The 57,671-nt window shown below is 41.3% G+C and carries 53 protein-coding genes (1 of these 53 running past the window's edge); 29 read left to right on the forward strand and 24 right to left on the reverse strand.

Going from position 1 to position 57,671, the window contains the following annotated elements; all coding sequences use genetic code 11:
* Positions 1 to 289: 289 nt before the first annotated feature.
* On the reverse strand, positions 290 to 991 hold the full coding sequence (deoD, locus tag AN391_RS00005; RefSeq protein WP_055013475.1) for a purine-nucleoside phosphorylase: 702 nt from the start codon (positions 989 to 991) through the stop codon (positions 290 to 292).
* Between the two features lie 16 nt (positions 992 to 1,007).
* The gene (locus tag AN391_RS00010; protein ID WP_055013476.1) at positions 1,008 to 2,225 is read right to left on the reverse strand and encodes a phosphopentomutase; all 1,218 of its coding nucleotides are present in this window, start codon (positions 2,223 to 2,225) and stop codon (positions 1,008 to 1,010) included.
* Between the two features lie 195 nt (positions 2,226 to 2,420).
* On the opposite strand from AN391_RS00010, the gene udk reads away from it, so the two are divergent.
* From udk to AN391_RS00025, 3 genes are all read left to right on the forward strand, one after another.
* Positions 2,421 to 3,050 (forward strand): uridine kinase, encoded by a 630-nt coding sequence (gene udk / locus AN391_RS00015; RefSeq protein WP_004587190.1) that lies wholly within the window; start codon positions 2,421 to 2,423, stop codon positions 3,048 to 3,050.
* Positions 3,051 to 3,067: 17 nt separating this feature from the next.
* On the forward strand, positions 3,068 to 4,291 hold the full coding sequence (locus AN391_RS00020) for a NupC/NupG family nucleoside CNT transporter (RefSeq protein ID WP_055013477.1): 1,224 nt from the start codon (positions 3,068 to 3,070) through the stop codon (positions 4,289 to 4,291).
* Between the two features lie 445 nt (positions 4,292 to 4,736).
* Positions 4,737 to 5,450: an ABC transporter substrate-binding protein gene (locus AN391_RS00025; protein WP_055013478.1), complete on the forward strand. Its 714-nt coding sequence runs from the start codon at positions 4,737 to 4,739 to the stop codon at positions 5,448 to 5,450.
* A 15-nt stretch (positions 5,451 to 5,465) separates the two neighbouring features.
* Here the strand turns inward: AN391_RS00025 and AN391_RS00030 are convergent, their stop codons facing one another.
* Together AN391_RS00030 and AN391_RS00035 are read right to left on the reverse strand one after the other, a co-directional pair.
* Positions 5,466 to 6,167, reverse strand: coding sequence for an ABC transporter substrate-binding protein (locus tag AN391_RS00030; RefSeq protein WP_055013479.1), 702 nt, complete (start codon positions 6,165 to 6,167; stop codon positions 5,466 to 5,468).
* A gap of 177 nt (positions 6,168 to 6,344) precedes the next feature.
* A complete protein-coding gene (locus AN391_RS00035) occupies positions 6,345 to 6,554 on the reverse strand; it encodes a cold-shock protein (protein ID WP_004587186.1) in 210 nt (69 codons plus the stop codon).
* A 745-nt stretch (positions 6,555 to 7,299) separates the two neighbouring features.
* On the opposite strand from AN391_RS00035, the gene AN391_RS00040 reads away from it, so the two are divergent.
* The 3 genes from AN391_RS00040 (at position 7,300) to AN391_RS00050 (ending at position 12,023) form a co-directional block, all read left to right on the forward strand.
* Positions 7,300 to 9,096, forward strand: coding sequence for a glycoside hydrolase family 3 protein (locus tag AN391_RS00040; RefSeq protein ID WP_055013845.1), 1,797 nt, complete (start codon positions 7,300 to 7,302; stop codon positions 9,094 to 9,096).
* A gap of 19 nt (positions 9,097 to 9,115) precedes the next feature.
* Positions 9,116 to 9,847, forward strand: coding sequence for a 5-oxoprolinase subunit PxpA (locus AN391_RS00045; RefSeq protein ID WP_055013480.1), 732 nt, complete (start codon positions 9,116 to 9,118; stop codon positions 9,845 to 9,847).
* 139 nt (positions 9,848 to 9,986) lie between these two features.
* Positions 9,987 to 12,023 (forward strand): S9 family peptidase, encoded by a 2,037-nt coding sequence (locus tag AN391_RS00050; RefSeq protein WP_055013481.1) that lies wholly within the window; start codon positions 9,987 to 9,989, stop codon positions 12,021 to 12,023.
* Between the two features lie 682 nt (positions 12,024 to 12,705).
* Here the strand turns inward: AN391_RS00050 and AN391_RS00055 are convergent.
* Positions 12,706 to 14,307: an isocitrate lyase gene (locus AN391_RS00055; protein WP_055013482.1), complete on the reverse strand. Its 1,602-nt coding sequence runs from the start codon at positions 14,305 to 14,307 to the stop codon at positions 12,706 to 12,708.
* Between the two features lie 236 nt (positions 14,308 to 14,543).
* Between AN391_RS00055 and AN391_RS00060 the strand changes: the two genes are divergently transcribed.
* Entirely contained in the window at positions 14,544 to 16,736 is a 2,193-nt protein-coding gene (locus AN391_RS00060) for a malate synthase G (RefSeq protein ID WP_055013483.1), read from the forward strand.
* A gap of 90 nt (positions 16,737 to 16,826) precedes the next feature.
* On the opposite strand, the gene AN391_RS00065 is transcribed toward AN391_RS00060, so the two are convergent.
* The 4 genes from AN391_RS00065 to AN391_RS00080 form a co-directional block, all read right to left on the reverse strand.
* On the reverse strand, positions 16,827 to 17,552 hold the full coding sequence (locus AN391_RS00065) for a YebC/PmpR family DNA-binding transcriptional regulator (protein ID WP_055013484.1): 726 nt from the start codon (positions 17,550 to 17,552) through the stop codon (positions 16,827 to 16,829).
* Between the two features lie 121 nt (positions 17,553 to 17,673).
* Entirely contained in the window at positions 17,674 to 18,291 is a 618-nt protein-coding gene (locus AN391_RS00070; RefSeq protein ID WP_055013485.1) for an HAD family hydrolase, read from the reverse strand.
* A 257-nt stretch (positions 18,292 to 18,548) separates the two neighbouring features.
* On the reverse strand, positions 18,549 to 19,040 hold the full coding sequence (locus AN391_RS00075) for a DUF6702 family protein (protein ID WP_055013486.1): 492 nt from the start codon (positions 19,038 to 19,040) through the stop codon (positions 18,549 to 18,551).
* Entirely contained in the window at positions 19,040 to 21,472 is a 2,433-nt protein-coding gene (locus tag AN391_RS00080) for a M1 family metallopeptidase (protein WP_055013487.1), read from the reverse strand. The genes AN391_RS00075 and AN391_RS00080 overlap by 1 nt, the downstream gene beginning before the upstream one ends.
* Before the next feature lie 381 nt (positions 21,473 to 21,853).
* Here AN391_RS00080 and AN391_RS00085 point away from each other — a divergent pair, with 381 nt between their 5' ends.
* From AN391_RS00085 to AN391_RS00110, 6 genes are all read left to right on the forward strand, one after another.
* Positions 21,854 to 22,090: a hypothetical protein gene (locus tag AN391_RS00085; RefSeq protein ID WP_055013488.1), complete on the forward strand. Its 237-nt coding sequence runs from the start codon at positions 21,854 to 21,856 to the stop codon at positions 22,088 to 22,090.
* A gap of 135 nt (positions 22,091 to 22,225) precedes the next feature.
* Positions 22,226 to 22,462 carry a hypothetical protein gene (locus AN391_RS00090; RefSeq protein ID WP_004588266.1) on the forward strand — a complete coding sequence of 79 codons (237 nt, stop codon included), beginning with the start codon at positions 22,226 to 22,228 and terminating at the stop codon, positions 22,460 to 22,462.
* Between the two features lie 77 nt (positions 22,463 to 22,539).
* Positions 22,540 to 23,787, forward strand: coding sequence for an exonuclease SbcCD subunit D C-terminal domain-containing protein (locus tag AN391_RS00095; RefSeq protein ID WP_055013489.1), 1,248 nt, complete (start codon positions 22,540 to 22,542; stop codon positions 23,785 to 23,787).
* Complete coding sequence (locus AN391_RS00100; protein ID WP_055013490.1) at positions 23,784 to 27,434, forward strand: SbcC/MukB-like Walker B domain-containing protein; 3,651 nt, start codon at positions 23,784 to 23,786, stop codon at positions 27,432 to 27,434. Before AN391_RS00095 ends, AN391_RS00100 begins: the two co-directional genes overlap by 4 nt.
* A 20-nt stretch (positions 27,435 to 27,454) precedes the next feature.
* The gene (locus tag AN391_RS00105; protein WP_055013491.1) at positions 27,455 to 28,111 is read left to right on the forward strand and encodes a class I SAM-dependent methyltransferase; all 657 of its coding nucleotides are present in this window, start codon (positions 27,455 to 27,457) and stop codon (positions 28,109 to 28,111) included.
* A 165-nt stretch (positions 28,112 to 28,276) separates the two neighbouring features.
* A complete protein-coding gene (locus AN391_RS00110) occupies positions 28,277 to 28,708 on the forward strand; it encodes a hypothetical protein (protein WP_055013492.1) in 432 nt (143 codons plus the stop codon).
* 70 nt (positions 28,709 to 28,778) lie between these two features.
* On the opposite strand, the gene AN391_RS00115 is transcribed toward AN391_RS00110, so the two are convergent.
* Genes AN391_RS00115 through AN391_RS00125 form a run of 3 tightly spaced genes read right to left on the reverse strand, consistent with a single transcriptional unit; the run spans position 28,779 to position 30,195 of the window.
* On the reverse strand, positions 28,779 to 29,177 hold the full coding sequence (locus AN391_RS00115; protein WP_055013493.1) for an ACT domain-containing protein: 399 nt from the start codon (positions 29,175 to 29,177) through the stop codon (positions 28,779 to 28,781).
* Between the two features lie 18 nt (positions 29,178 to 29,195).
* Complete coding sequence (locus tag AN391_RS00120; protein WP_055013494.1) at positions 29,196 to 29,738, reverse strand: DUF6942 family protein; 543 nt, start codon at positions 29,736 to 29,738, stop codon at positions 29,196 to 29,198.
* A gap of 1 nt (position 29,739) precedes the next feature.
* Positions 29,740 to 30,195, reverse strand: a complete 456-nt coding sequence (locus AN391_RS00125; RefSeq protein WP_055013495.1) for a YaiI/YqxD family protein — start codon at positions 30,193 to 30,195, stop codon at positions 29,740 to 29,742.
* Positions 30,196 to 30,315: 120 nt separating this feature from the next.
* Between AN391_RS00125 and AN391_RS00130 the strand changes: the two genes are divergently transcribed.
* Positions 30,316 to 30,837: a lipocalin family protein gene (locus AN391_RS00130; RefSeq protein ID WP_055013496.1), complete on the forward strand. Its 522-nt coding sequence runs from the start codon at positions 30,316 to 30,318 to the stop codon at positions 30,835 to 30,837.
* 237 nt (positions 30,838 to 31,074) lie between these two features.
* Here AN391_RS00130 and AN391_RS00135 read toward each other — a convergent pair whose 3' ends face one another.
* Genes AN391_RS00135 through AN391_RS00145 form a run of 3 tightly spaced genes read right to left on the reverse strand, consistent with a single transcriptional unit; the run spans position 31,075 to position 33,342 of the window.
* Positions 31,075 to 31,416, reverse strand: a complete 342-nt coding sequence (locus tag AN391_RS00135; protein ID WP_055013497.1) for a DUF3325 domain-containing protein — start codon at positions 31,414 to 31,416, stop codon at positions 31,075 to 31,077.
* A complete protein-coding gene (locus AN391_RS00140; protein ID WP_146258054.1) occupies positions 31,409 to 33,007 on the reverse strand; it encodes a PepSY domain-containing protein in 1,599 nt (532 codons plus the stop codon). Before AN391_RS00140 ends, AN391_RS00135 begins: the two co-directional genes overlap by 8 nt.
* Complete coding sequence (locus AN391_RS00145; protein WP_055013498.1) at positions 33,004 to 33,342, reverse strand: hypothetical protein; 339 nt, start codon at positions 33,340 to 33,342, stop codon at positions 33,004 to 33,006. Before AN391_RS00145 ends, AN391_RS00140 begins: the two co-directional genes overlap by 4 nt.
* A 223-nt stretch (positions 33,343 to 33,565) precedes the next feature.
* Here AN391_RS00145 and AN391_RS00150 point away from each other — a divergent pair, with 223 nt between their 5' ends.
* The 4 genes from AN391_RS00150 to AN391_RS00165 all read left to right on the forward strand — a co-directional run bounded on the left by AN391_RS00150 (position 33,566) and on the right by AN391_RS00165 (position 37,955).
* A complete protein-coding gene (locus AN391_RS00150) occupies positions 33,566 to 33,922 on the forward strand; it encodes a VOC family protein (RefSeq protein WP_055013846.1) in 357 nt (118 codons plus the stop codon).
* A gap of 150 nt (positions 33,923 to 34,072) precedes the next feature.
* Positions 34,073 to 34,663, forward strand: coding sequence for a uracil-DNA glycosylase family protein (locus AN391_RS00155; RefSeq protein ID WP_055013499.1), 591 nt, complete (start codon positions 34,073 to 34,075; stop codon positions 34,661 to 34,663).
* Positions 34,660 to 35,397 (forward strand): phytanoyl-CoA dioxygenase family protein, encoded by a 738-nt coding sequence (locus AN391_RS00160; protein WP_055013500.1) that lies wholly within the window; start codon positions 34,660 to 34,662, stop codon positions 35,395 to 35,397. The genes AN391_RS00155 and AN391_RS00160 overlap by 4 nt, the downstream gene beginning before the upstream one ends.
* Before the next feature lie 173 nt (positions 35,398 to 35,570).
* Positions 35,571 to 37,955, forward strand: a complete 2,385-nt coding sequence (locus AN391_RS00165) for a TonB-dependent receptor (RefSeq protein ID WP_055013501.1) — start codon at positions 35,571 to 35,573, stop codon at positions 37,953 to 37,955.
* Here AN391_RS00165 and AN391_RS00170 read toward each other — a convergent pair.
* Complete coding sequence (locus AN391_RS00170) at positions 37,939 to 38,868, reverse strand: LysR family transcriptional regulator (RefSeq protein WP_055013502.1); 930 nt, start codon at positions 38,866 to 38,868, stop codon at positions 37,939 to 37,941. The genes AN391_RS00165 and AN391_RS00170 overlap by 17 nt on opposite strands.
* A 90-nt stretch (positions 38,869 to 38,958) precedes the next feature.
* Here AN391_RS00170 and AN391_RS00175 point away from each other — a divergent pair, with 90 nt between their 5' ends.
* The 3 genes from AN391_RS00175 (at position 38,959) to AN391_RS00185 (ending at position 42,751) form a co-directional block, all read left to right on the forward strand.
* Positions 38,959 to 39,765, forward strand: coding sequence for a class II aldolase/adducin family protein (locus AN391_RS00175; RefSeq protein ID WP_055013503.1), 807 nt, complete (start codon positions 38,959 to 38,961; stop codon positions 39,763 to 39,765).
* Positions 39,766 to 39,888: 123 nt separating this feature from the next.
* Positions 39,889 to 41,874: an AMP-binding protein gene (locus AN391_RS00180; protein WP_055013504.1), complete on the forward strand. Its 1,986-nt coding sequence runs from the start codon at positions 39,889 to 39,891 to the stop codon at positions 41,872 to 41,874.
* 1 nt (position 41,875) lies between these two features.
* A complete protein-coding gene (locus tag AN391_RS00185; RefSeq protein WP_055013505.1) occupies positions 41,876 to 42,751 on the forward strand; it encodes a bile acid:sodium symporter family protein in 876 nt (291 codons plus the stop codon).
* Positions 42,752 to 42,814: 63 nt separating this feature from the next.
* Here AN391_RS00185 and AN391_RS00190 read toward each other — a convergent pair whose 3' ends face one another.
* A complete protein-coding gene (locus AN391_RS00190; protein ID WP_055013506.1) occupies positions 42,815 to 43,723 on the reverse strand; it encodes a LysR family transcriptional regulator in 909 nt (302 codons plus the stop codon).
* A gap of 117 nt (positions 43,724 to 43,840) precedes the next feature.
* Here AN391_RS00190 and AN391_RS00195 point away from each other — a divergent pair, with 117 nt between their 5' ends.
* The 5 genes from AN391_RS00195 to AN391_RS00215 are packed head-to-tail and all read left to right on the forward strand — an operon-like array spanning position 43,841 to position 48,439.
* Positions 43,841 to 45,061: an acyl-CoA dehydrogenase family protein gene (locus tag AN391_RS00195; RefSeq protein ID WP_055013507.1), complete on the forward strand. Its 1,221-nt coding sequence runs from the start codon at positions 43,841 to 43,843 to the stop codon at positions 45,059 to 45,061.
* Between the two features lie 9 nt (positions 45,062 to 45,070).
* Complete coding sequence (locus AN391_RS00200; RefSeq protein ID WP_055013508.1) at positions 45,071 to 45,892, forward strand: SDR family oxidoreductase; 822 nt, start codon at positions 45,071 to 45,073, stop codon at positions 45,890 to 45,892.
* A gap of 12 nt (positions 45,893 to 45,904) precedes the next feature.
* Positions 45,905 to 46,978, forward strand: coding sequence for a phosphotransferase family protein (locus tag AN391_RS00205; RefSeq protein WP_055013509.1), 1,074 nt, complete (start codon positions 45,905 to 45,907; stop codon positions 46,976 to 46,978).
* Entirely contained in the window at positions 46,978 to 47,682 is a 705-nt protein-coding gene (locus AN391_RS00210; protein ID WP_055013510.1) for a histidine phosphatase family protein, read from the forward strand. The genes AN391_RS00205 and AN391_RS00210 overlap by 1 nt, the downstream gene beginning before the upstream one ends.
* A 10-nt stretch (positions 47,683 to 47,692) precedes the next feature.
* On the forward strand, positions 47,693 to 48,439 hold the full coding sequence (locus AN391_RS00215) for an SDR family oxidoreductase (RefSeq protein ID WP_200910084.1): 747 nt from the start codon (positions 47,693 to 47,695) through the stop codon (positions 48,437 to 48,439).
* Positions 48,440 to 48,527: 88 nt separating this feature from the next.
* On the opposite strand, the gene AN391_RS00220 is transcribed toward AN391_RS00215, so the two are convergent.
* Positions 48,528 to 49,100, reverse strand: coding sequence for a hypothetical protein (locus tag AN391_RS00220; protein WP_055013512.1), 573 nt, complete (start codon positions 49,098 to 49,100; stop codon positions 48,528 to 48,530).
* A 193-nt stretch (positions 49,101 to 49,293) separates the two neighbouring features.
* On the opposite strand from AN391_RS00220, the gene arfB reads away from it, so the two are divergent.
* Positions 49,294 to 49,707 (forward strand): alternative ribosome rescue aminoacyl-tRNA hydrolase ArfB, encoded by a 414-nt coding sequence (gene arfB / locus AN391_RS00230; RefSeq protein WP_055013514.1) that lies wholly within the window; start codon positions 49,294 to 49,296, stop codon positions 49,705 to 49,707.
* Positions 49,708 to 49,785: 78 nt separating this feature from the next.
* On the opposite strand, the gene AN391_RS00235 is transcribed toward arfB, so the two are convergent.
* From AN391_RS00235 to AN391_RS00255, 5 genes are all read right to left on the reverse strand, one after another.
* Positions 49,786 to 50,835, reverse strand: coding sequence for a DUF2955 domain-containing protein (locus AN391_RS00235; RefSeq protein WP_055013515.1), 1,050 nt, complete (start codon positions 50,833 to 50,835; stop codon positions 49,786 to 49,788).
* A gap of 10 nt (positions 50,836 to 50,845) precedes the next feature.
* Complete coding sequence (locus tag AN391_RS00240) at positions 50,846 to 51,910, reverse strand: HlyD family secretion protein (protein ID WP_055013516.1); 1,065 nt, start codon at positions 51,908 to 51,910, stop codon at positions 50,846 to 50,848.
* 8 nt (positions 51,911 to 51,918) lie between these two features.
* Positions 51,919 to 52,392 (reverse strand): MarR family transcriptional regulator, encoded by a 474-nt coding sequence (locus AN391_RS00245; RefSeq protein ID WP_055013517.1) that lies wholly within the window; start codon positions 52,390 to 52,392, stop codon positions 51,919 to 51,921.
* Between the two features lie 120 nt (positions 52,393 to 52,512).
* A complete protein-coding gene (locus AN391_RS00250) occupies positions 52,513 to 53,397 on the reverse strand; it encodes a spermidine synthase (protein ID WP_055013518.1) in 885 nt (294 codons plus the stop codon).
* Positions 53,390 to 54,013 (reverse strand): fused MFS/spermidine synthase, encoded by a 624-nt coding sequence (locus tag AN391_RS00255; RefSeq protein ID WP_055013519.1) that lies wholly within the window; start codon positions 54,011 to 54,013, stop codon positions 53,390 to 53,392. The genes AN391_RS00250 and AN391_RS00255 overlap by 8 nt, the downstream gene beginning before the upstream one ends.
* Positions 54,014 to 54,172: 159 nt before the next feature.
* Here AN391_RS00255 and AN391_RS00260 point away from each other — a divergent pair, with 159 nt between their 5' ends.
* Positions 54,173 to 56,254, forward strand: a complete 2,082-nt coding sequence (locus tag AN391_RS00260; protein WP_055013520.1) for a TonB-dependent siderophore receptor — start codon at positions 54,173 to 54,175, stop codon at positions 56,252 to 56,254.
* A gap of 77 nt (positions 56,255 to 56,331) precedes the next feature.
* Here AN391_RS00260 and AN391_RS00265 read toward each other — a convergent pair whose 3' ends face one another.
* Positions 56,332 to 57,207 (reverse strand): LysR family transcriptional regulator, encoded by an 876-nt coding sequence (locus AN391_RS00265; protein ID WP_055013521.1) that lies wholly within the window; start codon positions 57,205 to 57,207, stop codon positions 56,332 to 56,334.
* Positions 57,208 to 57,314: 107 nt separating this feature from the next.
* Between AN391_RS00265 and AN391_RS00270 the strand changes: the two genes are divergently transcribed.
* Positions 57,315 to 57,671, forward strand: partial view of a hypothetical protein gene (locus AN391_RS00270; RefSeq protein WP_055013522.1) — the 5' portion only. The gene runs 324 nt beyond the window's last position; only the first 357 of its 681 coding nucleotides appear in the window; it begins with the start codon at positions 57,315 to 57,317; its stop codon lies off the right edge, out of view.

Below are 57,671 nucleotides of genomic sequence, written 5' to 3' on the forward strand. Positions count from 1 at the left end.
TAAAAACAACGTTTTACGTTGTGTAAACCCCTTTGCCAAAGTCATGAGAAGCTGCGCTTCTAACGTGAGCAAGCTCAACGTCTACAAGTCAAACTAACGCCGGAGCAAAACCCAGCCCTGTAGACGCGCAGCTTGCTGGCGTTTTAAGAGCAACGCTTTTATGGGCATAAAAAAAGCCGCATAAAATGCGGCTTTGGGGGTTTAGTCTCACTTCACTTTGGGCGTGTCTCCAAAACTTAGTGAATACGTTACCAAGGAACTGTTTGCTAATTTAATAAAATTACGTTTATTAAATAGACTCTAATGCAATTTTAACCATTTCGTTAAACGTGCTTTGGCGCTCATCGGCTGGTGTTGCTTCACCAGTGATCACGTGGTCACTTACCGTGAATAATGCCATTGCATTTGCACCGTACTCTGCTGCTACACCGTATAAACCGGCTGTTTCCATATCAACAGCAAGTACTCCTAGTTTATCTAGGTCTTTGTAAAATGTGTCGTCAGCTTGGTAGAAAGTATCGGTAGTAAATACGTTACCTACCTTTGCTTTTATACCTAGCTCTCTAGCGGCGTTAACACCGTTTAAAAGTAGGTCAAAGTTAGCAATTGCTGAAAAATCGTAACCACGAACGCGTGCACGGTTTACATTTGAATCGGTGCTTGCACCTTGTGCAAAAATTACGTCGCGAATTTTAATATCTGTACCAATACCACCACAGGTACCAATACGGATAATATTTTTAACGCCAAAGCTTACAATTAACTCACGCGCATAAATAGACATAGATGGTATGCCCATGCCCGAACCCATTATACTTACCGGTTTACCTTTGTATGTGCCTGTAAAGCCGTACATGTTACGTACACCAGTTACTTGTACTGCATCATCTAAAAAGTTTTCAGCAATGTACTGTGCACGAAGCGGATCGCCCGGCATTAATACTGTTTCAGCAAAGTCACCAACGTTTGCACTAATATGCGGAGTACTCATTAATTGTTTTTCCTTTTTATTTAGGCGCGTTAAGCTTATTTAAAAAGCCGTCGCCGTATTCAAGTGCAGGTAAGTTAAACCACTGTGCAAGGGTTTGACCTATATCTGCAAAGCTATTGCGCTCGCCAAGCGGGGTATTTTGCATGCCCGGTTGATAAGCTATAACTGGTACATATTCGCGGGTGTGCTCAGAACCTGGAAAGGTTGGGTCACAGCCGTGATCTGCAGTGATCATTAATACATCATCTGCATTTAATTGGTTTAGTATAGTTGGTAAGTAATCGTCAAATTCTTTTAATGCTTTTGCATAACCAACTGGGTTACGACGGTGGCCAAACTTTTCGTCAAAATCAACTAAATTGGTAAAAATTAAGCTGTTGTCTGGCGCGTTTGCTAATACTTCGCTGCTTTTTTCAAGCAAATTCATTAGCCCTGGGGCTTTATGTTTTTGCGTAATACCTTGGTGTGCATATATATCAGCAATTTTACCAATGCTTATTACTTCACCACCGTGTTTAGATAACACATCTAACAATGTTGGCGACGGCGGCAATACAGAATAATCACGACGATTACCTGTGCGAGCAAAGTCTGCATTGCTTGTGCCTAAAAATGGCCTAGCTATAACACGACCTATATTTAGCTTGTCGAGTAATTCGCGAGCAATTTCACAAATTTCGTAAAGTCGCTCTAGACCAAATGACTCTTCGTGAGCAGCTATTTGAAATACGCTATCTGCAGAGGTATAACAAATTGGCTTACCTGATTTTACGTGCTCTTCACCAAGTTGCTCTAAAATGGTGGTGCCTGATGCATGGCAGTTGCCTAAAATACCAGGAATACCCGTGCGGGCTATAAACTCATCTACAAATTCTTGTGGGAAACTCGGCTGTGTTTTAGGGAAGTAACCCCAATCAAATAACACGGGTACGCCGGCCATTTCCCAATGCCCTGAAGGCGTATCTTTACCGCTTGAAAGCTCTTTTGCATAACCCCATGCACCTTGTGATGCTTGACGGTCAGAAACTAAACACGTTTCGCCACCTGCTGCCTCACAGGCATCAATTAAACCTAATTTAGATAAATTAGGTAACGATAACGCTTTTCCTGTTTCGTCGTGGTATGCTTTTAACAAGTGGGCAAGTGTATTTGCTCCAACATCACCAAATTTGTCTGCATCGGGTGCTGCGCCTATACCTAGGCTGTCTGCCATTAAGATGATTGCTCTTGCCATGTTGACCTCACTTTGCTTCTAGGTGGTTACTTTATCCGCTGAACGAATTTTCCGTACAGGACATAAGTCCTGTTTCATAAAAGCTAAACATTATAAATTTGCGTTCTTAAGCAAAGCAAAAGAGATTATTCGTGTCTTTTTTGCTATTGTGATCAACCAAACAACTTTTCCTTTTCTGTGTGGGTGAGAACTTTAGTGACACGAACTATTATAGCTATTGCTGGCGCATCGGCGTCGGGCAAATCTCTTTTTAGCCAAACTATTTACAATGAGTTGGTTAATGAGCTTGAACCAGGCGCTATCGCCATTATTGAAGAAGATGCTTATTACAAGGATCAGTCGCATTTGCCTATGGAACACCGTACGCAAACTAACTACGACCATCCTGATGCATTTGAACATGAGTTAATGCTAGAACATTTAACTCAACTTCGTAGTGGTAACTCTGTCGAAGTACCTACTTATGATTATGCACAACACACACGAAGCGATGAAACTCGCCGCGTTGCTGCAGCTAAAATTTTAATAGTAGAAGGTATTTTATTATTAAGTGATAAAGCACTTAATAAAGAATTTGATATTAAGGTGTTTATAGATACCCCCCTTGATATTTGCTTAATGCGTCGTATGCAACGAGACATGGAAAAAAGAGGTAGAACATTACAATCTGTTGTTGAGCAATATCAAGCAACTGTTAGACCGATGTTTTATCAATTTATTGAGCCTTCAAAGCATAACGCTGATTTGGTTGTGACTCGAGGCGGTATGAACCGCGTTGCGATTGATATTATTAAAAGTAAAATTAAGTATTTACTACAAGAATAATAACGGGAAACATCTGTATGACAACATTTATGAGCTTAGTAGGCATGTTTGTACTACTAAGTATTGCTTTTGCGGCGTCGACTAATCGCAAAGCAATAAACTTACGCACCGTAGCGATAGCCTTTGCTATGCAAGTAGTTATTGGTGGGTTTGTACTGTTTTTTGAAGCAGGCAAAAATGTGTTAGCAAGTATGTCTAGTGCCGTTTCTTCGGTTATTAGTTTTGCAAACGATGGGATTGGATTTTTATTTGGCCCACTTGCTTCGCAAGACACGCTAGGTTTTATTTTTGCTATTCAAGTTTTACCGGTCATTGTGTTTTTCTCAGCACTTGTTGCTGTGCTTTATCACATTGGCATAATGGATTGGATAATTAAAATTTTGGGCGGCGGTTTACAAAAATTATTGAAAACCTCGCGCACAGAATCGCTCTCAGCAACGGCTAATATATTTGTAGGCCAAACTGAAGCACCTTTAATCGTTAAGCCGTTTATAGCAACCATGACTAAGTCTGAGTTGTTTGCAGTAATGGTAGGTGGCTTAGCCACGGTAGCAGGCTCTGTAATGGCAGGTTACGTAATAATTGGTGTAGAGCTTAAGTATTTAATTGCCGCTAGCTTTATGGCTGCACCAGGTGGGTTTTTAATGGCTAAAATGATTGTGCCAGAAACCGAAACACCTAAAGATACGCTCGCAGAGTTAGATAGCGATGAAGACAAGCCTGTTAATGTTATTGATGCAGCAGCATCAGGCGCAGCTAACGGCATGCATTTAGCGCTAAATGTGGGCGCAATGCTATTAGCTTTCGTAGCATTAATAGCGTTATTAAACGGCTTATTAGGCGGAATTGGAGGGTGGTTTGACTATCCTACTTTAACGCTACAAGAGATTTTAGGTTATGTATTTGCCCCTGTTGCATGGTTACTTGGCGTACCATGGGATGAGGCAATCATAGCAGGTAGTTTTATTGGTCAAAAGTTAGTAGTAAATGAGTTTGTTGCTTACTTAGACTTTATAAATTATCGCGATACGTTAAGTGCGCACACTCAAGCAATTGTAACTTTTGCCTTGTGTGGGTTTGCTAATCTATCGTCGATAGCTATTTTACTAGGTGGATTAGGCGGTATGGCGCCTAGTCGGCGAAAGGATATCGCACGCTTAGGGCTCAGAGCAGTGTTAGCAGGATCTATGGCTAACCTTATGAGCGCAGCAATTGCTGGGTTTTTCCTCTCGCTAGCTTAGAAACTTAATGAGATGAACACCGGTGTTGCAAAACAAGAAGATAGTACTTTAAGGGGTTAAAGCACTATCTGACTTGAACGATACTTCACCAAGGGCCGCAAGGCCCTTTTATCGTTTTAGGGCTATTAAAAACTTACTCCTTTTAGTTAAATAAGCACTAGCCTTTGTCCCTCCCTCAACGAGCTGTTTACTCAAACACCCGTAATAAATAAGCTTTTTTTCATAAATCCTTTTAATTATTGGTAAATTTGCAATCTTAGACCACACTTAGTAGTAATTTTTTGCTGTAACGTTGCCGCATCTTTTGCACATAAGTGGCGTGTGTTTTTGCTTATGAGCTATTAGTCACAAAACTATCAAAAAATAAAACCTATTTACTTTTTGCTATGTGATGGCCAGCTAAGCGTTGTATTCGTTATTGAACACTATGAGATGAACTTAATTAATGCGTGTAATTGTATCTTTATTGCTGTTTTTTTCTTTTTTTAGCTTTGCTTCATCTAAGCAAATTTTAGTCGTTACGGAGCTTTCACCACCGCATCAAACCCTCGTTAATGGAGAGGTGTCAGGCTCTGGCACTGCGTTCATACGCGACATTTTTAAAGCTGCTGGCTTATCTCCCGACATTCATATGTACCCTTGGGCGCGTGCTTATAAATTAGCAACAACAGTCGATAATACATTTATATATAGCCTCGCCAGAACCCCAGAACGAGAGGCTAAGTTTCACTGGATAGGCGGCCCAGTAGGTCATTTTGAACTAGGATTTATTAGCTTAAGTAGTCGCTCAGACATAAGTATTTCAACAACTGAGGATGCTAAAAAATATAAAATTGCGATGCAGCGCAACGATTTTGCAACAGATACGTTATCGAAAATAGGCTTTGAAGTGGTACTAACCTCTGACATAAAAAAATCATATGCGCTGTTGTTAGCAAACAAAGTCGACTTAATTGTAGATGATAAAAACTTTATGGTTAAAATGGTAGAGTACTTAGGCTATGAAAAAAACCATTTAAGCTTTCTTTATAAAGTGGATGAATTAACCATTAATGCATACTTAGCCGCCAACATAAATACTGATCTAAAATATATAAAGGCCCTTAATGAAGCCTATTTTGAGGTAGTAAAAACAACGCCCCTACCCTATGATATTTAGCCTTAACTAGCTTAATTATTTTTCATAGGGGGCCATAAAATATGCCAGCCCTCGCTGTTGCACAAGCTTGTTATACGCAATTTCAAAGCGCTTAGTAACCTCTAAAGGCACTTGTTTATTAAACGCCAAATAGTTATCTTTTAGAGAAGGCGGAACAGGCAGCTCATACAGTTGTTCAACATTACTTAGCGATAAACCATATGCCTTAAGTTGGTTATTAACGACTTGCTCCGATCCTATAATTAAATCTAACCTCTTTTTTATAAATAGCTCAATGTACTCTTGCTCTTGTGCCACCACCAAGAGGTTTTTGCCGCGTTCAAAACCCGCCTTTTCTACTAGGGTGCTATATATATCTCCTCTAACAATACCTAAAGTATAACTTTTAAGCTCGCTCAAACTAGCGCTCTGTACTTGATTGTTACCAGCCAATTTATAAAAGTAGGTTTTACCTGAAACTAATGGCCCTAACCAATTGAATACACTTACCCGGTTTTCATGTTTAGCTACAGAAAATATTGCTGAGTGGGGGTCTAACGATACAGACTTCATAGCACGCGCAAAGGGCTGCACTCTAAATGTGCATTCTATGTTTGCGTCAATGCATAATGTATTTACGATATCAAAATTTACACCAGTCAAAACACCTTCATCGTTTAAAAAGTTATAGGGTGCAAAATGATCAGTATATATAGTTAGCTTAAAGCTATTTGCCAAAACAGGTTGTATGCAAAATATAAAAAGAAGTGAAAGTAAGGCTTTTAAAATAACAACACCACAATAAATATAATAAATTTTTATAAAAGAATAGGTGTTTAGGTAGGACAGTCAAATTTTAGGCACAAAAAAAGCGCCTTACGCGCTTTTTTTTTATTTTTACTTTAACAGTAAAAATTATAACGGAGTGATGTTATCCGCTTGAGGACCTTTTTGACCTTGTGAAAGAGTGAACTCTACACGTTGGCCTTCAGCTAAAGTTTTGAAACCTTCGCTTTTGATTGCTGAGAAGTGTGCAAAAACGTCTGGGCCGTTTTCTTGCTCGATGAAACCAAAACCTTTAGACTCGTTAAACCACTTAACTGTACCTGATACGATGTTAGACATTGTAATATCCTGATATAAAAATAAAAAATATGCTCGTAAGAGCGGGTGTAGCAAAAAATGAGATGGTACTTAAAAACTTCAGGACGGTACTACAAGTATTACTTATACAACAACGAAATAAAGATTTATAAACTATCATGCTTTCTTTCTAGCTGCGGCCCACTATATAGAGTTAACTATTTATGTCAAGCCTTTATGGTAATACAATTAATAAATAGTGCTTGGGCTTTGCTATAAATAGCCTCGCAACTAACCTGAAACCTAACCACAGCAAGGCTTTTGTAGTTAACGTGCTTATTTAAACTGCACACTATTAAATTCTCAGCTTTTTATCATCCCCTTTGCAGAGCCCCTATTTATAAGCATACCCACCATTGGAAATAACATCACCCTCACCTGCCACGTTTAATTGCGCCAAAACCTATGTACGTTAGCGCCTTTGTAACATCCACTGCATACGTTAAAAGTGTATTGTTACCAAACGGTGTAAATATATACTGCGGCCTACGCAAAGTGCATTACTACTTACTCCAAAAGCACTTTAGCTGTACATGTTGGTACAAACTAAAAATCTGTATTCAGCAATGATACACGCCTAATAAATTACCCTGCTCATACAAGCAGCTGCACTTTGCAGTTGTATAAAAAAGTAGATAAGCTACTGGTACTTATCTATTTAGCGCTGGAGTGTGTTTTGCTAAATAAATGCTTTATTTCGTCTGTTGTTTTTTTATCTGGGTGTTTAATGCCATTACAATCTTCTTTTGCTAAGCCTACTCTGTCTCTTGAGCAACAACTGGGGCAAAAACTAATACTCGATTTACGCTATTTTTGCCAACAAGGGTCAAGCAAACAATGTAGAACACCGGTTACGTCTCTCCCTGATGAACTAGCAGCGGCCATTACAAAGCATAATATTGGTGGGGTAATTTTATTTTCTGAAAACACCCAATCTATTGAGCAAACCATTAACCTTAATAGCCAATTACAAAATGCTGCTAGCAAGTCGAGCTCTAAACTGCCGTTATTTATTTCAATAGATCAAGAAGGCGGGCGCGTTGCTAGACTGCCTCGCGACGTGGCCACCTCATTTACTGGTAACATGTCTATTGGGGCTACATATGAAAAGCACGGTACAAAATACGCGACGCAAATAGCGACCGTTATAGCAAAAGAACTTAATTCTTTAGGTATTAATGTTAACTATGCTCCCACCGTAGATGTAAACATGAACCCAGATAACCCTGTAATTAATGTACGCTCATTTGGTGAAAACCCAGCTTTAGTCAGTAAGCTTGGCGCAGCCCAAGTTGCAGGGTACGAAAACAATGGGGTAATAACGTCGTTAAAACACTTCCCAGGGCACGGCGATACCAACGTAGATAGCCATACAGGCTTGCCACAAGTTAACCATTCTAAAGAAGAAATTTACCAGCAAGATCTCGCTCCATTTAAGCATATTATTGCTACGCAAAACCCGGGGATGATTATGACGGCGCATATTCAATACCCACAGCTCGATAGCAGTACATTTGTTAGTACTAAAGGCAAAAGTATGATTAAGCCTGCCACTATGTCGCGTACTATCATTACTGATATTTTACGAGGCGAGTTAAATTATCAAGGCGTAGTTGTTACCGACGCACTCGATATGGCTGGCATTAGCGATTTTTTCACTCCTACCCAAGCGGTAATTAATACTTTTGCAGCAGGCGTAGATTTAGCCCTCATGCCCATAGAAATAAGAACACCGGATGATTTAAACGCACTAGACGAACTCATGGATGAACTAATCGCAGCGGTTAACAGCAACCAGCTAAATAAAAACGAAGTGGCTCAATCGGCTGCGCGTATAACAACGTTAAAAAATAAGTTTAAATTAACGACCAAGTTAGACCCATTAAGCTCGTTAGCTAAAGCAAAAAATATTATTGGCTCTAAAGCTCATCGAAAAATAGAAGCTGAGCTTGCCGTAAACGCCATTACCGAGGTTAAAAATAACAATAACGCATTACCCCTTAATTTAACTAAAGGGCAGCATGTACATATTATTATGCCCGACACACGAAAATGCATGGCTATGCAGCAAGCACTTAGCGCCACAAGTTCAATTACGCTTAAATATAGTTGCAGCAGTTTGCAAGGCTTTGACCCAGTAAAAGCACATAACTTAATTAAAAACGCAGATATTGTTATCGCGGGCAACGCCACACCAAACCAAAGTGCAGTAGAGATTGGCGGAATGGATGATTTAAAAGACAATCCTCGCTTTGCGCTCAATACGGCAGAGCAACCTAAAGCGCTGGCATCTTTACTGGATATTGCAGCATCTGTGAATAAAAAAACAATTTTTATAAGCTTACGTGCCCCCTACGACATAGCGCAGTTTGGCAGCAAAGCTGATGCAGTGCTTGCTTCTTATGCGTACAATATAGATACAGATAAAAACAATGCGGTTGCAGGGCCTGCATTTACAGCGCTAGCAAAGGTATTGTTGGGTAATGTACCGGCTCACGGCGTGCTGCCTGTTACCATAAAATAATAAAAACAAGGGATATAAAATGAAACTTAATTGCGATTTAGGCGAGAGCTTTGGCGCATGGAAAATGGGGTTAGATGATGAGGTAATGCCTCATATTGATATGGCGAATATTGCTTGTGGGTTTCATGCTGGTGACTCAGATGTCATCGCTGATACATTATATTTAGCAAAGCAGCATAACGTTCAAATAGGTGCGCATCCAAGTTATCCCGACCAACAAGGTTTTGGTAGGCGCTCTATGGCGCTGAGTGCGCAAGAACTGACTAATTGCTTACATTACCAAATTGCTGCCCTTGATGGCATGGCCAAAGTGCAAGGCTTAACACTTAGCTATGTTAAGCCACATGGTGCTTTGTATAACGATATGATGAAAAACGATCATATTTTACAAACGGTTATTACAGCCGTTGCGCACTACCCGTCGCCATTAAAGCTCATGCTATTAGCCACTAAAGACTCTGCTAAACACTCTTTAGCCGCAAACAGCTTAGGCGTTGAGCTAATTTTAGAAGCCTTTGCCGACAGGCAATACACAGACGAAGGACACTTAGTATCTCGCCACCTTGAGGGCAGTGTTCACGATAAACCAGCGCTTTTAGCGCAAGTAAAACAGCTTTTAAACGACGGCACAGTCACTACCCGCTCAGGTAGTACACTTAATTTAAACGCTAACAGCTTATGTGTACATGGCGACAACGCAGCCGGTATTGCACTTATTAAAGAAATTAAATCCCTGTGTGAATTAACTTAATAACTCATACTTTTGAGCTGTAAAGCCCCTTTACAGCTTCAACTCGTAGTTACAAATTATTGTTTCACCGCATTGCGCTTTTCATCCTTTCCCTGCTGACATATAACTATGTATACAAAAAACACAACAGGGAATACAAATGAAGACGCTTATAGCACTTAGTTTAAGTAGCAGTTTATTACTAGCTAGTAGTCAGTTAGCTTTTGCAAAGGACAACACATTACAGCTACAAGATGTGTTTAATCTTGAATATGCCAATCAAATTGATATAACCGACGATGGTAAAACGGTGTACTTTGTACGTAATCGGATGGATATAAAAACCGACCGTAAAGTCAGTAATATTTGGTCAGTTGATTATAAAACCAAACAACTACAGCCGCTTACCTCTGGCGTTCATATGGATCACTCCCCTGTTCTTTCACCTGATGGCCAGCGCCTTGCATTTATATCTAACCGCGATGGTAGCAGCCAAATTTATATAAAGTGGCTTAAAACAGGTGCTTTAGCAAAAATAAGTAACCTAACCAGCAACCCACGTGCAATTACTTGGAGCCCTAATTCTAATCAACTTATTTTTAGTATGTTTGTGCCAAGTAGCAGTGCCGCCCCTGTAAGCTTGCCTGGTAAGCCTAAAGGCGCGATGTGGGCCGAACCAGCAAAATTTATAGACGATGTTTACTACCGAGCCGACGGTGGAGGCTACACACAAAAAGGCTATAATCAATTATTTGCTATAGATGCCAACGGCGGTAATGCAAAGCAGCTTACACACGATAAGTTTGATAATGCGGGTGAAGTAAGTTTCAGTAAAAACGGTAAAGCCCTTTATTTTTCTGCCAATCGCCATGAACAAAATCAATTAAAACCAATCAACAGTGAAATATACCAACTTAATTTAACCACCCTAGACATCAAGGCCATTACCAACCGCAATGGGCCAGATCAACAACCTAAAGTATCTCCCGATGGGCGTTACTTAGCGTATACAGGGTATGACGATAAACGTACTAATTACGAAAACACGCAACTTTATATTCGCGATTTAAAGTCTGGTAAAACAACAAGCCTAACCCCTAACTTTGATAGAAGCGTGGGACAAATTAAATGGAGTGCTAATACTAAAGGGGTTTACTTTAGCTACGCAGATGAAGGTCAAACCACCCTTGCTTATCAGCCTCGCAGTGGCAACCGTAAAGTGATCACTGAGCAAATTGGTAGTGTTGCTTTTGGCCGCCCCTACTCAGGTGGTGACTTTGATATAAGCGAAGATGGCGACATTGCTTTTACACTTGCCGATACTCAGCGCCCTGCAGATATAGCCACTATAAAACGCGGTAAAGTTCAGCGCCTCACCACACTCAATGCCGATGCACTAGGCGATAAACAACTGGCAAAAGTAGAAGAAATTTGGCTTAAATCAAGCCACGACCAATTACCGATTCAAGGCTGGGTAGCTTACCCACCAGGCTTTGATAAATCAAAAAAATACCCACTGGTACTAGAAATTCACGGCGGCCCTGTGGCTAACTACGGCCCTCATTTTAGTACCGAGGTGCAATTATTTGCAGCCAAAGGTAACGTGGTTTTATACATGAATCCTCGTGGCAGCGATTCATACGGTAAAGCCTTTGCGCAGACAATTCATCATAATTATCCAAGTAACGATTTTGACGATTTAATGACCGGTGTTGATGCGCTAATAGCAAAAGGCTTTATTGACGAGTCTAAACTATTTGTTACCGGTGGCTCGGGCGGTGGTGTATTAACCGCATGGATTGTAGGTCACACTGATAGGTTTGCCGCTGCCGTAGTTGCAAAACCTGTTATTAATTGGATCAGTTTTGTACTAACTGCCGATTTCTATCCATTCTTCGCTGATTACTGGTTTCCGGGTAAGCCTTGGGATCATATGGAGCATTACATGAAACGCTCTCCTATTAGTTATGTAGGGAACGTAACAACTCCCACTATGCTTTTAACAGGTGAGTCTGATTACCGTACTCCAATTTCAGAAACCGAGCAATTTTACCAAGCTCTTAAGCTCCAAGGTGTTGATACTGCGATGGTACGTATACCTAATGCCTCGCATGGAATTACAGCTCGCCCTTCTAATTTAATGACCAAAGTCGCTTATATCCAATGGTGGTTTGATAAACATACAAACAAAAAGTAAGTACTGTGACTAAATTTAATATTAGCCACCTCTGCGTGGCTAATATTTTGCTAAAACTGTAAACCCCCTTTACAGTTTTAATCTTTAACCATATCGGACTTAGCTGGTTTTCAGTTAGTAAAATTTCGGTTTATTGTGTTTTTAATGGTTTGAGTTAGTAAAAAATCGGTTTGAGTCACTGTTTATAAGCGCTCAGTTAGTAAAAAAATGTTTTATAACAGAGCTTAGTTAGTAAAAATTCGGTTTATTATTTTACTTGTTACCTGTTATAAACTTAAAAACGGCTGTTTTCTTTTGTTTTTTCCTCTATTTCATCGTATTTAAAGTAAAAATAAGCTATTAAATCAGGCCAACTTAAAAGCTAGTTAAATTCTGATCTCAAAATAACTGAGCTAGTTAAAAGCTGATCTAAATCTCAAACAGTGATACCAATCCGCCTATTTAAGTGAACAATTTTGAAGATGGAAAACGTGTTAATAGCTAAGCAAAAATGAGCTATTTAGTTGCTCTTGGAGATTGCCCCTGCCTTGCTTTGCCTCCATGAAGTCGTAAATGAGAGTTTTTTAACACCAATAACGACACGTTTAACTCTCGAAGTGATTAAGCTTTATTACTGAATAGTATTAATAATCAGCCACAAAAAAAGGGCCGTAAGGCCCTTGAGTAACACTATCTAGAAACGTTAAAACTGATTCATGGTGTTATCTTCACCACCGGCTTTAAGTGCGTTCTCACCAGAGAAGTACTCTTTGTGTGTATCGCCAATATTTGAGCCAGCTAAATCTTGGTGCTTAACTGAAGCTTGCTCACGGCGTATTTCTTGACGTTGTACATCGCGTACATAGGCAAGCATCCCCATGTCACCAAAGTAGCCTTCTGATAAAATATCGGTGCTTAGTGCAGCCGTATGATAAGTAGGTAGCGTGATTAAGTGATGGAAAATACCTGCTTCACGTGCGCCATCACGCTGGAAGTTTTGTACTAGTACATCCGCTTCGGCTGCAAGCTCTGTAGCGTCCATTTCTGGTGCCATAAATCCTTTGTTATCGCCAAGAGTTGGGTACGCGCTTACATCTTTACCTTCTTCTACCCACTGTTGATACACTTGCTCACGGAATTTAAGTGTCCAGTTGAATGATGGTGAATTGTTATAAACAAGTTTAGCGTCCGGTACTTGTTCTTTAACGCGGTTTACTAGCTCTGCAATTTGCTTAACATGTGGTTTTTCGGTTTCTATCCACAATAAATCAGCGCCTGATTGTAAGCTTGTAACACAATCGAGTACTACGCGGTCTTTTTCAGTGCCTTCGCGGAACTGGTACAAGCCGTTTTCTAAACGCGTTGGCTTACATAATTGGCCATTAATTTTCATTGCCGTATCACCTTCGTTTAAATCATCTACACCGTTAATAGGCGTGGTTTCTAAAAACGCATTGTATTGGCTAGCTAAGTCGCCTGGTGTTTGCGACACAGGCACTTTTTGCGTAAGGCTTGCACCTAATGAGTCGGTACGCGCAACAATAATCCCGTTATCAATTCCTAGCTCTAAAAATGCGTAACGTACAGCATTAATTTTTGCTAAAAAATCTTCGTGCGGAACAGTTACTTTACCTGCTTGATGGCCGCATTGTTTAGCGTCAGACACTTGGTTTTCTATTTGAATGGCGCAGGCACCCGCTTCAATCATCTTTTTAGCAAGTAGGTAGGTTGCTTCTTCGTTACCAAAACCTGCATCAATATCAGCAATAATGGGCACTACATGTGTCTCAAAGTTATCGATTTTATTAAGTACCGCTTGCACATCGCCGCCATTGGCTTTGGCTTCATCAAGCTCGTTAAATAAGTGGTCTAACTCTCGTGCATCGGCTTGCTTTAAAAACGTATAAATCTCTTCAATGAGTGCCGGCACAGAGGTTTTTTCGTGCATACTTTGATCCGGTAACGGGCCAAATGCAGAGCGAAGCGCAGCAACCATCCAACCACTTAAGTAAACATAACTGCGCTTAGTTGTTTTTTGATGACGCTTTATTGCCATCATCATTTGTTGCGCAGTAAAACCATGCCAGCAACCTAAAGACTGCGTGTATTGGCTGGTGTCTTTATCGTAAGCGGCCATATCTTCACGCATTACATCTGCGGTGTATTGTGCAATTTCAATCCCAGTACGAAAACGGTTTTGTAAACGCATGCGGCTTGCATACTCTGGGTTAATGGCTTTCCATGCGCTACCTTGAGATTGGCAAAGTGTTGCTAGAGTATCGGTTTCACGTGTGTATGTTGTCATAATAAAATCCTTCGAACGGGTCTATAAATTATTTAAATTGTTGTGAGAGTGGCTAGGAGTGTGTGCTCCGTATCGCTTAATTCAACATTAGGCTTATTTTTTAGATTTAGTAAATTTATAGTTGTTATTACCGCTATATTTTTTATGAATGGCTAAAAAGCACGCACTGAGCCTTTTTTGCGTTATGGTTGCTTTAACGCACACAACAACACCGCGACCGTTTAAGGAAGGTAAATATGGCACACACTCTCACACACTCAGGGCTAAGCGTAGATACACAGCTGGCCAACTTTGTAAAAACACAGCTACTCCCAGGCACGCACCTATCAGAACAGCAGTTTTGGCAAAGCTTTGCAAATATAGTACAAACGCTTACCCCACAAAATAACGCCCTACTCGCTAAGCGCGAGCAGCTGCAGCAACAAATAGATGACTACCATAAAGAACATAAAACGTGGGATAGCGCGCACTACCAAGCATTTTTAAAAGAGATTGGTTACCTAGTACCCGAGCCTGCAGACTTTGCCATAGAAACGCAAGATGTAGAGCCCGAAATAGCGCTTAGTGCAGGCCCTCAGCTTGTTGTGCCAGTTAGTAACGCACGCTTTGCGCTTAATGCGGCTAACGCACGCTGGGGCTCGTTATACGACGCCCTTTACGGCACAGATGTACTCAGTGAAGACGACGGGGCCGAAAAAGGCACTACGTATAACCCAGTTCGTGGTTTTAAAGTAATGGCGTATGCGCGCCAATTTTTAGATAAAGCCCTCCCCCTTAAAAATGGCTCACACATAGAAAGTACCAACTATTCCATTGTTGAAGGCGCCTTGTCTATCACCCTAAGAGACAGCTCGCATACCCAACTAAAAAACCCCGAGCAACTTATTGGTTACCAAGGGGAGGCGCAAAACCCAAGCGCAATTTTATTAAAAAACAATGGCCTGCATGTAGAGCTACAAATAGATCACCATCACCCTATCGGTCAAGCCGATAAAGCAGGCCTAAAAGACGTACTGCTTGAAGCTGCTCTGACAACCATTATGGATTGCGAAGACTCGGTTGCCGCAGTAGATGCCGAGGATAAAGTACAAGTTTACAAAAATTGGCTTGGCTTGATGCAAGGTAACTTAGTTGAATCATTTAAAAAAGGTGATAAAACCATAGAGCGTACCTTACAAAGCGATAGGCAATATACCGCCCTTGATGGCAGTAGCCTTACGCTTAAAGGCCGCAGTATGATGTTTGTACGTAATGTGGGCCACTTAATGACAAACCCCGCCATTACCGACATTTACGGCCAAAGCGTATTTGAAGGCATTATGGATGCAATGTTTACGGCGACCGCCGCCCTGCACGATTTAAATAAACACTCAGGCATTAAAAATACCAGTGCGCAAAGTATCAATATTGTAAAACCTAAAATGCATGGCCCCGAAGAAGTTGCTTTTACAAATACACTTTTTACCATGGTAGAAGATGCGCTTAGCTTGCCAAGAAACACCCTTAAAATGGGAATTATGGATGAAGAGCGCCGTACTTCAGTCAATTTAAAAGCCTGTATACATGCAGCTAGAGCGCGCGCAGTGTTTATAAATACTGGCTTTTTAGACCGCACCGGCGATGAAATTCATACCTCTATGCACGCAGGGGTCGCTTTGCCAAAAGCTGCTATTAAAACTCAGCCGTGGATCAAAGCATACGAAGATCGTAATGTTGATACAGGCCTTGCTTGCGGCCTAAGTGGTAAAGCGCAAATAGGCAAAGGTATGTGGCCAATGCCAGATAAAATGGCCCTTATGATGGAGCAAAAGCTGGCTCATGTGCAGTCTGGCGCTAATACCGCGTGGGTGCCCTCGCCTACCGCGGCCACTTTGCACGCTATGCATTATCACGATGTAGATGTATTTACCGAGCAAAAAGAAATTGCCAAACGCGGCTTGGCAAGCCTTACAGATTTACTTACACCGCCTTTAATGGCCCAGCCACAAACGCTCAGTAAAGAAGATATTCAAAGTGAGCTTGAGAACAATGCACAAGGCATTTTAGGCTATGTAGTACGTTGGATAGACCAAGGCATTGGCTGCTCAAAAGTGCCTGATATTAATCACATAGGTTTAATGGAAGACAGAGCAACCTTACGAATTTCAAGCCAACATATGGCAAATTGGCTACAGCATGGTGTGTGTACACAGCAACAAATAGAGTCGATTATGGCTAAAATGGCCAAGGTAGTCGATGGCCAAAACGAGCACGATAGTGCGTATAAGCCAATGGCGCAAACCCAAGAGTCACTTAAAAATAGTATTGCTTATCAAGCCGCTTTGGCGCTTGTATTAGAAGGTGCTAAGCAGCCAAGTGGCTACACCGAGCCCCTATTACACAGCTACCGCTTAAAATATAAAGCACAACACCATAACCTAGCTGAATAGCTAACATTTATTTAATGCTAAAAAAGCGCGTTTTGCCTACACAAAACGCGCTTTTTGTTTATTTAAAGCTAACTGTAGTTTTGCTTTAAATTAATTTTTAACAATTGCATTGTGATATACGTTTTGTACGTCATCACAGTCTTCAAGCATATTGATGAACTTATCAAAGTTAGCAATTACTTCTTCGTCTTCAATTTCAACATGTACTTGCGGCACAAATGTAATTTCGTCTACTTCAAAGTTGATCCCTTCAAAGTTTTCCTCAAGTGCTTTTTTTGCTTTGTAGTATTCAGTATGTGGTGCAAATACCGACACTTTGCCATTTTCAACTTCAACATCGGTTACATCAACGTCAGCCATCATGAGTGCTTCAAGTACGACTTCGTCGTCATCACCGGCAAAACCCAGTACAGCAAGGTGATCAAACATGTGTGCAACACAGCCCGGAGTACCAATTTTTGAATCTGTTTTGGTAAACGGCAAACGAACATCTTTAATTGTGCGGTTTGGGTTATCTGTTAAGCAGTCAACAATAACCATGCAGTTGCCTGGACCATAGCCTTCGTAACGTGCAGGAGAATAATCTTCCCCTGCCCCGCCGGCTGCTTTTTCGATTGCTTTTTCTATTACGTGAGCGGGTACCTGGTCTTTTTTTGCTTTTTCTATAAGGCGACGCAGTGATTGATTGACATCGGGATCTGGTTCGCCATTTTTAGCGGCAACATAAATTTCTTTACCGTACTTTGAGTTAACTTTAGTTTTTGCGTTGGCTGTTTTAGCCATCGAGCTCTTACGGACTTCAAATGCTCTGCCCATCTTGTGCCTCTAATCAATACGTTAATTTTACCAATATTTTACCAATTCAAATCCTATTGGGCTAGTTATGATATTTAAATAAAGTGAGGTTTATTACACAAAAAAACCACTGAAAGCCTATTTAACATAACTCAACTTTTTGAGAGTAACTTTCAACTAAAGTTACCAATTCAATAAAGTCGCGTAAAACGTAGTCAGCCTGATCGGCATAAACAGGCACCATATTAGGCGCATACAAACAAGCGCGCATATTGGCATTATGTGCAGCCTGAATGTCGTATAAAAAGTCCCCAACATATAACAAATTGCTGGCACTGATATTCCAAAGTGTTGCAATTGCGTTTAAGGCACTGGGATCGGGTTTGGCAGGAGCATCGCTACGGGTCAATACTGTTTCAATGGGGAGCGGATTATTTTGCAGCTTTATTGCCGCCGCTTTATCAAAATTGCGAGTCACAATTGCCATAGGAATATTTTTCGCCTTTAAAGCATTAACGGCTTCGGTAACCCCTGGCAATATAGTCGCAAATTGAGCATCTTGTAGCTCATGTTGATGCACTATATTCATCGCCTCTTCGCGCATGTAGGGCGATGGCAATTGGGCAATATAATCAAGTAGGTCTTTCTCGCAAGGGCAACCTATTTGTGCTTTTATAAGAGAAAAATCTAACTCCGACGATACTAATGTACCATCTAAATCAAATATAACTCCCTGAATAGCCTCTACTTGTGCTTTCATATCATTCCTTGAATGGGGTAAAAATCAATACAACATGCGTAAACATAATGACTCTACTTCATGAGAATAATTTAGCAAATGTTTATCAAACAAATTATTAGAAAAGTAATCGCTTATCTAATACTTAGCTTTGCAAACAGCAGTTTATTACTAAAATTCTACGAACATCTATTAGTAACAGATCAAAAATGAACACAGCATAAATAAAAGAAGAATACGCGCACATTTACTGCAGTGCGCGTAGGTTGGGGAAGCATTTATTGTTCGAACTTAGCCTCAAGCCAAGTATCATTTTGGGTGAAATGAAGGGTTTTAATCTTGCCTCTACCTTCTACGTTTACCATGTTTACTTGTGAAGGCCATAGATCACGCAGTGCTCCGTTACTCATTTTTATACCTTTAATCCCTTTAGGAATAGGCGCTTCTTGGTACACCCAAAAAAACTTTCCATCAATTTGCGCACCTACTTGGCTAAGCGTTAATGGCTCGCCTTTTAAGGTTTGCAGTGCAACATGCGACTCAACGTAGTCTACAAAACGTTGTTGGTCTGCTTTATTACTAATGATATCGGCTTTTCCATCAAATAAATGCGCTACCGCATGCTCAGTATCATGTAGATAAAAGCGATGCATGAGCTCAATATTATGGGTACGCTTATTAAAAAGCACTGTAGTAACCGATGACTTTAGCTGATGCGCCAAACTTGGCGCAGCAACTAAAAGGCAAACAATAATAAGCAAAAAGCGCATTATTGTTGCTCCTCACCTTTTTTGTCGTCTTTTTTAAGCTCAGTTTTAATGTCTTGCATAATATCTCGACTCACTTTCGCTTTACTCTTTTCCTTTTTATACACTTCGATGCGTGAAGGAATAATACGACGAGGGTAGTTGTTGTTTTCAACATCTACATCAGCTGTTTCCCAGCGTGGGTCAACGGTTACCGATACTAACGGCTTATTTTTATCTGTCACAATAAGCTTTTGTACATTTTTGTGGTTACGGCGCCAAATTTCGGCTGGAATGTAACGATCCTCTTTAGTGCCATCCTCATACGTTAGCTCTAATAAAATAGGCATTACTAAACCACCGAGGTTCGAAAACTCCATTACATAGTAATTTTTGTCTTCTTCAAGCGCACGGTCTAGCGTTTTACGCTCCCACGGCTCTAAGCCTTTTAAAAACTTATTGTACGCATTACGCTCTTTATTGGTAACAGTAAAGCGGTCGTTCTCGTCGTAAAAGTCGGTAATATCTGGATTATTTTCAACCCACGTTTTTTTACCTTCTTCACGGTTGCGCTTAACAAATAGTGATGTTGGTTTGTCGGCTTCTATATCGCGTAAGCGTTTAAAATCAATATCTGGGTTTTTGGTATCTAAACGTAATTGATACACTTTATCTAACGAGATATCTACATGGTCGGTGCTGTAAAACCAACCACGCCAAAACCAATCTAAATCAACCCCTGATGCTTCTTCCATGGTACGGAAAAAATCAGCTGGGGTAGGGCGTTTGTACTTCCAGCGCTGTGCGTACTCTTTAAAAGCAAAGTCGAATAAGTCACGACCTAAAATAACTTCACGTAAAATATTAAGTGCTGCAGCCGGTTTAGTATAAGCATTAGGGCCTAAACGTAATACGCTGTCTGACTGTGTCATAATTGGTACTTGGTTTTGCGATTTCATGTAGCTTACAATATCGCGCGGCTCAACACCCCACGGTATAGTTGGGTCCCATTCACGCCCAGCAACGCCATCTAAAAAGCTATTTAAGCCTTCATCCATCCAAGTCCATTGGCGCTCATCAGAGTTTACAATCATAGGGAAATAAATATGACCCACTTCGTGTATAACCACGCCTATTAAAAAGCGTTTTTCAGCTTGAGAATAAGTACGCGTACCATCATCTTGCAGCTCAGTACGAGGGCCATTAAAGGTGATCATTGGGTATTCCATGCCGCCGACTGGGCCATTAACCGATTGCGCTACCGGGTAAGGGTAGTCAAATGAATAGCGAGAATACACCTCCATGGTGTGCACTACAGATTCAGTTGAATACTTTTTCCATAAATCGCCACCTTCTTTAGGGTAAAACGACATAGCCATCACTAAAGGTTGTTCATCACCACCTTGCTGATAGCCCTTTGCATCCCACATAAATTTACGTGACGACGCCCAAGCAAAATCACGTACATTTTCTGCTTTAAAGTGCCACGTTTTTGTTTTATCAGTGCCTTGTTTTTCGTTTTCGAGTGCTTCTTCTTCTGTCACGATAAACACTGGGCGCTTAGCCGTTTCGGCTTTTTCTAAGCGGTTACGCTGTGTACGCGTAAGTACTTTACTTGCGTTATCTAACTTACCCGTTGCTGATACAATATGATCAGCAGGCACAGTAATTTCTACATCGTAGTCACCAAACTCAAGGGTAAACTCTCCACGACCTAAAAACGGCTTGTTAGTCCATGCTTCGTAATCAGTGTAAGCAGCTAAACGCGGAAACCACTGCGCAAGTAAAAATATATCGTTGCCATCTTCTTCAAAATGCTCGTAACCAGAACGTGCACCTACAGCATCTTCTTCAACAATGTTAAAAGCAAAGTTCATACTAAACTCAACTTCTTTGCCTGGTTTTAGCGGCTCGTTTAAATCAATGCGCATTAGCGTATCAACCACAGTAACGCGCAGCTCATCGCCATTGTCGTCTTTTACATTGCTAATTGTGTAGCCAAGTTCGTTGTCGCTCATAAATTGCTGACGGCGCAGCTCACCTAAGCTTAATTTAGCCGGCTTTTGTGCAGGTAAACTATTTAGCGTGCTTTTAAAGGTTTTTGTGGTTTCGGCAATTGAGTCGCTTTTAAAAATATTTTGATCTAACTGTAACCACAAATATTTAAGTGTATGCGGCGAGTTATTTTTATACTCAATGCTTTGACTTGCTGTTAAACGGCGCTTTTTTTCGTCAAGCTTTACGTCTATGTCGTAATTAACACGTTGCTGCCAATATTTTTCGCCAGGCTCACCTGCAGCACTACGATAAACATTGGGGGTAGGAAGCGCTTCGTCTAACTGACGAAACTTATCAACAAATGAGCCTTTAGTTTGCTCAACAGATGATGCAAGCACAGCACTCGACATTGCCAAAGGCAACACAAAAGCGCTAAGCGTAAGAACTGTTTTTTTCATTATGAGTCCTAGTGGGATTTTGTGAGCGTACTTTGACAAAGTTACTATTTTTGTTCAATTAATTAGCGACCAACCGCCTATTAAACACGGTAATATTCACGTTGTTTTAACATGCTTTTTCAATCAGTAAATTAAGCCGCTTTTAAAACTGTAAAGGGGGTTTACACCTTGCACCGAAAGCGCATGTATAAATTAAGGTACAAGCACTGTATTTATGAGGGTTCAGGCCTAATTCATGCCATTAGCTTAGGATTAAATTAAGGTGTAAAAATATCTTGTTTAAGTTGAACTTAAATTTATAGCGTGAGCGCTGTTTACAGGGTTTTAATGCGTTTAGGCTCAATGTAAATAATCAGCACATTTTAACTTAAGGAGCCCGATATGAAATTTTACATTGTAAAAAAAGATCATCAGCTCGAAGCGATCCCTGCTGATAAAGACTTACTAGAACGCTACGAGTCAAACCAATATTCGTATGTGAATGTGGTGTCGGCATGCAACAAACAAGATGCGCTCAAGCGCCTTTATACTGAACAAAAACACAGTAAGACATGGCTAATAATTGGCGCAAATATTGCCGTGTTTTCACTAATATTAACTATTTATACGATAAATTAAAAATAGTGAAATTTAAGGTTGATATTTAGTGCATTTTATATTTAAAATCGCCCACTTTTTTTATTTGAGCATAATAAAATCGTTACGATTATTCTCAAATATGTACTTATTACCGGTAAGCAATGTGGTGGGTGTATGGATTTTTATATCCTAAAAAAACAACAAGAGCTAATAGCCATTCCAGCAAATCAGCAAAGTTGTAAGCAGTATCTAGACTCAGGTTATTTTTATATTGATAAAGTAGCCGCCTGTAACGAAACAAATGCCATAAAAGCATTGCAAGCAAAGCAAACTAAAAGTTTAAAAATGCCGCTAGGCATGGCTTTGTTAGCGCTTCCTGTCATTATTATTGCAATATATAGTTTTACCTAAACTAAAGCCCTCCCGAGGCTTGCATCTTTACTTGCCTTGGGTATATTGGCGCTCTTATGGTTTTTTAAGAGCGCGATATGAAAGTTCTCCACACCTCTGATTGGCACCTAGGCCAACAATTTTATGAACATGACCGCCGTGATGAGCACGCTGCATTTTTTACTTGGCTACTTAGCACCCTCGTAGAGCAACACATAGATATACTTTTAGTTGCGGGCGACATTTACCATACAGCCACACCGAGTGCCAGCGCCGAAAACCAGCTCTACCAATTTATAAAAGATGCTAAAAAGCGTTGCCCACAACTGCATGTTGTTATTATTGCCGGCAATCACGACTCAGCAAATCGTATATTAGCGGCGCAGCCATTGCTTGCTCAGTTTGACACCCATGTGGTTGGGCGCTTTGATATAACCAACCCAGCCAACACAGTAATCGAAATAAATACGCAAAATAAACGCGCTGTAATCGTCGCTATGCCTTTTTTACGTACCAGCGATATAAGTTCACTTAGCCACACTAAAAACGGCCCTAGTTACTCACAAGGCGTTGAAAAAGCCTATAAGCTTGCCCTTGAACACGCCTATAGCATTAATACACAAAATTCGCCGTTAATTGTAATGGGGCATTTACACGCCAAAGGCGGTGACATTTCAAGTGATTCAGAACGTAATTTAGTAATTGGTGGGGAGGAGTCTATTTCGGCTAATGTATTTGGCAGTCAAGCAGACTACGTAGCCCTAGGTCACTTACACAAAGCGCAGCAAGTTGCTAAAAAAGACGTTATACGTTACAGCGGTACGCCTATTCCTATGTCGTTTTCGGAACGTAAGTACACACACCAAGTTAATGTCGTCGAATTTAAAAATGATGAAAAACAATCTATTAGCACATCTGTAAACCCCCTTTACATTCCACGCTCTGCTGAGGTGATTATGCTACCAGAGGGAGAGTGTGTGCCATTAAGCGAGCTATGCGAGCAAATTAAAGCACTCGATACATCACAACATACGATTGCCCCTTATTTACGCGTAAAGCTTAAATCAAGTGATACCGACACCACCTTTAGAGAGCAAATAGAGCAAGCTCTTGAGGGTAAACACATAAAATTTTGTGGCATCGAACGGGTGCGAGAACAAACCACAACAAGCGATAACAGCGCCGTGTTTGAAGATTTAAGCGAAATTGAAATGCTCAACCCATTAAACTTATTAGAACAAGCCTTTGCAAACGACAAAGACATGGCCGGCCAAACTGTACCGGATGAGCTGAAAACGCTTTTAAACGATGTAATAAGTGAGCTGACGGAGCAAGCACAACTATGAAAATAACCGCAGTACGCATACATAACTTAGCCTCAATAGTTGACGCCGAAATCGACTTTACCCAAGCTCCACTAAAAGACGCTGGTTTATTTGCAATAACCGGCGACACCGGTGCAGGTAAAAGTACCTTTTTAGACGCTATTTGTTTAGCGCTTTATACCAAAACTGCACGCTTAAAAGGTGATAAAGGCAACTTAATAGATTTTAATGGCGACAGTATAAAATTAAACGATGCGCGTAACTTACTGCGCAGAGGCAAGTGGGAAGGTTTTGCCGAAGTAGATTTTGTAGGGCAAGACAAAGCGCTTTACCGTGCACGTTATTCAATACAACGTACCCACAAAAAGGCAACAGGCAAACTAAAAGTAGCTGAGCATACGTTAGTGACCTTGCCCGATGAAACCCTGATAGCCGATAAAAGCCAAACTATAAAAACAATAGAGAACAAAATAGGGCTGAGCTTTGATCAGTTCTCCCGTGCGGTTTTATTAGCACAGCACGAATTTGCCGCCTTTTTAAAAGCCACAGGCGATGAACGCGCACAACTTTTAGAGTGTTTAACCGGCACCGATAAATTTAGCTTAATTGGTAAACGTATTTTTGAGCGCAATAAAGCGCTAAAAGATCAATATGAATTACTTAATGCAAGCCTTGCAAGCTACACCTTGCTAAGCGATGACGAATTAACTGCTAAACAAACCCTGCGTGATGAGTTACTTGAAAAAATTGAGCAGACTAAAAAAACGCATGCAGCCACAGAGCAAGACTTAAATTGGTACAAGCAAGCAGCTCGCTTATCGCAGGCACTTGAACACGCAGTAGAGCAGCAACAACACGCACAACAACAGCTTGATGCAATAGCAAAGCAAAGTGAGCAAGCAAAACAAGCCCAAAGCGCCCTCGAAATAAAAGACAATCGCAAACGACATGAATACTTAACGACGCAAAACAAGGCACTGAATACTCAAATAAGCGATTTGAAAGCGATTGACCATGCAGCGCTTATAAGTGAACAAGCCGAAAAATTAAAAACACACCAAACTGCACTGCAAACTGCCACGCAACAAAAACAAACGGCAGAGCCTATTATTGCTAAAGCTCGTGAGCTAGATAGCCAACTTACTATACATACACAAACAATCACAAGCCTGACTCAGCAAAGCGAAAAAGAGCAGCATCAACTTAGCGAATTACAAACGCAGTATACGCAAAGCAAAAATGCACTTGATGAGACAAAAAAACTCCACACAGGGCATCAAACATGGTTAAACGAGCACGCGCAGTTAAAACCATTAGCCACTGATTGGAATTATTACCAACATAGCTTTAATACGTATTTAAGTGCCAATGAGCAACTAAAAGCCGCCGCTTCTCAAAACAAACAGCTGTTAGCAGAACAAGCTAAACAAGCGACGCTACTAGCAGATCAAACTAAAAAAGTAGAATTGCAAGAGCAGCAACTAGCATGTGAACAGAAAAACTTAAGTCAGCTAACTGAGCAACAACACCAATTTAATATTGAGCAGTGCGATAGCACGCTTAAAAATATTGAATATTTAAAAGATCAGCGCTTGCGCTATCAGCAGCTTAATCAAGAAATAAAAACCAGTACACAGCAACAAACCGCGGTGGCCGCGAAGCTTTTACACAGTGAGCAAACGCAAACATCATTGCAACAAAGCTTAGCCTCGTGCGAGCAAGCACTTAAACACAGTGAATATGCATTAAACCAAGCTCGCCTGCGTGCCAGCGAAAACGTAGAGCATTTACGTACGCAGCTTACCCCTAACGAGCCCTGTGTTGTGTGCGGTGCAAAAGAGCACCCGTATGCCAGCAGCCAAAACCCGCAATTAAATAACCTAATAGCCGACTTTGAAACAACTTATAACCAAGCTAAAGAGCAACACGATAGCGCCCAAGCTAAGCTGCATCAGCACCAAACTCAACATGCTGTACTTGTCACTGAGCACGCCCAGCATAGCCAAGCCATACAAAGCGCACAGGCTAAGCAGCTAGAGATTAAAACGACAATGCAAGGGGCACGTACAGAGCTTAACGAGTTAACAGCACAGCAGCTTGATGACACCTATGCCCAGCTAAGCAGTCAAAAGTCGCACTATTTTGAGTCGCAAAAACAGCAAACAGCCCTGCAAGAAAAAGTAAACCAACTAATAAACAACTTAAAAACTGAGCAACACACACAACAGCAATTGCATAATCAGCATGTTGAATTAACCAACAAGCTTAATCAAATAAACACAAAGCATGCAGAGCTAAGTGCGCAAATTAACGAGCTTACTAGTACCCTAAACGCGCAGTTTGAACACAGTGACTTTTGGCAACAATTGCAAAATAACACGCTTAATATGGGCGATTTAAGCCAGCAGGTTGAGCAGTACCAGCAAACACAAATTCAACTTGAACAAAGTCAAAAACAAATAGACAGCGCTGAACAGCAATTACAGCAACTCACTCCGTTAATGGCTAAAAGTGAGCAGGCACTTAAAGTGTTAAAAGACGACATAGCCAAAGCACAACAACTGCAAAACACCACGCACACTGCGCGCCTTGCTTTATTTAACAACGAGCCATTAAGCGCCGATGATTACCAAGTAAACCTTAATGCGCAGCTTGAGCAATGCCAAAAGGAGTTACATACAAGCCAACAAGCTCACGACAACGCCATTAAAAAACGCGATGAGCACGCTATAACACTTAAAAACGTTGAGCAGCGATTGGCAGAACAAATTCAAGAACAAAGCACACTTGAAGAGCGCTACAATGCTTGGTTTAGCGACTTTAAAGCGCAGTATAGCGAGGTAAATCACGAACAGATCGCTATTTTACTAACACTAACTAGTGAGCAAATAAAAGCGCAATTAATGCAGTTTGAGCAGCGTTTAACAGCACTTACAGACGCAAATGCAGCGCTTAAACAACAACAAAAAGCGCAAACAGATCACCAAAATACTAACAAGCCAGACAAAAACGAAAGCCAATTAGCAGAGCAAGAAACGTTTTTAGCTAACCAGCAAACTGAACTACAAAATAGTTTGCTTGGCACTAATACCGCGCTTGAGCAACACAATCAAAACGCCAAAGCACTTAAGAGCAGACATGCTGAACTTACTACTCTTAAAAAACAGGTAGAGCAGTGGCACGTGCTTAATAAAGTATTAGGGGATGCAACCGGTAAAACCATGCGCAATTTAGCGCAAACACAAACCCTTAAAATATTGCTGCATTATGCTAATAGCCATTTAAAAACCCTTAATAAACGCTATGAGCTTACAGCTATTGCGCAATCGCTCGATATAGCCATTATTGACCGCGACATGGCCGACGAACAGCGCTCGGTTAATACGCTCTCTGGGGGGGAATCATTTTTAGTATCTTTGGCACTGGCATTGGGACTTGCATCGCTTTCATCAAACAAAGTCCAAATCAACTCTTTGTTTATTGACGAAGGGTTTGGTACGTTAGATAGCGAAACACTCAGCGTTGCTATGGACGCACTCGACTCATTACAAGCACAAGGCCGCAAAGTAGGGGTTATATCGCATGTGAGTGAAATGAGTGAACGCGTAGCTACGCAAGTACATGTAAGTAAAAAAAGTGGTGGATACTCCACTGTTGAAGTTTTATAAGCTGATTAAAGGAGTTAAAAATGCCAACATTTAAAGGCGAGCAAGCAACGCATTACGACAATCGCATTACCCGTTTAGTACCAGGATATGAGTTATTACACCAACTTACCAATGCACAGCTTAAAGCAACTCTTAACGATAACGCACATATTTTAGTGGTAGGGGCTGGCACAGGTAAAGAAATACTCGCCCTCGCAGCGCTTAACCCAACTTGGCAATTTACCGCACAAGATACCTCAGGTGATATGCTTGCTATTGCTAAACAAGCATTTGAACAGCATGGCATAACAGAGCGTGTTAAGGTTATTGAAGGCGAGCTCGATAAACTTTCTACTAAGGCCGATGCGGCGCTTTGCCTACTCGTCCTGCACTTTTTAGAAGACGACGGCAGCAAAAAGCAGCTACTTAAAAACATTAAAGCTAATTTAAATAAAGGCGCAAACCTATTTATTAGCGATTTAATGAAACCCGAAACCGACTTTGAACGTGAAGCGCAAATTACTGTGTGTGCCAATCTAGGCTTAAGTGATGCAGGGCAAGCCTACACAGCTCAAAACTTAGAGAGTGAATTTTACCCGCTTGATAGAATGCGCTTTAGCGAGTTACTTAACGAGTGTAAATACGGCATTCCTAAGCTTTATTTTAAAGCGCTTGGTTTTAGTGGTTACGTGGTTTAATAATATAAAATTTACCTACTGTAATCCCAAAACACCGAGTATGCGTACTCGGTGTTTTATTTTATACACATCCTTACATTTCCTGACAGCTACAAACAAACTCCTCACATATTTTTTATACTCACACGCTTACTATCTCCCTATTAAATATTTAAGGGGTTCAACATGAAAAAGTATCTTATTGCGGTATTACTACTCTCTGGCTGTGCAACACAGGGGGTCGATAGAAACAATCAAAACCAAATAGTTAAGCGCTACTACGCATCGGTAGAATCAATGCAACCCGTAACACTTTCATCAGAGGTAGGCACAGGCATAGCAGCAGGCGCCGGGGTTGGCTTTGTAGACAGCTTAGATGGTAACACTGAAGAAATGCTCGGCGGAGCCATCATTGGCGGCTTAGTGGGAGGACTATTTACCGCACTGTTTGAAGGGGGCGATGATGCCTATCAATATAACTTATACGCTGCTAACGAAGGGGCGTTTACTGTTATTCAAAAGCATAAACTCGATAAAAATACGCAATGCGTAGCCGTAACTGCAGGTGATAAAGTAAAACTAGAGTCTGTAGCGCAGCACTTTTGCAACCGTATTTAAGCCGCCACCTAAAAGCCGGTACTGCAATACCGGCTTTGACTTTTACCTAAGTGAATCAGATTTTTACCAACTAAACCTTACCAATCTCACTAAGTGCCTTAATGGCCGACTGCGCTTTATCGGTTTGTACAAAAATATGGTCGTGATAAAACGCAGCCACTACATTGGCGCTAATATTATACTCGGTTAATTTGGCCGATACCGCAGCAGTTAACCCAACAGCCTCAAGGCTTGAATGCACATTTAGGGTAATTAAATTATATTTACCCTCGTAAGTAATACCTGCTTTATCGGCGGTGTTAGCATTTAAAATAAGGGTTAGGCCTTCATCTTCAACGTAGCTGGCAAGCGGGTTTAAATGAACGTAGTCGGCAAGGCTGCCTGCTAAACAGCAAAATATGTATTCACCTTGTTTAAGCTCAGGGTTCATTGTTTTAAGCAAAGTGTTTAGTTCTAAAATTCCCGCCATGGTTGTTCCTTACAATGTTTATTTAGCCATTTTTAGTTGAGCAACTAACTCGCTTAATCGGGCTATTTTAATATTACTTAACTGCCGGTAATCAAAGTACGGGCACACAATAATGTTATTCGTTGTATCAATTGCAAACTCATCATCAAGCCAATTAAATTGCGCATTAAGCTTACCTTGCTGTAATAAGTTTTTAGCATGGGTTCGCCCTGCAATAATATGCAGCTGGTTTTTATTGGTGCCGTTAATAATGGGGGCACTAAATAACAATGCTGTTTTACTGTTTTTTCGCAGTAAAAATGTATCGCGATACGCTTGCCAACTATCGGCTTGTTTAGCAAAGCTATAATGCTCGCTCGGTAGCGCAAATAATACTTTGGCGTATACGTTAAACACCTTGCGCCAACCATTTCCACAGTGCTGATTTATGGTATTTATTTGCTCGTTTATTACGGGCTCAACACTTTGTAGTGTTTGAAAGTAGGGCATGGGCGGCGCTTTAGCAATATACACGGCTACGCTAAAGGCTTGCTCACCTAAGCCTATTAGTTGCTCACTCACACTAACTCGCCTTTTTTTGCGCTAAAATACGGTCAAGGTTATTGGCAAAGTTTTGGCGGTCGGTTTGGCTAAGCGGTGGTGGTCCGCCACTCATTTCAACGCCGCTTGAGCGCATAGTATCCATAAAGTCGCGTACGTTTAATAACGAGCGAATATTCTCTGGCGTGTAGAGCTCACCACGCGGATTGAGTGCTTGGGCGCCGTTATCAATCACTTCGCTGGCAAGAGGGATGTCGCCTGTAATAACTAAATCACCTTTTTCTACGCGTTTTACTATTTCGTTATCGGCTACATCAAACCCGCTTGAAACTTGTACGCGGCTTATAAACTTTGAAGGCGGAATGCGCATTGCGTGGTTAGCTACTAAAATGGTTGGTGTTTGCGTACGTTCAGCGGCTCTAAAAAGTATTTCTTTTATAACCACGGGGCACGCGTCGGCATCTACCCATATTTTCATGCTGTAATCTTTTAATTGCTCTAGTATTTAGCTGATCCTATAGCAATTTATTTTAATCGGCTAGCAAACTTTATTGGCTTAGCGCCGTACAAACACTATCACTTTTAAAAAGGAGCTTTCATGAAGGCCATTACGACTATTTTACTCATTACAGGGTTATTTTTACTCACCGCCTGCACAAGTGCACCAGAGGGTATTACGCCAGTTAAAAACTTTGACCTAGAGCAATACAAAGGTAAGTGGTACGAAATTGCCCGCCTTGACCACTCATTTGAAGAGGGCATGGAACAAGTAACCGCAACTTACACAGTAAACGATGATGGAACAGTAAAGGTGCTCAACAGAGGGTTTATCACTAAAGAGCAAAAATGGGATGAAGCGCAGGGTTTAGCAAAATTTGTAGAAGGTAGTGATACGGGCCATTTTAAAGTATCATTTTTTGGCCCATTTTATGGCGCTTATGTGATTTTTGAGCTCGACCAAAACGACTACCAATACGCGTTTATTACTAGTTATAACCGCGACTATTTATGGTTTTTATCTCGCACGCCAACGGTGAGTAATGAGCTAAAACAGCATTTTATAGCGAAAGCTAAACAACTTGGTTTTGCTACAGAGCAAATTATTTGGGTTGAGCAGTAAACACCTTAGTTTTGTAAAGGGGCTTTACAGTTGCTGTGAATGTGATTGTTACAGCTGTAATAAAACCTTCATTTCACTGTAAGGTTAGTTAAATATGTTAGGGCTATATTAGCTGCACTTGCAACGAGACATGCAAGTGTTGGACATACTGAACATCCCCCTATTGTTGGCAAGCTTTATAGCTTGCCATTTTTTTGCCTAAAATTAACAGCCTTTTTTGGATCAGGTTTTTACTAACTAAAGTGCGTTTACTGCCATTAGCAACCCTGATACGCCAACCAATAGTATATTTAAGATGCTAAATGGCTTTACTAATGAGTCTATAAAATTATAAAAAAGCATTATAATTAATACACTTAAGCTCATGAATCCGCAAAAAAGTAAAGCGCCGTATCCCTGCTGGGCAACTACACAAAATACTAAACTTAGTAAAATACTGATCCAAGCAACAATTAGCAGCAAATTACTTTGCTGCTCAGAGGGGCGCGTTTTAAATACCGTTTTAAAATGCGCTGGTTTTGCTAAGGCAAAACCATTAAAAGCCAGTAAGCAGAGGCTAAAGCTAAGTAAGTCAATCATGCCTTTTGCCTCCTTTTATGATTGGTTGAGCTAATTGCTGTTTTTTAGATGTATTAGAAGCAGTACGTAATTTTTCGGTTTGTACTAAAAACAGTATGCTAAATAGTAAAAATAACGCATCGAAAATAAATAAGGCCCATTGTTTATTTAGTAAGTAGCTCACTATATTACCCTGCGTAGTAAGCGCATTTATGGCGGGTACACTTAAACACGCTAATGCATTTATACTTGCCATTACACGCCATTGCAGCTTATCTCGCTTTAAAAGTGCCATAACGGCAACTACACACCACGCTAAAAAGAACGCAGCGACTTCTTTATCAGCGCGCCCGGCGAGGGTTGGACTTAGCAATCTATTGGCAATAAAAAAGACGCAAGTGGCCAGTGGTAAGCCCATAATGGTGGCAAGGTTTAACCCTTCTACCAGTTGTAAACCAAACGAGGCTTTGCCTTTGTTACGCTCGCGTATACGTTTAGCCCACATTATACAGCCAGAGGCAATCATCACGCAGCCTGCAATGCCGCCAAGCACGTATAACCAGCGCAATAAAGGCGTAGCAAAGCGCCCTGTATGCATAGAGTTAAGTGACTCGTAAAGTGCTTTACTATTGCTAAGCTCGTCATCCGTTTGCGCTACTAACTCTCCTGTAGCGCCACTAAATAAAAGCCGCGGTGCTTGATCGCGAAGGGCCTTTTTCGGACTCACCAGTACTGTTACTGTTGAAGCCGCCATATTAGGTTTACTAACCTGAACACGCGTAATGTCTGCATCTGGCCACTTAGTATAAACTTGATCCAAAATAGTGTTTATAGAGAGCATATCTGCGCTACCTTGCGCTTTATTAGTCACCTTATTACTAGGGCTTACCTCGTTAAAAAAGCCTCGTATACCATTGTCGTAATTGGTTAAAACAGGGTAAGGAAACAACATAAATATAAGGGTAATAATGCCTGTATAGGTAATCATTAAATGAAACGGCAAAGCCAGTACCGAGCTTAAGTTGTGCGCATCTAACCAGCTACGCACTCCTTTATTACGCCTAAACGTAAACATATCTTTAAATATTCGCTTGTGAATAACCACGCCCGAAATTATTGCCAGCAACATAAAAAAGCTGGCAAAACACACGACCCAGCGCCCGGTTATGGCATCTAAATAGTAAAGCTGATAATGCAATCGGTAAAAAAAGTTACCCCCTTTAGTTTCTACAAAAGGTGCTAGTTCTTGCATGGTGTTTGGGTTTAATTGGGTATTTACAAATTGGCTGCGTCGCTGCCCTGGCTCTTTAGGTTTTGCATAACCATATACTAAATACGGTATACGCTCTTCGGGCAAGGTAATACGCCAACTTGGGGAATTTGCAGCGTGCTGATTTAAGTAATCAAAGCCCTTAATAATTTGCTGCCTTTGCGCGGCCACCCTATCGGTTTGGGCTTGCACATTGTGTATAGCAGGTTGATTCCAGAGATTTATTTCGTCTCTAAAAAAGCTAACCGTGCCTGCAAAAAATATTGTGTAAATAATCCAGCACGTAAGTAAACCAACCCACGTATGTAGCCAGGTCATCGACCTAAAAAAACTGTCTTTCATAGCCAACCCTTAAGTAATGCCAATACAACAACAAAAAAGCCACTACTTAGTAAAATACTGATCCATACAGTTTTTAATGACTTAATCGCAAACGCATAAATAAACACCAAAGCATAAATTAAAATACTGATAGACACGCACAGCAATACGGCATCTTGCTTAGGAATTGGTAGCACTACACTTAATAATGAAATACATGCTGAAGTAAACGCATACCCCCCAAAAATGGCAATAAAAAAACGCAAAAACACTAACACTCTATAGCTTTGCGCAGCTTTAAAAAGCCCAGCTAGTCTATTTTTTGTAAAAGGTGCAATGTGCAAAGGTGCTTGCATAGTTAACAAATCCCTTATTCGAATACGAGGATAAAAAATAAGACGTTATTATAAAGCTTACAAATACAAAAGATAGCGATTCTCATTTGTATATTTTAGATAATTGAATAACAACCCTTAGCATGTTAGTAAAATAATGATCTCAAGCGGTTTAGCTATATTGCTTAGCTAATAACGAAGGTTTACAGTGGGCAGTACTGACAAGCCAAAGAGTAAATTTAAAATGAGCAGCCACGAAAAACTAAATTATGTAGAGTTTCCCGCGTGCGATTTAACAGCCACAAAAAGCTTTTTTACTAACGTGTTTAACTGGCAATTTACCGACTATGGCCCAGAATATACGGCGTTTAGCGGCCAAGGCTTGGATGGTGGCTTTTTTAAAGCACCGCTTAAATCACTTACACAACTTGGGGCCGCCCTGCTGGTGTTTTACAGTAACGACATTCACGCAACCTATAAAAAAGTAACGTTGCATGGCGGTAAAATAATAAAACCTATTTTTGAGTTCCCCGGTGGTTGCCGGTTTCATTTTACCGAGCCAAGCGGTAACGAATTTGCCGTATGGTCAGAAAAACAATAAAAATATCAATTGATTAGTTGTAATTTTTAAATGAGATCACGATTTTACCAACTTATAACTAATCTGAGTAAAATAAACCGATTTTTTACCAACTCATTAAAAACAAGCAGCCATTTAGAACAAAATTTAAGCGCTTGAGGCCAAATTTATATGGATTCACTTAATTTAATAGAGCAAGTTAGTAAATGCGTGATCTGTGAACCTCATTTACCATTAGGTGCTCGCCCCGTCATACAGTTTAATGCCAATGCGCGTATTTTAATTGCCGGCCAAGCACCGGGCATAAAAGTACACGAAACTGGCAAGCCCTTTAACGATGCCAGCGGAAACCGCCTGCGAGAATGGCTAGGGCTCAGTGCTGAAGAGTTTTACGATGCCCAAAAAATAGCTATTTTACCTATGGGCTTTTGTTACCCTGGTAAAGGTAAGTCGGGCGACTTACCTCCACGCAAAGAATGCGCGCCCGCATGGAGAGCGCAATTACTGGGTGCTCTGCCAAATTTAGAACTGACAATAGTGCTTGGTAAATATGCGCAGGCGTACCATTTACCCCACACCAAAAACAAACCTTTAACCGAGTTAGTAAAATCATGGCGTGAGTATTGGCCGGCGCATTTGGTGCTACCGCACCCAAGCCCACGCAATAATATTTGGCTTAAAAAGAACCCGTGGTTTGCAAAAGATGTACTGCCTGAACTTGCTGAACGCGTTGCTGCAATATTAAATAAAGAACCACAATGAACAACTATAAATCAAACGGTTATATGCTTGTAAAGGGGCTTTACAGCGCCAAAGAGCTAAATAAAATTAAGCCTACAATTAATGCATTTCATACAAAGTGGAAGGCTAATAACCGTGAGTTTTATCAATCTCGTGCAATTAATAGCTCGGGCATAACAAATAGTGAATATTTAACAGCGCAGCAAAATGAGTTTTTATTTAATCTAGTCGCTGGTAATAAACTAAATAAGCTCGTGAAACAGGCGATTAATGAGCCACTGTTTTTAAATACTCAGTTATTTTTTAATCCCGTTAATGTTACACAAAAAAATTATTGGCATCGCGATATGCAATACCATTTAAATGTGCAAGAGCAACAAGCTGCGTTAAACGGGCCCGACGTAGTGCACTGCCGGTTAGCCCTTGAAGACGAGCCAGGTATAGAGCTTGTGCCCCACTCGCATAAAAATTGGGATACACCAGAGGAGCTAAATGTACGTCTTGCAAAAAATAATAAACTGCCAAGCGACAACTTAACTACAGGCAAAGTTATTAAACTTAATGCGGGAGACTTACTGTTGTTTTCAGCCAATATGATTCACCGAGGTTTATACGGCAAAAACCGCCTAGCACTGGATATTATTTTTTGCGAAAATGCACCACAGCTTACTGCTTTTATAAATGCAGCAAACACCCCAAGCTCAGCAATAGCAAATAAAACCGCTAATCCACAGGTATTTTTTAACCCGCTCTAACTCCTCACTAAACCTACACAGCCTCGTATAAAACTAAACTTTTTAGCTCAACTATAAATATTACTAATAGTGCTGAATAAATAAACATCACTGTTATTTATTTTAAGAGCCGTCAGTATGAAATAGACGCAAACATATCCAATAAAAATAACCTCAATAATGGAGTTGCAGCTATGACAACTGAACACACACAGTCACACACATGTTTAAATCATGCTTTTTTAAAGCAAAAAGCACTTACTTTATTTACCCTAAGCGCACTCAGTGTGGGCATGGCACAAGCTGCCGAGAATAAAGTAAATAAGAGCGAGCTTGAAACCATTACCGTTACCTCTCAAAAGCGGGTGCAATCACTGCAAGATATTCCTACCTCTATTCAAGCGCTTTCGGGTGACTACCTCGAGCAAAACAGTGTTGACGATTTACTTGCCCTAAGCGAAAACCTACCTAATGTGCATATAACCGAAACCTCAAGCAGTAAACGTATTTTTGTACGCGGTATTGGCTCAGGCACTAACTCAGGCTTTGAACAATCGGTTGCTATGTATAAAGATGGCGTTTATTTAGGGCGCGGGCATCAAGCTAAATTTCCATTTTTAGATATGCAGCGCCTTGAGCTTATTAAAGGTCCACAGTCGGTTATGTTTGGTAAAAACGCCACAGCAGGTGCCTTTAGTATGGTTTCAAATTCACCTACAGATGTACTTGAAGGCAGCGTATCGGCAGAGTTTGGTTCAGATAACGAAAAGCACTTTACAGGCGTTATAAATATTCCTATTCATGACGATTTAGCCGTTCGAATTGCTGCGTTTGATCATTCTGTTGATGGCTTTTTATATAACCAAGCTCGTCAAACCGACGAGCAAACTAACGATTCATCAGGCGCGCGTTTATCAATAGATTGGCAAATAAACGATGATATAAACGCATTATTTAAATGGGAACACGGTGAGTTTGAGCCGCACGGTTCGCGCTACCAATACATTATTGATACGCCAAACCGAGATTTACAAATAGCTAATGACCCTACTAACCCAGGCAATGTAGGGTATCGCTCACTTTTATTAAGCGATAACTCGGGCCTAGATTACACAAGTTCAGTATCGGGCGATGGCCACCCCGGAGGGCTTAATGAACAAAGTAAAACCACCCTTGATAACGCATCACTTAAGTTAACGTATAACCATGGCGAATACGAATTTACCTCCGTAACCACGTATAGCGAGTACGATTGGGACTCAACCTTTGACGCCGACTTTTCTGAAATCCCGCTTATAAAACAAGACTACTTAGAAAACTATAACCAGTTTACGCAAGAGTTGAGAGTAAGCTCGCCAACAGGGCGCACGCTTGAATACGTTGCGGGTATTTTTTATATGAGTAGCGAGCTTAAGCACCCAAACGATATTTTATTTGGCGCATCGTTACTTATTCCTGATTTAGTGGGTACATCACTGGGCGTAAATGCGCTGTTTGATCAAGACCAACAAAGCTACTCAGCATTTACCGCCCTTACGTGGAATGTAAACGCACAATGGCGCACTAATTTTGGGCTGCGTTATCAAAAAGAAGAAAAAGAAGTGAGCAGCGTACAAAGTGTGTATAGCGTATTTGAGCCAAACACACCGCAAGCAGTACAACAATTTGCCAATGCTGCCGCGCCCACTATTGCGGGGCAACTTTCGGGCGCGGGGGTACATAACCTTAACGCTAAGCGAGATGAATCGCACTTATCGCCCAATATTAGTGTGCAGTATTTAGGGCTTAACAACATGATGTTATTTGCAAGCGCAGGCATAGGTTACAAAGCCGGTGGCTTTGATGGCTCGGGCTTAAACGGCTCGCAAGGTAATATAATTGATGAAAACTCAGGCTTTGAGTTTGACGATGAAAAAGCCACAAATTTTGAATTTGGCATAAAAGCCGAGCCAATTAAAAATATATTAGAAGTAAACGCCACACTGTTTTATACCTTGTACGATGACTTACAAGTATCTGAATTTAATGGTAATGCATTTGTAGTTAAAAACGCTGCCGAAACCAAGGTAAAAGGAGTTGAATTAGACTCGCGCTGGGCAATAAATCAAAGCTGGCAGGTATCGGCAAATCTTGCGTTACTTGATTTTGAATACGAGCAATACGCTAGTGCCTCACCAACGGTTATGCAAAGCGAGCTACTTGGGCAAGCATTTCAAGATTTAACAGGAAAAACCGGCGCGTTTGCGCCCGATTACTCAGGCAATATAGCAATTGATTACAATACCGAGGTGTTTTCAAACCTAACGTTAAGCAGCAATTTAGCGCTTAACTTTAGTGACGATTACTTTTTAGAGCAAGATCTTGATCCAATAGCCAAGCAAAGTGCTTTTGAGAAACTTAATTTACGCGTAGAACTGGGTAGCAGTGAAGGGAATTGGTCGGTGTCGTTATTAGCTAAAAACCTCACCGATAAACAAACCTTTTCGCAGGCCAATGATGTGCCAGTAATTAGCTATGCTCACCGCTTTTTATCAGAGCGTGGGCGCAGCTATCACGCACAATTTAATTACCGCTTCTAAGTTTTTCAGCAGGGATAAGCTGCTGGGCTAAACCTAGCAGCTTCTCTCGCATCCAACTATTTACTAAATCGTCATTGGCTTGTTCGTGCCAGTACATATGCACGGGCATTAACGGCACATCAAACGGCAAACTAGTTACATGCACGGGCATTTGCTCTTTCAATACCTGCGCGTACGAGTTTGGCATGGTCATTATCATGTCGCTTTGGCTAATCACTTTAGTAGCCGCAAAATAGTGTTCACATTTAAGCACCACATTGCGCGCAAGTGCATGCTTTGCCAACGCCATATCTATAATATCTACCTGCGCCCCTTTTAACGACACCAACGCGTGCGACGCCTTAGCGTAATTTTGTACGGTTAAATCATTTAATATTGGGTGATCGTGCCTACATATCAGCGAAAAGTGTTCGTTACAAATAAAGGTGTTTTTTATATGGTTGCTGGTAGGGGTAAGCACATCAATCACTATATCGAGTTCTTGATTTTCGAGTGATTTTTCCATACCAACATGGGACACCTGTCGGCTGTTAATCGTGATGTTAGGGGTGTTTGTAAGTAAATCGCTCATTAGTGGCGGAAAAAATATCGATTCTAAAATATCTCTAAAGCCAAATTTAATTTCGCGCTTAAACGCAGCTATATCAAAAAGCCGCTCGTTGTTCATGGTGGCCTCTAATGCCTGTACCGACTCAATCACTTGCGCTATTATTTTTTGGCAAAAAGGCGAGGGCACCATACGCCTACCGTGGCGAATAAATAAGGGGTCGTCAAACTTTTCTCTAAGGCGAGAAAGCGCATGGCTAACAGCCGGTTGCGTTAAGTGAAGTTTATCGGCCGCACAGGTAATACTGCCCTCTTGGTATACCGTTTTAAGTATTACAAACAGGTTTAAATCTATCTTTCCATGCATAGTATTTATGTTTAACCATTAATTAACATCACTTCTATTTATCATAAGCGAGACTAAACTAAAGTCAACAGAGTTTAATTTAGGATTATTATGAGCAATACACTAGAGCAACAAGCCGCAAAAATGACCATAGGCAGCGACAAATTTAAACTTATTATGCCGCCTAAATTTAACACCCTAGAAGAGCAACGCACCTACGAAAAACAACGCCTAGCCGCAGGCTTTAGAGTATTTGCTATGTACGGCTTTGACGAAGGGCTTGCGGGGCACATAACGCTTCGCGACTGCATAGAGCCCGATACTTTTTGGGTAAACCCCGTAGGTATGCACTTTGCGCATATTAAAGCGTCAGATCTCATTAGGGTTTGCCACAAAGGTAATATTATTGAAGGCAGCACACCGATTAATAATGCCGCGTTTGCTATTCATTCACGCATACATATGGCGCGCCCCGACGTAAACGCAGTTGCCCATGCACATACACGTTATGGCCGTGCATTTTCGGCATTAGGTGAGCTTCTTAAACCTATTTCGCAAGATGCCTGCGTATTTTACGAAAACCATAGTGTATTTGATGTATTTAGTGGCGTAGTAGCCGACAGCGAAGAGGGCGACATGATAGCTAAATCGCTAGCTAACAACTGCGCTGTTATTTTACAAAACCATGGTTTGCTAACTGCGGGTTCGTCGGTTGATGCCGCTGTTGCCAATTTTGTATTGCTAGATAGCTGTTGCCAAAGCCAGTTATTAGCGCAAGCCGCAGGCGAGCCTAAGCTTATCTCGCACGAGGTAGCACTACATACTAAACAAGCCAATGGCTCAGAGCTGGTTACATGGGGAAATTTTCAGCCCATGTATCAGGTAGTTGCCGCAAAAGACAATAGCTTTTTAGATTAAAAACAGTGGTAACAGTTTTGATAGACTAAATTTCACGCGGTTAATGCCCACACAGCATAGCCGCGTTTAAACACCATACACTCACACAAAACACACACATTATAAAAATACGTTGAGGGTTTTATGAATATAACAACAATTAAAAACCACGCCGATGTTGGCAATTTAAACCTTGCTGAAATATCACCAGAGCAACTGCCTCGCTCTACTTATCATGCCATTTTACAGTCGGCAAAAAACTTTGGTGATGCAACCGCTATTGAATACATTTTAGATGGCGATTGTATTAACCCAGCGCAAATTCCGTTTGCAAAAAAGCTTATTCATCGCATTTTGATGACCTTTAAAGGCAAAAGCTTTGCAAATCCGCACCGTAAAATGAGCTACAAAGCGCTTGCCAATAACGTAACAGGGCTTGGCAATGCACTGCACTCGTTAGGCATAACAAAAACCGATGTAACCTCGCTGGTGTTACCTAACTTTCCTGAAACCTATGTATCGCTTTGGGCAGCAGAGGCCGCTGGCATTGCAAACCCAATAAACCCATTGCTTGATGAGTCCATAATGAAAGAAATTATGATCTCTGCCAATACCAAAGTCATTATTGCTCTAGGCCCAGTACCAGGTAGCGATATTTGGCAAAAAGTAATGGCAATTAAAGAGCATATACCCGGCCTAAAAGCCGTTATTAGCTTATTTGGTGACGACATAGCGTGCTCGCAAAACAATAAAGTACCGGTGTATGGGTTTAAAAAGTTACTCGCGGCGCAAAATACCCAAACAGCTAATTTTACTGTGCCTGAGCAAAGCGATGTGTGCGCGTATTTTCATACGGGCGGTACCACCGGCTTACCAAAACTTGCTAAGCACTTACACTTAAACCAGCTTACCAATGCAGGGCAGGTTAATTTACTTTCGCCAGTAAATGCAGGCGATACCATGTTAGTTGGCTTGCCCATATTTCATGTAAATGCAGCGGTAGCAACGGGCATAGCCTCGGTAATGAAAGGCTGTAAAATTTTACTCGCAAGCCCGTCAGGCTTTAGAGGTAAAAACATCATTCAAAACTTGCTTACCCTAATTAATAATTACGATGTAGCGGTTATGACCGCGGTACCTACGGTTTATGCTGCCATGGTTGAGCAAATTACTTCGCAAAAAATGGCTGTACCACCGCTTAAAATGAAGTTTGCCATTTGTGGGGCTGCGCCGCTTTCATCTGATTTGCAAGCCCTGTTTACTAAACTCACCAACACCCCACTGGTAGAGGGTTATGGCTCAACTGAGGGCAGTTCGGTAAGTACGTTAATGCCTGTAAACCCAATTAATAAAGAGGCGTCTGTAGGGCTGCCAATACCCGGTATTACGCTTAAAATTGCCGAAATAAACGAGCAAGGCACACTTGTAAAAATGTGCGATACGCACGATGTTGGCGAAATAATAATAACCGGTAATAATGTATTTCCTGGGTACGTAGAAGATGCACATAACCAAGGTGCATGGGTTGTTGATGAAAACGGCCAACAGTATTTTAGAACCGGCGATTTAGGTAAAATAGACGAGAGCGGCTATGTATCATTATGCGGTAGGCAAAAAGAGCTAATAATCCGCGGCGGGCACAATATAGACCCTAAAATGATTGAAGATGCCGCAACCAAACACCCAGATGTAACACTTGCAGCCGCCGTGCCACGCCCCGACAGCTACGCAGGCGAAGTGCCGGTACTTTACGTAACGCTAAGCCCAAATAGTACGCTTAACCTTAATGAGCTCACCGAGTATGTTGGCACCCACATACCTGAACGAGCAGCAATACCAAAAGAAATTTATATTATTAATGAAATACCGCTAACTGCCGTAGGTAAAATTTATAAACCCGAACTGGTTTGCCTTGAAATAAAACAAACCATAACAGATGCACTTAACGAGCATTTAAAAAACAAAACCGTGCAAATAAATGTGTTTGCTGATAAAAAGTTAGGCATAAAAGCCACAATTTTAGTTAAAGAGGATGAGTTAAACGCGCTGCAACAACACATAAAAACGCTGCTAACCCCATACTCATTTAACTACGAAGTGCTGGCATTAAAAACAACAGAGGCCGCCTAATTTGAACGCATCATTTTTAACAGAAATCATACTCCCCCTCGCGCTTGCCCTTATTATGTTTGGCATGGGGCTTGGGCTTACACTTGACGACTTTACGCGGCTTTTTAAAAAGCCCATAGCAATTGCTATGGGCTTAGTGGGCCAAATTATTGCCATGCCGCTACTGGCTTTAGGCTTGTGTTATTTACTTAATTTACCCACGCCTATAGCAATAGGGTTAATGATTTTAGCCGCTTGCCCTGGCGGTACTATGTCGAACGTTGTAAGCCAACTGGCAAAGGCTAATTTAGCGCTGTCGGTAAGTTTAACCGCGGCCTCAACCGCTGTGAGTATTATTACCACACCGTTTATTATTGGCTTTGCCATGCACCAATTTGCCCCGCAAACTGATGCTAGTTTTTCTATATTAACCACATCACTCGGGCTATTTGTCATTACCTTAGTACCGGTAGCTATCGGCATAAGCCTGCGCCATTTTAAAAGCGAATTTGCGATTAAAAGCGAGCCGTTTTTTAGGCGTTTTTCGTTATTTTTTATGCTCGCCATGATAGCCGCACTCGTAATAAAAGAGCGCACCTTACTCATAAGCTCGCTTGATGTTGTATTTTGGGCCTGCCTTGCATTAAATATTGGCTCAATGATTATTGGTTTGCTCATAGCAAAACTTTCTAATCTTAACCTTACCGACTCACTAACACTGGGTATTGAGGTAGGGATTCAAAACGCATCGTTGGCGATTTTAATTGCTATAAGCTTTTTAAATAAGCCCGAATACGCAGTAACAGGCGGCGTATATGGCCTTGCCATGTTTATAGGCCCGCTGATATTAATTGCTGCGCTAAAAATTAAAAACAAGCGCGCACAAATTACGTTATAACCCTTAAATAATGCTTACAAAACGCCAAACCTAGCCCGCTAAGTTCGGCGTTTTTTGTATTAATTAACGCTTAAAAATGTTTTCTACTTGGCTTCGTAGCCACATTAGTGCCTCGTCCTTATCGGTGTTTTGGTGCCAATATAAATGCTGGTAAATAGCAGGCATAGTAGTAGGTACCGACCTTGCTATAAGCGACTCATCAAGCAATTGACTTGCAACCAATGAGGGCAAGGTGAGCAAAAATGGCGAGCTTTTAATAACCTCTTTCGCTGCAAAATACGTTTGGCAGCGCATGGCTACCTCACGGTTGAAGCTCAACTGCAATAAGGCTATGTCTTCAATTACGGTGCCGGTGGCTCTGTTTGAAACCGCTACATGTTTAGCGCTTAAGTAATTTTCAATATTTAACTCATTTTTTAGTGGGTGATTTTTTTTCATTAATACACAAAAATGATCGCTAGAAAGTACGGCATGACTAATCGGCGCTTTTATTGGCCGTGCTACATCTATGGCCATGTCAATTTGGTGATTAGCCAATTGTTTGTGCATGTCGTCGCGGTTTAGTTTAACGCTTGCAAGACTCGCGTTGGGCGCGTGTTTTGCAATTATTAACTGTAATTTTGGCAGCACTATGGGCTCAATGGCATCGTGAAGGGCAATTTTAAATGTTTGCGCTGTGGTCGCTAAGTCAAAATCGCCACAGGCTTGCAGTACTTGGCGTAACTTTTCGAGTAAATCTATTAGCTCGGGTGCCATACGTTGGCACGCAGGGGTTGGTACCATTAGTTGCCCTTGGCGCTCAAATAACGGATCGTTTAATACACTGCGCAAACGTTTTATAGCATGGCTTACCGCAGAGGGCGTTATGTATAGCACCTTTGCGGTTTCGCTCATGTTTTTTTCGCGGTAAAGGCACTCAAAAATTTTAAGTAAATTTAAGTCTAACTGCTGAATATTTTTAGCTTCAATCACGGTTTATTACCCATATATTATGAATTTGATTCACAGTACTTTGGTAATATATTTCATTTAATTCATTAGGGCGAATGTTTTATGCTGGGTTAACTAAAAAATAATCAGGCAACCCTAATGAATTTTGAACCAAGTCAAAAAAGCCAAGACTACCTAAAGCGTGTTACCGCCTTTATGGATGAACATGTATTGCCAATTGAGCAAGCGGTAGTTGCGCATAACCATACTAAAAATAATTCAAACGATTGGACTACTTGGCAGCTAAGTGAGCACATAGAACCATTAAAAGCGAAAGCAAAAGCAGCAGGCCTGTGGAATTTATTTTTACCCGATACAGAACTAGCACAAGGTTTAACCTGCCTAGAATACGCCCCTATTGCAGAGCAAATGGGTAAATGTTTATTTGCCTCAGAAATATTTAACTGTAACGCCCCCGACACCGGCAATATGGAAGTACTTTATCACTTTGCAAATGATGAGCAAAAACAACAATGGTTAACGCCTTTATTAAATGGCGAAATACGCTCTGTATTTGCCATGACCGAGCCCGATGTCGCCTCGTCAGACGCTACAAACATGCAAGCAACTATTGATACTGATGGCGACGAGCTGATTTTAAATGGCAAAAAATGGTGGACCACCGGCCTTGGCCACCCTAATGCACAAGTGGCTATTTTTATGGGGCTTTCTAACCCCGAAAACGATAAACACAGCCAGCACTCCATGGTACTTGTGCCATTAAACACGCCAGGTGTAAATATTAAACGTATGCTAAGTGCCTGTGGCGATTTTGATGCGCCATATGGCCACGGCGAAATGGAATTTAATAACGTACGCGTACCAAAACAAAACCTTATTTTAGGGTTAGGCAAAGGTTTTGCCATTGCACAAGGGCGCTTAGGGCCTGGGCGAATTCATCATTGTATGCGCGCAATTGGCGCAGCAGAGCGCTGTTTAGAGCTCATGATTAAACGCGGGCTGTCGCGCAGCGCTTTTGGTAAACCGTTACTTAAATTAGGCGGCAATTTAGAACGCGTTGCGCAAGCGCGTATGGCAATAGATCAAGCCCGTTTATTAACACTGCACGCCGCATGGAAAATAGACACTCAAGGCGTTAAACACGCCATGACCGAAATATCGAGTATAAAAGTTGTAGTGCCCAATATGCTGCAAATGGTGTCTGATATGGCCATACAAGTATTTGGAGGCGCTGGGGTGTCGAGCGACTTTCCTATTGCCTCGTTTAATGCAATGGGGCGTATTTTACGCCTTGCCGATGGCCCAGACGAAGTACATATGAGCATGGTTTCACGCCTCGAACTTAACAAATACCGCTAAGGCAACACCATGAAAACACGACTAATAATAACAGGTGGGGCCACAGGCCTGGGCAAAGCATTAGCGCTTAGTTACGCGAGTAATTTGGGCGCAAACTTACAAATTTGTATTGCCGATATAAACGCCGAACGTGCAGCCATAACCATTAGTGAGCTACAAACACTAAAAGCCGATGCCTTTTTTTACGCCTGCGATGTAACCAAACAAACAGATGTAAAGGGGCTTTACGATATTATACAAACCAAATGGAAAGGCGTTGATATTGTTATTAATAACGCCGGCGTTGCCACTGGCGGCTCGCTTGAGGGCGAATCGCTTGAACAATGGCAGTGGATTATGGACGTTAATTTGCTCTCTATGGTGCGGGTGTGCAAAACGTTTTACCCGCAATTTAAGCAACAAGGCAGTGGCTACTTTATTAATATAGCCTCACAAGCAGGGCTGACCCCCATTCCGTTTATGAGCAGTTATAACGCAGTAAAGGCGGCGGTTATTGGCTTTAGCGAAACCCTAAAACTTGAACTCGCCCACGATAATATAGATGTAAGTGTTGTGTGCCCCAGCTTTTTTAAAACCAATCTTGATGAATCAATGCGCACCAGCGAACCGGCTATGAAAACTATGCTTAACCGCGCCTTTGAGCGCTCACGCATTAATGCCGAGCAAGTTGCAGATATTATTTATAAGCAGTCACTTAAACGCCCATTTTTAATATTGACCCATAAATTAGGTAAACAGGCCTTTTTAATGAAAAAACTACTCCCCATTGAGTGGTACATTAAAAACATGCTGAAAAAAACACGCTCTATGCAACGTTTAAAATCAAAATAATAAAGGCTAACAATGAACACACAATTATTAGATCAAGCCAAAAACGTACGCCAAGGCGAAGAGCTCGACACCCAAAAAGTAGATGCATGGCTTAAACAACACATACCGCAGTTAACTGGCGAGCCAAGCGTTACACAATACGCAGGGGGTGCCTCTAACTGGACATACTGCCTAGAGTATCCTAATCAATCCCTTATTTTGCGCCGTGCCCCAAAAGGCACAAAAGCCAAAGGCGCGCATGATATGGGTCGCGAGTTTAAATTACAACAAGCACTAAAACCGGTTTACAGCTATGTGCCAAACATGGAGGCGTTTTGCGCCGATGAAAGCATACTCGGCACCGACTTTTACGTTATGGAAAAGCTTACGGGGATTATTCCGCGTAAAAATTTACCGCGCGGATTAACGCACACTCCCGAGCGCACAAAACAGCTGTGCGAAAACGTACTCGACTGCCTAGTAGAGCTACACAAAGTAGATTTCAAACAGGCCAATTTAAGCCATTTAGGCAAAGGCGAAGGCTACACACAGCGCCAAATTAGCGGCTGGAGTGAACGCTACACTAAAGCTAAAACATGGAACGTACCAAGCGGCAAAAAAGTAATTAAATGGCTTGAAAACAACATGCCAAGCCATGAGCGCATTTGTATAACACATAACGACTTTAGGTTTGATAACGTTGTGCTTGATGCAACCGACTACACGAAAGTTCTGGGTATTTTAGACTGGGAGCTTGCCACCCTTGGCGACCCATTGATGGATTTAGGCAATACATTGGCTTACTGGGTAGAACCCGGGGATGACTTTTTAGCCCAAGCCACGCGCCGCCAACCTACCCATTTAGAGGGCATGCTAACGCGCAAAGAAGTCGTGGCCTACTACTGTAAAAAAATGGATATAACCGTAGATGATTTTACCTTTTACGAAGTGTATGGGCTATTTAGGCTTGCAGGCATAGTGCAGCAAATTTATTACCGCTATCACCATGGGCAAACAAAAAACCCCGCGTTTAAAAACTTTTGGGTGTTTGTACATTACCTTTTATGGCGCTGTAATAAAGCCATTAAAAACCAAGGAAAAGCCTAATGTGTATTTTATATTTAGTGCGCCACGGGCAGGCCAGCTTTTCTGCTGATAATTACGATACGCTCTCAAAAAAAGGGCAACAGCAAGCCACATTACTTGGTGAGTACTTAATACAAAAGCAGCTAAAGCCCGATATGGTATTTGCAGGGAGTATGCTGCGCCATAATCAAACCGCAGAGTTAAGTTTAGCAAGTGCTAATAATGCGCCTGTGGTAATAAACGATGCGCGTTTAAACGAGTACGATCATGAACATATTTTAGCGGTTTATAACCCAGCACTTGCCACCCCAAGCCAAGTGCGTACTGCACTTAGCAAACAAGCCGACCCAATGGAGTATTTTAAAACGGTATTTATTAGCGCCATAAAGCAATGGGTACTCAATCCCGACAGCACTCAATATAACGAAAGCTTTAATGCATTTACTGCACGTGTATTGGGTGCCCTTGAGCAAATAGCCAATGAAAACCATGGTAAAAAAGTGCTTATTTATACCTCTGGCGGGCCTATTAGCATTATTACCAGCCATTTAATGGGGCTAAAGCTCGAGCACTTTATTGATATAAATTGGAGCTTAGTAAATGCAGGCGTAACCAAAGTAGTGGCGCGCGGCAAAGGGGCAAACCGTAAATTAGGCATTAGCAGTTTAAACGAGCATCACTTTTTAGAGTGCCACCCACAACAAAAATTAATTACATACACCTAAGGATTTAATTATGCGCAAAAATATACTAATAACAGGTGCAAGTTCAGGCTTAGGCAAAGGCATGGCAAAAGAGTTTGCAAAACAAGGCTATAACCTTGCCTTATGTGCACGGCGCTTTGAGCTACTAGAGCAGCTAAAAAGCGAGCTTGAACAGGTAAACCCCAATATAACCATTAGCATAAAAGTGCTTGATGTAAACGATCACGAGCACGTGTTTAGCGTATTTAACGCCTTTAAAGAAGAGCTAAACGGCCTTGATAGAGTAATTATAAATGCAGGTATGGGCAAAGGTGCGTCTGTTGGTACAGGTTATTTTAATGCCAACAAACAAACCGCACAAACCAACTTTGTAGCCGCCCTTGCCCAAGCTGAGGCAGCAATGGAAATTTTTAGAGCGCAAAACCATGGGCATTTAGTGACTATTTCGTCTATTAGTGCTGTACGTGGTTTTAGGCGCGCCATGACCGTTTACGCTGCTACAAAAGCGGCTATTACTTCATTGAGCGAAGGCATACGCATAGATGTAATGCATACGCCTATAAAAGTAAGCTGTGTACACCCAGGTTTTATAAGAAGCGAAATAAACGAAAAAGTAAAAACAGTGCCATTTATTGTTGATACCGAAACCGGCTGCAAAGCACTGGTAAAAGCCATAAATAAAGAAAAAGCCAACAGCTTTGTGCCAACTTGGCCGTGGGCATTGCTGCATTGGGTTTTACGAATAGCACCGCTTAGTACAATTCGTAAAATGTCGTAATTATTTAAAATTTGGGCATTAAAAAAGGTGGTAAATACCACCTTTTGTGTAAGTGTTTACTTAACCTCAGTTTAGGTTATTTGTAAAATTATAGTAGTGCAAATATCTTTTGCAGCTGTGGCATGTACTCGCCCACAAGCTCAAGGTTGTTTTCGCTTACTAGTGGGTCAGTAGATTCTTCGGCCGCGCTTGAAGCTTTACCAAACGCACCCATTAGTGAGCTAGCATCACTGCTTTTGGCACTTTTAAGGCTTTGTAGGCCACCCATTACTTTATTTGCTGTTTCTTGGTTTTCAGCTGAAAGGCCCGATTTAAGGTTTTCGATGTAAGCCATAGATACTTCTGAACCCACAGAAACTAATTCTTCAGGCGAAAAACCGTAACGGTTAGTAATATCGGCAAAGCTTTTATATAAGCCTTGTTCCTTAATCATGCTTAATGCGCTATTAGCAAGCGAGCTTTGCTCTTCAACACTTTGCTCGGCAGAGCCACCTAGCATGCTTGCTAAATCAAGGTTTTTTAACGAATCTTGGCTACTAGCCCAGCTAGAAACAGCCGGTAGTGCTTTCATGTAGCTTTGTAACTGGCCTTCGCTAATATCTTCTGCAAGGCTTGAAAAACTCATTGCTAATAAGCTAAGAGATACAAGTATTTTTTTCATGGGGCTTTTCCTATTATTTATTTAACGCTATTTAAAACTAAATGTAAGCGCTTGCCAATACATAACTAAAGTAACAGGTGTATTTAGGTTATAAAGTAGTATAAATACTTTAAAGTGCTGTAACTTAAGCTGATTCAGCACAAATATAGCTACTAATGTTATACTGCATTTTTGTCGATAAGAGCTGAACGTAATGTTAACTATTTCAAATACTGTCACTATAGATGAATGGGAACTAGAGCTAACCGCTATTCGTTCGCAAGGTGCCGGTGGCCAAAACGTTAACAAAGTAGCCAGTGCCATTCATTTGCGCTTTGATATTAACCGCTCAAAGTTACCCGATTTTTACAAAGAACGACTATTAAAGCTAAACGACTCTCGAATCACCAAAGAGGGCGTAGTGGTAATTAAAGCTCAAAGCTTTCGCACCCAAGAGCTAAACCGGGAAGATGCACTAAAGCGTTTAAAAGATTTAATTTTAAGTGCAACTAAAGTAAATAAAGCCCGCCGTGCAACCAAACCAAGCCGCAGCTCTCAGCGAAAACGCATGGATAAAAAAACCAAGCACGGGCAAACCAAAGCCCTGCGCGGCAGCATTAAGTTTTAATTCTAAGTTTAAAAATATATAGCTCACAACATTGAAAATTACGCCTACAGCTTTTATTTAGCCATAGGCGTCAGTGGGTTATTCGTAGGTATGATGACGAGTTGCACTAAAACGGTTTAATATATGATGCATTATGTAAACTGCACATAAGCTTGCCACAATAGCCACTGCTACAGAGCTAAAGCGATACAGCGCGCTGTAAACTAAATCTTGCCCTGGGCCAAGAGAGTTGCCAAACAAAATACCAAAGGTAGTTAGTACGCCAAACCCTATGCCCGGAGCGCCGCCACCTATAATATGAAAGCGGCTAAACACAAACGAAAGCGTCCATAGTATAAGTACCGGAAACAATAAAAAGTCGGTGTGGTTATACAATAACACTTGCGCTAACAACGCCGCATTACAGCCAATCAAAGTGCCAACAGCACGCTGCCAACCTGCCATACCTGCGGCTTTCCAGCACAAAGAAAACAATATAAGCACCGAAGATGCCTGCGCCGATATTGAATCTTGCAAATCAAGCACCTGAAATACTACAAACGAAAGCGTAGCGACCGTAGCGCACAGTAGTACCTCATGGCGAATACTCTCTTTTGCCTTTGCAGGTACCGCTCTCACGGCACGCGCGGTTACATCAGGAAAAATACCGTGCATAGCAAAAGCGATAGCCGTAGAGAGTAGGGTTGCCAAACCATTACTTAAAATAAGTGGGTAAACACTACTTGTACCGGTTACATAGCTTGAAAAATGCAACTGAATAGATAACCCCACCACACCTAATGCGCCAAATAAAAAAGCCGCACCTGAGCTCATTTGATAAAACAAAAAGCAAAACGCTAAAAATACAATAATGGTCATTAAAACAGGTAAATGCGAAAACAAGCCCTGCATAATTAACACCATAGGAATACTAATGGCGGCACTGGCTAAAAACTGGCGCACAATGTGTTTATTTAACACAGGCACTAAACCGAGTAGCAACATAGGGTAAACAGTAAAAAATATACCGTATGGCCAGTTCATTAACTTACTAATAGTAAACCCTAAGGTGCAACCGCCGGCTATGCGTAGCGCTTGGCGTAACCCATTTGAGTCTAATTGAGGTGCTTGGCTAACTGCTTGAGTCATACTCCCTCCATCAATAAATGTAGTGTAACCAGCTAATAAACCTAATTTGCGCCGATGCTAACCACTGCCCAATTGTTGACTCTGGCAATAGTTGTACAGTAGCACGTGCGCCACTTGGCATATTTGCAATTAATTTGGCGTTATTTGGCATCACTAAATGAATACGCTGACGCTGTGCATCGCGTACCCAACGATTACTGGTTTCGGTGCTACTTAGCGCGCCATTGGCGTTGAGTTGCCCATCGCTAACACCTGCCTCAAATGTGCTTATATACGCGTTGTAAACCTCACCTGGGCGGCTATCAAATACCACTCGTGCTTGGCTGCCAGGCTTCATATTGAGTAATGATTTTTCTCTAAAATCGGCAACTAGGTCGGCTTTGTTTGCCACAATAGCTAATAGCGGGCTACCGGTTACAGCATATGCGCCGTCAAGAAGTTGTAAGTTAGACACCACACCCGCACTTAGCGCACGTACTTGGGTGTAGGATAAGTTAAGCTCAGCCTGTGCTAATTGGTTTGCAGCGTGGCGAAGCGCTAAATTTTGCGCACCGCTTTCGCCACGGGCAAGTACAGCCTCGGCCAATTGCGCTTCTAATGAGGCGACATTTGATTTACTTGCTTCAAAGTTAGCTTTAATGCTTTCAAGCTCTTGCTCAGAAATAGAGCGTTGCTTATATAATGCTTCGCCACGATTATTGAGTAATTGCTGTTCGTGTAGCTTTGCTTTGGCCGCCGAAATTTGCGCCTCAAGTGCTTTTACGTTGGTATCTAGGCGTTTGTTTTGTAATTTGGCGTCGTCGAGGGCGAGCTGTGCTTGCTCTAGTGCTAATTTATACGGTTTTGGGTCTATTTCAAATAGTACATCGCCCGCTTTTACAGTTTGGTTATTAGCTACTAATACGTTAGTTACACGGCCACTTATTTGCGGTGCTATTTGCACAACAGGGTGATAAACCCGTGCCTGTGGTGTTACCGGCATGAACATGTCGGCCATTAAATAATAAATAAATACAATTACAAAAGCCCCTAATGAGAGCCTTACATAACGTGTAAATTTTTGATCCGGGGTCATTACGTGCTTTACCCTTTAACTTGGTTTTGAATACAGTTTAGTGCGTTTTTTTCTATTTCAACTATGCCTCGCGCGAGTGCGTCGAGCTGCTCAGTGCTTAAACCGCTGTAAAGCTGGCTTTTAATATCAACGAGCTTTTTGTTTAGCGACTGTAAAACAGAGCCGCCTTTATTAGTAAAGTAAATCTTTTTACTGCGTTTATCGTGCTCATCTACTTTACGGGTAATTAATTGCTGCTCTTCTAATTGTTTTAATGTGCGGGTAAGAGAGGGCATTTCTATCCCTAAGCTATTAGCAAGCTCAAGTTGTGTTAATCCTTCGCCATGCATATCAATATGCATGAGGGCGGTCCAACGTGATTGCGTAAGTCCTAAGGGCTCTACTGCGATGGTAACTGCTTCGCGGCATAGCCTATGAACCCGGCCCATATTACCAATTAAGGTTAAATCGAGCGTTTCGTGAAAAGGTTTTTGAGTCGTCATCACCACTCCAAATTAGTTAGCATGCTAAGCATTTTAACATTAGTTAGCGTGCTAAGTAAATGCGAGGTATTTTTCAAAATAAAAAAGCCCCAAAACTGGGGCTAAGTAAATTCTGTACGTTTAAAAATTAAGAAGGTTAGCTGGGGAGTATTGGTCGGTCAGTATTTTGGTGTTAGCAGGCCAGTCTTGGTTGTTTTTGGTGCTTTGCATATAGGTGCTTATTGCTTTTATATCTACATCGTATTTTTTTAAACGTGGCGCAAGGGCTTTAATACGCTTGTTAAGTTGCGCCTGGGTTGGCATAGTTTTAACGCCTGCTAAAATAATACGGTTAGAGCGGTTAGGGCGGCTTACGTTTATAAAGTCACCAAATACGCTATGGTACGTTGCCGACTCGTGCACGTATAACTTGCTGCTCGAAAACGTATTAGCTGCAATAACACCGCCTTCGGCCAGCACGCTTTTAACTTCTTCAAAAAACTCTTTAGTAAGCAAATGCTCTGGAATGTAGTCGCCATTGAATGCATCAAGAATAATCCAGTCGTACTTTTGCTTTTTAATAGCGGCGCGTTTAATAAATATACGGCCGTCTTGGACGCTTGATGTAACGTTGTCGGTTTCTATAAAATTAAAATAATCGCGGGCTACTTTTAAAACGGCTGGGTCTATTTCAACATTATGAATTTTAGCCGCAGGGTAAAGCTCATGAATAACATTAGAAAGTGTCCCGCCACCTAGTCCTATAATAAGCACGTTTTTGGGATTTTCGGTTACTAACAAACTGGCAAAAGTAAGCTTGGTGTAGTTAAAAACCAGTTTGTCGGGGTCGTTTTTATACATGCAGCTTTGGCTGGTTTGGCTACTTTTTGTATTAAATTTTAAGCAGCGTAAGTCACGAGTTTCATCAACAATAATATTGCGATATAAAGAGCGCTCCTCGTGTATTACATTGCTTAGCGCCGCGGTTGAGAACACACTGACAACTAAGAGCAAATATTTAAGCATGAGCCAACTCCTTATTACCTGCCAAGCTATTAATAACTATAGCTAGTACGCCAAGTAAACCAAGCGTAGAAGCAAACGCGCTAATTATAGTATTTACATCAAACGCCAGTACAAAGTAAAACGAGGTAATAATAGTGCCAAGAGCACTACCTAGCGTGCTTACAAAATATAAAATACCCGCCACTTGTCCGCTTTTTTCGCTATCGGTAACTAACAAACGCACCGAGTAAGGCGAGATCATGCCTAAAATTACCGTTGGAACAAAAAATAAAGCTGTAGAGGCAAGCAATGAACCATAGCGTGTGTCTTCAATGTGGGTAAAAATAAATTCCATTATTGGTTGCGAAAACAGCGCAATAGGCACCACCATAATACTGGCGGTTAAAAATATTAAACCATACTTTGTAAGCGATGCATTTTTAGTACTGAGCTTACCACCCAGTAAATAACCAAAAGAAAGGCTAAGCATAAATACGGTAATTATACTGCCCCAAATATGCACACTACTGCCAAAAAAAGGCGCTAATATGCGCCCACCTAAAAGCTCAATACCCATAATGCAAAAACCACTGCAAAAGGCTAAAAAGTAAATTAATGCGTTTGTTTTTATGCTCATAAAATTATCGTTATGTAACCTAAATAGAACACCATACTAACGTGATGTATACAAAGCTGCTAATGCAATTTTTAAATTCAAAAAAGTCTTTTTGTTATAAAGTAACACATGCTAAACTTATCGTTATAATATCACATTTGTTTATTCTCTATTATCATCATGAAGTACTCTTTAATTTACTTAGCCTGTTTGGGCATTAGTGCGCAAACACTTGCACAAGCGCAAACCGACGAAATTGAAAAAATATCGGTTACTTATAAACAAGCATACCGTGGCGACATTCCTCAAAAGCAAATGCCGCAATCTATTGTAAGTGTTAGCAGTGCTGCGCTTGATCAAAAAGGCATTACTGAATTACAAGACGCGCTTGATTTTTCGGCGAGTATTTCTCGCAAAAATAACAGCGGTGCATTATGGGATAGCTTTTCTATTCGTGGCCTTTCGGGTAACGAAAACATGCCATCGGGCTATTTAATTAATGGCTTTAGCGGTGGGCGTGGTTTTAGCGGCCCGCGTGATGTATCCAACATTGAATATATAGAGGTTTTAAAAGGCCCGGGTTCAGCACTTTATGGACGCTCAGAGCCCGGCGGTACTGTTAATATTGTGACTAAAAAGCCACAGTTTGATTCTCAAGGTGAGCTAAAACTAAGCTTAGGCAACGACAGCTTTAACCGTATTGAAGGCGATTACACAAGCGGCATTAACGATACCACTGCGTTTAGAATTAATGGCGCGTGGCAAGATAGCGACAGCTACCGCGATGAGGTGTACACCAATAAAAAGGTGATTACGCCGTCTGTTTATCATCAAATAAACGCATCGACCAGTGTGACTTATGAGTTTGAATACGTAGATTTAGCCCAGCTATTTGACCGTGGCGTTGTTGTTCTTAATAACGATTTTAACACCGTACCAAACTCGCGCTATTTAGGTAATCCAAACGATGGCGACACGCAGGTGTATTCGCGCGGTCATCAAATTACATTAAATCATGACATTAACGACGAATGGTCACTTGTTATAGGTGCAAACTATCGCAGCTCTACATTAACGGGGTTTTCGTCGGATGCTGAGCTTTCGCCGTCGCGCCAATCGTTATTTGACGATGGCCGCACACTTACTCGCCAACAGCGCTATCGCGACTACGAAGTAGAAGACACAAGCGTTAAATTTGAAGTTAGCGGCAGTGTAGATACAGCAGGCATTACGCACCACTTATTAATAGGTGCCGATGCATATAAATACGATTTACGTACAGCGCTTTCACGCTACCGTGGCGGTAATGGTACCTATACTGTTGATATTTTTGAGCCAAACTACGATGTTGAACGCCCAGCAGTTAGCTTGCTTTACGAAAACGACGAAGAGCAAAACGCATACGGTATTTATGTTCAAGACCAAATGGATATTACCGACAAATTTAAGCTATTAGTTGGCCTAAGGTTTGACAGCGTTGACCAAGACATTTTAGAAACCAACAGCGGCGTGTTTTCAACCAGCTCTGAAAGCCAAGTAAGCCCGCGCGTTGGCGTAGTATACGAGCTAAGTAATGCATTAACGTTATACAGTAGTTACTCAGAAGGCTTTTTACCACTGAGTGGCACTGATGCAAGCGGCGACCCGTTTGGCTTTGAATACAGCGACTCGTTTGAAGTTGGCGCTAAGTTTGAGTACCTAGGCGTAAACGGTACTGTGGCTATTTTTGACGCGTCTAAAAGTAATATGTTAGTGGCAGACCCTGTAAACGTTGGTTTTTCAGCCCCTATTGGTAAAGCCGATAGCAAAGGGTTTGAGCTTGATTTAAACACCTATATTACTGATGCAACCGCGTTTAACTTATCGTACGCCTATATAGATGCCACCACAGCAAACGACATTATTAATGCCGATTGGGGCGTACCAATTGAAAAAGGCAGCCCGCTGGTTAATGTGCCAAAAAATAACCTAAACCTTACGCTTAGCCATCAAACAGCATTAATGGGCAAAGAGCTAGAGTTTGGCGCAAGTTACCAATACACAAGTAGCCGTTTAGGTGATGCCGCCGATTTAAGTTTTAGGCTACCAAGCTACCAATTAGTAGGCGTGTTTGGCAACGTAAACTTAACCGAGCAAACCGAGCTTAGTATGAGTGTTAATAACATTTTTGATGAAGATTACGCCGAAAGCAGCTACAACGCTTTATGGGTTTACCCAGGTGCGCCAACTCAATTTAAAATGTCGTTAGCGTATAATTTTTAATAGCTAGCAAATTAAAGTTTTCATCCTAAAGCGTCTTAATGTAGTGGTTAAGGCGCTTTATATTTTTAAGCGCTTTTTTATAAAGAATGCATAAGTTTATTAAGCCAACCATCGGCCTTTGAGGGTTTGTATATCATTACAATGCTTTCACTGTAGTGACTGTTAACCCCCTTTACAGTTAATTTTGTAAGCCCTAAATCATCAATCACAAAGTTTGGTAAATACGCCAACGCCAAGCCACTTTGCACAACCTCTATTAACGCACTGTAGTCGCTACATCTAAAAACAATATTGCGCGGGGCTATTTCATCTTGCCAGCCGTCGGAGCCTATACCTTGCTCTAAGCCGCATAACGGTGAAAACAAAGGGCATGCAAAAGCCGTCTGCAGTAATTGGTTTTTACTAAGCGTTAATACCCCTTTTTGAACTAGCTGATGCGAAGTGTGCGCAGCCACACTAAACCCAGTATAAAATACATCAACCGCCACTAAATTACTATGTGAGCTATTATTTAGTGCCTCGCGAGTAACTAGCGCAATATGCGCCGAGCCAGACGCAACTTGGCTTATGGCTTCACCTTCAAATACATTATTAATACGCACCGAGCAGGGCAGGTTACTAAGAGGGGTAAGCAGCTTTTTAAGGCCACTTTTAAGTAACATGGCAGGGCCTGCAATAACCGCATTAAATTTATGATTATCACTTTTAAAACGGCTAGTGAGCTGCTGGTAATTATGAACTAAATCGCTACTGTGCTTAACAAACTCTTTGCCTTTATCATTAAGTACTAAGGTTTTACCCACACGGTTAAACAGCTCTGTGGCTAAATTTGCCTCAACCTTTTTTAGCGTTTTAGACAGCGCTCCTGGGGTAATATTAAAATGTTTAGCGGTTGTATGCAGATTTTGCGAACCCGCCATATGTATTACTTTTTCAATGTCATCTAAATGCATAGCGCCAAGCCGTATTAATTAAAAAGAAACAACTAGCTACTTATTATCGATTATTTATACATAAAAACCAGCTTATAGTAGCGCTATATTTATTTTTGAGCATTAACATGAAATACATACTGCTATTTTTTATTTTATTTTCAAGCTCAGCGCTTGCAAATACACCTCAACAAAACACGCATAACACACACAAAGCCCACAGCTACGTGGGATTTCATGGTATGGCGCTTATATTAGCGGGCGATAAAGTACTGGCTAGCCACATGCCGTTATACGCCCCTCCACACGACTACCAAATTGTGTATGAAGTAACTACAGATGACACCCACTTTAATACAATCAAAAGTGTTTTAAAAAAAGCAGCAAACGAGCAAGGTCAGATCACTATTTTACCCACCAAATTTGATTTGAACTTATTAATAAATAAAAAGACACCCACCTTAAATGTAACTGTATTTAACGGG

Source organism: Pseudoalteromonas sp. P1-13-1a (assembly GCF_001401875.1).
In the GTDB taxonomy this organism is placed as follows: domain Bacteria; phylum Pseudomonadota; class Gammaproteobacteria; order Enterobacterales; family Alteromonadaceae; genus Pseudoalteromonas.

Coding starts and splice junctions, on each gene's coding strand:
- AN391_RS00250 (WP_055013518.1), bottom strand. CDS start 53,397: ATGCTTAAATATTTGCTCTTAGTTGTCAGTGTGTTCTCAACCGCGGCG.
- AN391_RS00090 (WP_004588266.1), top strand. CDS start 22,226: ATGGATTTTTATATCCTAAAAAAACAACAAGAGCTAATAGCCATTCCA.
- AN391_RS00040 (WP_055013845.1), top strand. CDS start 7,300: ATGCCATTACAATCTTCTTTTGCTAAGCCTACTCTGTCTCTTGAGCAA.
- AN391_RS00195 (WP_055013507.1), top strand. CDS start 43,841: ATGAATTTTGAACCAAGTCAAAAAAGCCAAGACTACCTAAAGCGTGTT.
- AN391_RS00115 (WP_055013493.1), bottom strand. CDS start 29,177: ATGGCGGGAATTTTAGAACTAAACACTTTGCTTAAAACAATGAACCCT.
- AN391_RS00220 (WP_055013512.1), bottom strand. CDS start 49,100: ATGAAAAAAATACTTGTATCTCTTAGCTTATTAGCAATGAGTTTTTCA.
- AN391_RS00055 (WP_055013482.1), bottom strand. CDS start 14,307: ATGACAACATACACACGTGAAACCGATACTCTAGCAACACTTTGCCAA.
- AN391_RS00240 (WP_055013516.1), bottom strand. CDS start 51,910: ATGACCCCGGATCAAAAATTTACACGTTATGTAAGGCTCTCATTAGGG.
- AN391_RS00110 (WP_055013492.1), top strand. CDS start 28,277: ATGAAAAAGTATCTTATTGCGGTATTACTACTCTCTGGCTGTGCAACA.
- AN391_RS00205 (WP_055013509.1), top strand. CDS start 45,905: ATGAACACACAATTATTAGATCAAGCCAAAAACGTACGCCAAGGCGAA.
- AN391_RS00130 (WP_055013496.1), top strand. CDS start 30,316: ATGAAGGCCATTACGACTATTTTACTCATTACAGGGTTATTTTTACTC.
- AN391_RS00200 (WP_055013508.1), top strand. CDS start 45,071: ATGAAAACACGACTAATAATAACAGGTGGGGCCACAGGCCTGGGCAAA.
- AN391_RS00145 (WP_055013498.1), bottom strand. CDS start 33,342: ATGCAAGCACCTTTGCACATTGCACCTTTTACAAAAAATAGACTAGCT.
- AN391_RS00060 (WP_055013483.1), top strand. CDS start 14,544: ATGGCACACACTCTCACACACTCAGGGCTAAGCGTAGATACACAGCTG.
- AN391_RS00010 (WP_055013476.1), bottom strand. CDS start 2,225: ATGGCAAGAGCAATCATCTTAATGGCAGACAGCCTAGGTATAGGCGCA.
- AN391_RS00095 (WP_055013489.1), top strand. CDS start 22,540: ATGAAAGTTCTCCACACCTCTGATTGGCACCTAGGCCAACAATTTTAT.
- AN391_RS00210 (WP_055013510.1), top strand. CDS start 46,978: ATGTGTATTTTATATTTAGTGCGCCACGGGCAGGCCAGCTTTTCTGCT.
- AN391_RS00125 (WP_055013495.1), bottom strand. CDS start 30,195: ATGAAAATATGGGTAGATGCCGACGCGTGCCCCGTGGTTATAAAAGAA.
- AN391_RS00215 (WP_200910084.1), top strand. CDS start 47,693: ATGCGCAAAAATATACTAATAACAGGTGCAAGTTCAGGCTTAGGCAAA.
- AN391_RS00085 (WP_055013488.1), top strand. CDS start 21,854: ATGAAATTTTACATTGTAAAAAAAGATCATCAGCTCGAAGCGATCCCT.
- AN391_RS00175 (WP_055013503.1), top strand. CDS start 38,959: ATGAGCAATACACTAGAGCAACAAGCCGCAAAAATGACCATAGGCAGC.
- AN391_RS00105 (WP_055013491.1), top strand. CDS start 27,455: ATGCCAACATTTAAAGGCGAGCAAGCAACGCATTACGACAATCGCATT.
- AN391_RS00045 (WP_055013480.1), top strand. CDS start 9,116: ATGAAACTTAATTGCGATTTAGGCGAGAGCTTTGGCGCATGGAAAATG.
- AN391_RS00020 (WP_055013477.1), top strand. CDS start 3,068: ATGACAACATTTATGAGCTTAGTAGGCATGTTTGTACTACTAAGTATT.
- AN391_RS00025 (WP_055013478.1), top strand. CDS start 4,737: ATGCGTGTAATTGTATCTTTATTGCTGTTTTTTTCTTTTTTTAGCTTT.
- AN391_RS00050 (WP_055013481.1), top strand. CDS start 9,987: ATGAAGACGCTTATAGCACTTAGTTTAAGTAGCAGTTTATTACTAGCT.
- AN391_RS00265 (WP_055013521.1), bottom strand. CDS start 57,207: ATGCATTTAGATGACATTGAAAAAGTAATACATATGGCGGGTTCGCAA.
- deoD (WP_055013475.1), bottom strand. CDS start 991: ATGAGTACTCCGCATATTAGTGCAAACGTTGGTGACTTTGCTGAAACA.
- arfB (WP_055013514.1), top strand. CDS start 49,294: ATGTTAACTATTTCAAATACTGTCACTATAGATGAATGGGAACTAGAG.
- AN391_RS00035 (WP_004587186.1), bottom strand. CDS start 6,554: ATGTCTAACATCGTATCAGGTACAGTTAAGTGGTTTAACGAGTCTAAA.
- AN391_RS00140 (WP_146258054.1), bottom strand. CDS start 33,007: ATGAAAGACAGTTTTTTTAGGTCGATGACCTGGCTACATACGTGGGTT.
- AN391_RS00155 (WP_055013499.1), top strand. CDS start 34,073: ATGGATTCACTTAATTTAATAGAGCAAGTTAGTAAATGCGTGATCTGT.
- AN391_RS00235 (WP_055013515.1), bottom strand. CDS start 50,835: ATGACTCAAGCAGTTAGCCAAGCACCTCAATTAGACTCAAATGGGTTA.
- AN391_RS00080 (WP_055013487.1), bottom strand. CDS start 21,472: ATGAAAAAAACAGTTCTTACGCTTAGCGCTTTTGTGTTGCCTTTGGCA.
- AN391_RS00070 (WP_055013485.1), bottom strand. CDS start 18,291: ATGAAAGCACAAGTAGAGGCTATTCAGGGAGTTATATTTGATTTAGAT.
- AN391_RS00100 (WP_055013490.1), top strand. CDS start 23,784: ATGAAAATAACCGCAGTACGCATACATAACTTAGCCTCAATAGTTGAC.
- AN391_RS00150 (WP_055013846.1), top strand. CDS start 33,566: ATGAGCAGCCACGAAAAACTAAATTATGTAGAGTTTCCCGCGTGCGAT.
- AN391_RS00245 (WP_055013517.1), bottom strand. CDS start 52,392: ATGACGACTCAAAAACCTTTTCACGAAACGCTCGATTTAACCTTAATT.
- AN391_RS00065 (WP_055013484.1), bottom strand. CDS start 17,552: ATGGGCAGAGCATTTGAAGTCCGTAAGAGCTCGATGGCTAAAACAGCC.
- AN391_RS00165 (WP_055013501.1), top strand. CDS start 35,571: ATGACAACTGAACACACACAGTCACACACATGTTTAAATCATGCTTTT.
- AN391_RS00135 (WP_055013497.1), bottom strand. CDS start 31,416: ATGATTGACTTACTTAGCTTTAGCCTCTGCTTACTGGCTTTTAATGGT.
- AN391_RS00170 (WP_055013502.1), bottom strand. CDS start 38,868: ATGCATGGAAAGATAGATTTAAACCTGTTTGTAATACTTAAAACGGTA.
- AN391_RS00180 (WP_055013504.1), top strand. CDS start 39,889: ATGAATATAACAACAATTAAAAACCACGCCGATGTTGGCAATTTAAAC.
- AN391_RS00255 (WP_055013519.1), bottom strand. CDS start 54,013: ATGAGCATAAAAACAAACGCATTAATTTACTTTTTAGCCTTTTGCAGT.
- AN391_RS00260 (WP_055013520.1), top strand. CDS start 54,173: ATGAAGTACTCTTTAATTTACTTAGCCTGTTTGGGCATTAGTGCGCAA.
- AN391_RS00160 (WP_055013500.1), top strand. CDS start 34,660: ATGAACAACTATAAATCAAACGGTTATATGCTTGTAAAGGGGCTTTAC.
- AN391_RS00075 (WP_055013486.1), bottom strand. CDS start 19,040: ATGCGCTTTTTGCTTATTATTGTTTGCCTTTTAGTTGCTGCGCCAAGT.